This window comes from Halomonas sp. NPDC076908 (genome assembly GCF_050269715.1).
GTDB lineage: Bacteria > Pseudomonadota > Gammaproteobacteria > Pseudomonadales > Halomonadaceae > Vreelandella.
This window is the reverse complement of record NZ_JBNNIW010000029.1, coordinates 1-52,363: the sequence shown is the minus strand read 5'-3', so window position 1 is coordinate 52,363 and position 52,363 is coordinate 1. Positions and strand designations below refer to the sequence as shown.

Sequence of the window (52,363 nt, the reverse complement as noted above, 5' to 3'; positions counted from 1 at the left end):
ATAACCTTAACTTCTCGAACCGCCCGGTGCGGACCCGCATGCCGGGTGGTGTGGCAGGGGACCGGTCAGCCATGCTGACCGCCCCTATGCCGATATGCTTGGGAAAAACTATCAGGTTCGGTTTACTTATAACAATATTTTACAGGAAATTTGGAAACACTGTTCGTATACTCTATGCTGTATAGGAAAGTTGGATAGCAAGTATCGCAATCCCAACGCGCAAGGAACTGCGCACTGCATAGAGGACGACCCTGATGAGTAATATGAAACTGATTTCTGCTGCTGTAATCACTGCTGGTTTCGCACTGGCTAGCCAAGCGGCTCTCGCTTATAACGCCGGAGACATCTTTGTCCGTGGCGGCGTTGCCCAAACGGATACGGGTTCAGGTAACGGAAACGTCGATGGCGATTCATTAAATGTACAAAGCGCACGCGGTTTTACTTTCGGTGCAGGCTATTTGGTGACTGATAAAGTTGGCCTAGAGCTGAACAGCTCCGAGAAATTTGAGCATGATCTTAATACAGCTTCCGCAGGTGATATTGGTAGCGTTGATCGCTTACCTATCAACTTGTTGGTGAACTACTACCCCATGGGCGGTCTAGATTCACGTGTGCAGCCATACGTTGGTGCTGGCTTGAACTACACGCGTTTCTCTGGTGAGCCTGCCGACGTAAGCATTGATGAAAGCTATGGCATTATTGGTCAAGCGGGTGTGGACTTAGCGGTTACTCAGAATGTCATGCTGAATGGCTATGTCAGCTACGCTGATGTGAGCGCAGATATTAATGCCAACGGCGTTGGTGTGGGCGAAGTGGATATGAATCCTGTAACGATTGGCGGCGGTGTCACCTACCGCTTCTAAGTGATGGCATTTACTGTCGTTAGAGCAGTATAAACGTCAGTAAAAAAGTATAGTGGCAATATCGCCCGGCCTAGAGCCGGGCGATGTGCGTTTAGATAGTGGAAAAGTAGTCTCAGATAAAATTAAGGCGTCAGATTACCAAAGCCGCTTTCCGTTACGACCGCGTTATCCTCAATGCGAATGCCGCCACAGGGCGAGAGCTGATCGATTAGTTTCCAGTTAATGGGTAAAGAGGTATTTCGTAGTGGGGCTAAGAGCATATCGATAAAATACAAACCTGGCTCAATGGTAACGACCATGCCTGGGCGTAGTGTGCGTGTTAGTCGCAAAGCAGGGTGGCTTTCTGGTGCTGGCGAGGGTGTGCCATCTGGGTGACGTAGCCCCGCGACATCATGTACTTGAAGCCCTAGTGAATGTCCCAACCCGTGAGGGCAGAATGCGCGAGTCACGCCTTCTGCAACGGCTTGCTCTACGGTGCCCTTGAACAAGTCATGAGCCACTAAAATCTCACCTAAATGGTGATGCATTTGCTCGTGTAGCTTCAAAAAGCTAACCTCGGGCGCCACCGCTTTTACCAACTCGCCCTTTAAGCCATGCATTGCTGTCACTAGCTCACCAAACTCTGTGGGCGCATCTGGTCCCGCGTAGGTGCGGGTGATATCCGCACAGTAGCCCCGATACCGACGACCAGCATCAACTAATAAGCTGAAGCGCTGCTTTGAGGAATTGAGGTCATAATGTTGGTAGTGCAAGACCCCGGCGTGATCATTAAGGCCAATGATATTTTGGTAAGGAACGGCGGATTCACGCTGACGGCTGGCCGCTAAGTAGGCCAACTGAATATCCAATTCACTGGATGCGCCAATAAAGGCCGCCTGAGCTGCCTGGTGGCCCGCCATGGCTAAGCGGTTAGCTTCACGTAAACAGGCAATTTCATAAGGCGTTTTGAACATCCGCAGCTCATCAAGGGCATTAATGAGGGCGGCAGGCTGCTTGTCTACAGTAAGTGCTTGTTGAGTGTTTAGCGTAAGACTACCTATATCGCCAATAATCGCAGCGCGTCCTGTGAGCTGAGGCGTGATTTTGTCGCTGCATAGATGTACATCAAATGCTGTTACCCAGGGTTCTTCCGGTAAGTGTGTGGGTAAATGCCAAAAATCAGCAGGGGCATATAGATAGAGTTGAGGGCGCTCATCAGGCTGAATAATCAGCCAGCTATGTTGCACATCGGCTAACCCGACCCAGTGCATAAAATGCCCATAGGTTTGAAACGTAGGCGTATGGTCATCAGCAAAGTGAACATTGGCATGTCCACTATAAATAGCTAGGCTATCAAAGCCTTGACGCGCCATTATATCTGCATAAGCGTGCGCTAAGTGGGCTATGTGATCGCGTTGTAGATTAAACAGAGTTGTTGACATGCAAACCGTGCCCTTTCTCAAATAAGCTTTCTCAAATCTGGATTCAAGTACGTGGAGAGGCGAGCTCACTCCAGAACCTGTCCAGCTCGGCGTGGTGTTGGCTCTGGTGACGGTATAGCCGTAACTCCATAGGAACATCCCAGCGGCTGTCGCCTGCTCTTACCAGCGTACCTTCAGCAAGTTCAGCTGCAACATTCCGCTCCGGCAACCAGCTCATTCCGTACCCGAGTAGGACTAACTCTTTGATACCTGCGGCGTAAAGATTTTCACTTTGAGCCGTTAAATAAGTGCCTTGAGGTAATCGAGCCAAATGTGCTTTAACGGCAGACCCGAGTAAACCGCGCTTGGGATAAGCCAGCCATGGCACCGGCTGATTGCGCGTTCCAGGTAGCAGTGCGCAGGGCTCACCCGTGGTCGTAAGTCCTGTCACGGGGATCAGTCTTTCATGACCAATCACTCGGTAGGTACAGGCACTGGTGTCCATATCGAGATCACACCGCCCAACCGGCCAGTAGCAAATTGCCAGGTCACATTCAGCGCGTGCCAAAGCTAAAAAATAGTCATTAGCCACCCACCCCGTGGCGCGTAAATAGGGTTGTACGCGATCTTGCCAACCTGTGGATACGAGCCATTCAGGTAAAAAGTGTGGCAGCAGGCTTTGCGGTGCTGCCACCATAATGCGTCGTTGCTGACCGGCATTAATTTCGCGCACCCGGTCACGCGTTAATCTTACCCGCTCGGTCACTTGCTCGCACAGCGTTAAAAACTCCTCCCCAGCGGGGGTGAGTGAGAGCGGTAGCGTTTGGCGATTAATCAACGTGACGCCCATCTCCTCCTCAAGCAGCTTAATGCGCCGGGAGAAGGTGGGCTGGGTCACATGTTGATCATCTGCTGCGCGAGAAAAGTGCCGTGTCCTGGCCAGGGCGATAAAATCTTCTAGCCAGCGAATTTCCATGCTCTACCTCTTCGCGCCTTGATTCGCTGTGCAATAGTTAGTGCCCCGTTCATAGGCGCGCCTCTTCTACAGCGTGGCACGCCACACGCGTTCCGTCATCCTGGGTTTTTAACACGGGAATCTCCTGTTTACAGCGCGCATTAGCGTAAGGGCAGCGACCATGAAACACGCAGCCACTCGGCAGATTAACCGGGGTAGGCACTTCACCGGATAGGCGAATATGTTGAGGGCGGTCATCTTTTAAACGAGGGATCGCTGACAGTAGCGCTTGGGTATAGGGATGACGCGGCTTCTCAAACAGGGTAGCCGTGGTAGCAATTTCACATACCGTACCTAAATACATCACCGCCACACGGGTACCAAAGTGCTCAACAACGGCTAGATCGTGGGTAATAAACAGATAGGTAAGGTTGCGCTCGTGCTGAGCATCCATTAACAGGTTGAGTACCTGTGCTTGAATCGAGACATCCAGGGCGGAAATGGGCTCATCAGCGACGATAAACTCAGGGTCGACGGCGAGGGCGCGAGCAATCGCAATGCGCTGACGTTGACCGCCGGAGAACTCGTGACCAAAGCGTTTTCCCCAGTCGGGGTCGATGCCAACTGAGCGCATGACCTCTTCCACCTTGTCGAGAATCTGCTGCCGTTTCCACTCTGGATGGTGAAGGCGCAGGGGCTCCTCAAGGGTCTGCTGGATAGTCATGCGTGGGTTAAGCGATGCATAAGGGTTCTGGAAAATCATCTGCATACGCTTGCGATAAGGCAACAGCTGACGCGAGCTCAAATTATCGATGCGTTTGCCGTCGTAGCTAATTTGACCTTCGGATGGGGTAAGCAGTCCCATTACCGTGCGCGCCACGGTGGATTTCCCACAGCCAGATTCACCCACCACACATAGTGCTTCACCGCGTTTAATATCGAGGTTAACACCATTAATAGCGTGGACGTATTCCTGATGGCGAACCAGTTTGCCGCCTTTGAAGCGCAACTGATCGAGGAAGTCACCCGAGAGTGAGAAGCGCTTTTTGAGATTGCGAATTTGCAGCAGTGACTCGGTGCTCTCCTCATTCTGACTAGGCGTGGGAATGCGGTTGGCCGATAAGGCCTCAGCCTGCGCACTCATAAGGTTTCCTCCTTCAAACGACGATCTTCGAGCATTTCAGCCACCATATGACACGCGACCCGGCAGTTGCCAGATTCGACGAACTCTGGCACAAGCTGGGTGCAGGCGGGGCGGGGCTGACCATCGGCACGATTGATAAAATCGCAGCGCGGATGAAACGCACAGCCGCTTGGCAGGTTAGAGAGCGATGGCATACTGCCGCGAATCTGGTTGAGCTTCTCGCCAGGCGTTGCCATTTGCGGCAGTGCATTAATTAACCCTTGGGTATAGGGATGCTGAGGATCGTTAATGATTTCCCGGGTGGGGCCCTGTTCAATCACTCGACCGGCATACATCACTAGCATGCGCTGGGTGACTTGGCTTACCACGCCCAGGTCGTGGGTGATCAGAATAAGCCCAACATTGTGTTGCTCGCAGAGCTCAAGCAGCAGCGCCATGATCTCGGCCTGGATTGTTACGTCGAGGGCCGTCGTGGGCTCATCGGCAATAATAATGTCCGGATCAAGCAGCAAGGCAATGGCGATAATTATGCGTTGACGCATGCCGCCAGATAGTTCGTGAGGGTATTGTTCCAAGCGCTTTTCAGGTGACGGAATTTGCACTTGGCGCAGCTTATCCAGGGCAATGGCGCGCGCTTCTTTCGTTGAGATGCGACGATGCGCTTTCAAGCACTCTAGCATCTGTTCACCAATGGAGAGCACCGGGTTCAGTGTCATCATCGGGTCTTGAAAGATCATCGAAATGCGATTGCCGCGTACTTTACGCAGGCCACGCTCCGACATGCGGTTAAGGACTTGGCCGTCAAAGTTAATGCTGCCCCCGGCAATAAAGCCGGGTTTGGCAATTAAGTTCAGCAGTGAGAACGCCGCTACGGATTTCCCCGCACCGGATTCACCGACAATGCCTAAGCGTTCTCCACGCTCAAGACTGAAGCTAATATCACGCAAGGCGTGTACCTCACCTTGGCGCAACGCAAAGCGGACATCTAAATTAGTAACGTCGAGTAGTGCCATGGAGCCCTCAGCCTTTATAGAGTCGTGGGTTCATGACATCACGTAGCCAATCACCGAGTAGATTGATCGACAGCACCAGCACTACCAGCACGGCCCCAGGAATCAAGGTGATCCACCAGGAGCCTGACTGAATATAGTCAAAGCCAGATTTAATCAGCGATCCCAGCGATGGGTGTGTTTCCGGCATACCCAGCCCCAAAAACGACAATGCCGCTTCAGAGATAATCGCGTTGGCAATTTGCACCGTAGAGATTACGAAGATCGGTGACATGGTGTTGGGCAGCACATGACGGAACATAATGCGTTTACTGCGCAGCCCCATGACCCGGGCAGCATCCACATACTCTTTGTTTTTTTCCGCCAACACGGAGGCACGAACGGTACGCGCGTATTGGGGCCACTCGGCAAGGCCGATAATTAAGATCAACATGAGTACCGCGTACTGGCTATAAAAGGCGCTCCCCATGGTGGCTTTCACCACGGCTCCGACGACGATAGCGACCATCAGCGTAGAGAATGAAAGCTGGATATCCGCCAGCCGCATCAACACTGTATCTACGCGGCCACCTAGATAACCCGCCATCAGGCCGAAGGTGACACCAATCAGGGCTTGTAGAATGACTGCGCCGAAGCCAATCAGCAGTGAAACGCGTGTTCCATAAAGCACAATCGACCATAAATCGCGCCCTTGGGCATCGGTACCCAGCGCATAGCGGTCATCGGCGCCATCAATCCAAAAGGGCGGTAGCTCAGAGTCGAGAATATTAATATGACGCAAATCATACGGGTCAGTGGGCGCCAATAGCGGTGATGCAAAGGCGGCAACGACCATGCAGATAAATACGGCCAGGCACAGCTGAGCGGTGCGATCACGCTTAAAGGTGTACCACAGGTAGGAGTCGCGCAAGCGTTCCCAGCGGCTGGGTGAAGCAGTGGTCGTTATAGTCATGCGGGCTTCCCAGTCAGTTTAACGGTCGGATTCACTAGGCCGTAAATCAGGTCCACAATGGTATTGGTAACCACGAAAATAACGCCGACGATCATTAGGTAAGTCACAATCAGGGGGATATCAGCATGGTTTATTGCATCTAGGAACATCAGTCCCATCCCCGGCCACTGGAAAACGGTTTCGGTCAAAATGGTGTAAGCCACCATGGTACCGATCTGCACGCCACCAACGGTAATGACGGGGAGCATTGTGTTCTTTAGCGCATGAACAAAATACACCCGACGCATGGAAATCCCTTTGGCTCGTGCGTACTTAACATACTCCGACTGGAGGACTTCCATCATTTCGGCGCGTATCAAGCGAATAAAAAGTGGCAGCATGATAGAAGCCAGCGATACTGCTGGGAGCACCAAGTGCTTTAAGCCATTCCACGTTGCTAGGTTGGTATCCCAGTTGCCTGCCACATTGACCAAGTCATAACCGCGACCAAAGGATGGCATATCGCCTTGGGTGGAGAACAAGCTGTTCAGCCATGAACCCCAGCCCGTCGTTTCAGGGAATAGCGTAACGGTTACGCCAATCGCAAAAATTTGAATAAGTAAGATGGCGGTAAGAAAGACCGGAATGGAAATACCAATAATGGAAACGCCCATAAATAAGCGTGAAATCGGTGATCGAGGCTTGATCGCGCTATACACCCCAATGGGCACTGAAAAAACCACGATAATCAGCGTTGCAGCAAATACCAGCTCAAGGGTGGCAGGTAAGTGTCGGGCGATTACTGAGAGCGCGGGCTCTCGGTAAAAGTATGAGTAACCAAAATCACCTTGCACGGCATTTTTAGCAAAACGTACGTATTGCACCAGGAAAGAGTCATTCAGACCTAAGCGCTCACGAATTGCTTCGCGTTCGCTCTCCGGCACGGATTGCCCCACCATCTGTTGTACGGGGTCACCCAGGTTATCCTGAATAGCGAAGGCCAGCACGCTGATGACAAACATCACCAACATCGCGTGCATCAGCCGCTTGATTAAAAAGGCAATCATGGCGTACGCCACCTATATAAAGGGTTTCAACAAAGGGAGTAGGGGCATGCTTTGCAGCGTTTAGCAGTCTCGAACCGCCAAGCAAAAGGCTTCGCTCCCTAAGCTAATAGGGAGCGAAGCATCCTTGCAGTTAATAGCGGTGGTAACGCTTTGGTTTACCGCTAAGGACTCACTAGCATTAATTAACTAGCACTAATGCTGATTAGTCTTCGCTGCGGTTAATGACCAAGTCACCCAGGTACGGGAAGTCGATAGCATTGACCACGGGTTCGGCGTCAATACCCTCTGCAGAAGCATACGCCAGGTTCTGCCAATGCAACATGATGAAACCGACGTCTTCGTAGAGCATGGCTTCTGCTTCACGCAGCATTTCGTTGCGTGTATCGAGATCCGTTTCGCTATCCGCTTCGGTTACTAACGCATCAATCTCTTCGTTGCAGTAGTTGCCGTAGTTGTATTGGCCTACACCGGTTTCAGTGTCGATGCAGAAGGAGAGATACTGGAAGAAGTTGGCGGTATCTTCAGTGTCAGAGTGCCAGCCAAGCATCGCCATATCCGATTCGCGGGTATCATACTCCGGCCAGTACTGAGCGAGCGGCATGGTGCGCAGGTTAACGTTAATGTTGATTTGCGCCAGCATATTTGCCACTGCCTGAGCGATTTGCGCATCGTTCACATAGCGGTTGTTCGGGGCAATCATGTCAATGGTAAAGCCGTCTTCGTAGCCGGCTTCTGACATAAGTTCTTGAGCGCGCTCAAGGTCATAGCGCGGCACTAAATCTGGATTGTGGCCCGAATAGCCTTCTGGTGAGAATTGCCCAGCTGGTGTTGCAAAACCGCGCATTAGGCGATCAGCAATGCCTTCCTGGTTAATTGCTAGATCTATCGCCTGACGAACACGAACGTCTTGGAAGGCTTCAACGCGCTCTTCGTTCAGTTGGAAACCAATAATGCGCGTACCGTCAATCTCAATCAGATTGACACCATCGGCATCACGTACCCGATCCAAATCGTTAGGCGGTACGGCATCGATGAAATCCACGCCACCAGAGAGCAGTGCGGCAACGCGAGAAGCGTTTTCAGCAATCGGCGTCAGGACGATTTCAGACACGTTGCCTTCGGTTTCTGTATCCCAGTAATCGTCAAAGCGTTCAAAATCAACGCGCACGCCCTGGCGGCGGTCAGTGAGAATAAAGGGGCCTGTGCCCGAGACATTGCGTGAAGCAAACGAGTTACCCGCTTTAACGATTTCAGCTTTGTCATTGCCGTCGTCGGTTTCACCGGTATAGAAATCGCTATCCATCGGGAAGATGTAGGTAGCAAGGTTCAGTAGTAGTGGGTAAGGCTCGGTAGTCACGATCTCTACGGTGTAGTCGTCAACCGCTTCAGCGCTAGCAACCGGTTCAAAAATAGCGCGGTAGTCAGGGCTCTCTTTCAGACGCTCAATAGTCCAAACCACATCTTTGGCGGTAAATTCGTTGCCAGAGTGGAAAGTAACGCCTTCACGCAGTGTCATGCGCATGGTGGTTTCGTCGACCTGTTCCCACTCGGTAGCCAAGCGTGGTTCGAAATCAAAATCTTTCGTCCAGCGTACTAGCGGATCAAACGTCAGGTGCGAGAAGCGCAGCATGCCGCCAGAAAGCTGCTCATGGATATCGAGGGTTTCAGGGTCAGCCGAGTAACCAATGCGCAGCGTTTCAGCACTCGCGGCTAGCGGTATTAACGTAGTACCCGCGAACACGGCACTAATAACGGAAGCCAGTACGGTCTTCTTGAACGTCATAATTGTTCCCTTGGATAGTTATTTATTGTTCGTTTAACAGGTGCTTTCCCTCGCTTATAGCAGGAAATACCCGTAAAACAGACACGGTCACAATAAAAGCCGTTTTGCGGCCTAAGCTTACAACATAGGCTACTAACATAGAGAGTGCCCATCGCGTCATACAATCGAAATAATGACAGGCATCATTCGTCTACTAAATGAGGTGGCTAATGCCGCCATATAAAGCGGTTGGATTTAGACGAAAGTAGTAATCGAAAAGTGGTGCAAAACTGGCAGGAGAAGGCATATGCGAAAACAAATCGGGATCATGGTATTGGCTTGGTGTATTCCCTCTTTTGCTTATACGAGTGAGCTTGCACCGGAGATTGAGGGCGTGCTGGATGGCGAGCCGCACGAGTGGTTTATTTTAAGTCAGGGCAATGACTCAAGTGCGTCGTTCATTGAGCTTGGGGATGAAGTCCGCATTGATATCACCGGCTTTATTGACGATGAAAGCTGGGATGCTCGAGACGCTATCTCTATCAGTCTGACTCTGGTAGAAGACGAGCTTATGGAGACGGATGTCGTTTATCTTATCGGCAATACTCCTTTACCGCCGCTGTATACCTCAGGAGATGCCCAGGTAACAGTGTCGTTGACTCACTATGAGCGCGACAGTCAAACAGTTCATGTAACAGGCAGGATTCAGGGCGTGCTGGCGCTGCAAGTTCAGTTAGATGCCCCGCCAAGCCTTGAGGAGGGCATCGACATTGATGTGATGTTCGATGTGCAGGCGCAAAAAGTCGAATTTTAAACATAGTGCTTTTAGCGCGGCAGGGCGATTGTCATCGACCTGCTGGAGTGGCCATTAGCCAAACTGTTTATGTAGCCAAGTATTGATAGTGTCAGATTCGTACATCCACTCTTCGCGGCCATCATCATGGGTAATTTTAAGGCAAGGTACTTTTACTTTACCGCCTCCTTTTAATAGCGCCTGCTTATGGGCGGGATCAAGCTGGGCATCGCGCAATTCAATTTTCAAACCTAACCGAGCCATCTCTTTACGCACTTTGATACAGAAAGGGCAGCTACGAAACTGATATAGGGCCAGGCGCTGACACTCTTGGTCGACAAGCGCCTGTTGCTCGGGGGTGCGATCTACGGCAGTAGGCGTGGAGAGCTTTTCAGAAATAAGCATGATGGGGGCAAGTACCAAGCGAACACCGCGGAAAAAGTAGCGAATTAAAACGCGCATCGTAAAGCTCCTTTCACTGATAACTAGGTTGCTACCAGCGTGGTGAATGAATGGATGGGGGAATAGCCATCCTTTATAAACAGTGGCGGCATCCTGCAACAACTGAATGGATTTGTCACTTTAAGGGCGTTTTGCCCTGGCTAATCTTCAATTATAACGATGAGTAGATGAGCAATTAGACCCAGCATGCTACGCTAACCGGCTATTTTCATAGTGTTTGTTTTTTTATTGCACTAGCTAGAACGAATTAGTTTATTAGCGATTAATGGGGCTACAGCCATGCATCTGCATATTATTGGTATCTGCGGCACCTTTATGGGTAGCCTTGCACTGCTGGCGCGAGAGCTTGGGCATCAGGTGAGCGGCTCTGATCAAAATGTTTACCCGCCAATGAGTACCCAGCTAACGGAGGCGGGTATTAGCTTGATGGAAGGTTATCATGCCGAACATCTTACCCCTCTGCCTGATCTGGTAGTGGTAGGCAATGCGATGTCGCGTGGTAATCCAGAGGTAGAAGCGCTACTTAATAGCAATGTGCCTTATACCTCTGGTGCTCAATGGCTGGCGGAACACGTGCTTCCTGGTCGGCGTGTGATTGCGGTGGCGGGCACTCATGGAAAAACAACGACGGCAAGTATATTAGCCTGGTTACTTGAGAGCGCTGGGTTAATACCGGGTTTTTTGATCGGTGGTGTGCCGCGTAATTTTGGGGTGTCCGCCCGCATTGGTGATCCAGCCGCACCTTTTGTTGTTGAGGCTGACGAGTACGATACTGCCTTTTTCGATAAGCGCTCCAAGTTTGTTCATTACCACCCCCATATCGCGATCCTCAATAATCTTGAGTTTGACCACGCGGATATTTTTCCTGATTTGGCCGCCATTGAGCGCCAGTTCCATCACCTAGTGCGGACGGTACCTAGCCAAGGCCAGCTGTTAGTGGCCGATCAGCAGCCTGCGCTTGAACGTGTGCTCGCCCAGGGCGTCTGGACGCCAGTCGTACATTTTGGCGACCAGGTCGAGAGCGAATGGCAGTTTCAGCTAGAGCGTGACGACGCCAGCCGCTTCCAGGTGATTTATAGCGGGGGCGCGCCCGGTCAGGATAAAAAAGGCCAAGATGAAGATGGTGTTGTCGAGTGGGCGCTCACCGGAGAGCATAACGCGCGCAACGCATTGGCCGCTGTTGCCGCCGCTCATCTATGCGGAGTTGATTTGGCACGTGGCTGTGCTGCGCTGGCCCGTTTTGAAACGCCAAGAAGGCGCCAGGAAGTGCGCGGCGAAATTAACGGCATCCAAGTAATTGATGACTTCGCTCACCACCCCACGGCAATTGCCGCCACGCTTAAGGGGTTGCGCGCGGCGACAACCAAAGGGCGTTTGCTGGCGGTGATTGAACCCCGCTCAAACACCATGCGATTGGGCGCGCTGCGCGAGCGCTTAATCGACAGCGTGGCTGACGCTGATGGCGTGTTTTGGTTTCAGCCTGCCGGCCTGGATTGGTCAATGGACGAGCTGGTGGCTACTCAAGGCGCCCACGCACAGCTATACAGCGATATTAATACCCTAGTGCAGGCAGTGGTCACTCAAGCGTCACCTCTGGATCGTATCGTAGTGATGTCCAACGGTGGTTTTGAAGGCGTTCATGAGCGCTTATTGGCCGCCTTAGCTATCGCCAGAGAGGGGTAAGATTGAATAATTCAGTCAAAGCAGCGTTTAAAAAGCCTATTACAGTGGCGCTCACTGGCGCGTCAGGTGCGCAGTATGGCCTCCGGTTGATTGATGTTTTAGTCGATGCAGGTCATGAAGTGTGGGTCATGATTTCGAAAGCCGCCCATATGGTGATCGCCACTGAGACTCCGTTTTCACTACCGGCGCAGCCACAGCGGTTAGTGGAGGCGCTAAGCGAACGCAGTGGCGCCCAGCCGGGGCAGATCCGCTGTTTTGGGCGCGAAGATTGGATGGCTCCTGTGGCTTCTGGTTCCGGCGCACCTTCAGCGATGGTAGTGTGCCCGTGCTCAACCGGCACTTTGTCAGCGGTGGCCACTGGAGCCAGCAATAACCTGATTGAGCGGGCCGCAGATGTGGCGATCAAAGAGCGTCGAACGCTGGTGTTAGTGCCTCGCGAAAGTCCGCTTTCTCCTATTCATCTTGAGCATATGCTGGCACTTAGTCGGCTAGGAGTAGTTATTCTGCCTGCCGCACCAGGGTTTTATCACTGCCCACAAAGCATTGATGATCTTATTGATTTTATCGTGGCGCGGATACTGAATCAGTTAGGTATTGAACATACGTTGATGCCTCGCTGGGGTGAGGTAAAGGGCATCGGTGAATCCAGCCCATTAAAGGATGAATGAGAGATGATGTCGTGGGCTACGCTGTCGGTTTTTGTGCCAACGTTTTTGTTTGTATCGCTAACCCCCGGCATGTGTATGACACTTGCTATGGTGTTAGGTATGACCCAGGGTGTTAAGCGCACCCTGTGGATGATGATCGGTGAGCTGCTTGGGGTTGGGTTAGTGGCCGCAGCAGCAGGAGCGGGTGTTGCCGCGTTAATGCTTCGCCAGCCAGAACTATTCGTGCTATTCAAATGGGTGGGCGGCGCCTACTTAGGTTATTTAGGTATTATGATGTGGCGTTCACGGGGGCGCATGGCAATTCCCAGTGAATTGGATGCTGGGCCTCCGGCTAGCCGCCTGCAGCTAGCGATGCAAGGCTTTGTGACGGCAGTGGCCAATCCAAAGGGTTGGGCCTTTTTTATGGTCTTGCTGCCACCGTTTTTAGACAGCAGTCGCCCCCTTAGCGGGCAGCTTAGCCTGTTGATTGCGGTAATTTTGACTATCGAATTTGCCAGCATGCTGGTATATGCCACCGGCGGCAAAACGCTACGTAGTGTGCTTGGTAAAAGCGGTAATGTGCGTTTGCTTAATCGCATTGCCGGTACACTGATGGTCGGCGTAGGTCTATGGCTTGCGCTCGGCTAATCAAGGGCTTTATCTACCCCTAAACAGGCGGTAAAAAACCTACCCGAGCGCTCACTAATACCAGAGACGCGATGCTTAAAAGCCACCATGGGCAAGGGCGTAAGCTTGGCCGTGGTTGCTGCTGCCAATGAAGTAGAGTGAGTGCGCACACTACCATGCCTAACAGCGCGCCTCCGACCAAATCGCTGAACCAATGAACCCCTACCACTAACCTCGATAACGCCATGGGCAGTGTTAGGGCTAGTGCTATCCAGTAGGCCCAAAAACGCTTTTGACGTGGCAGCTCGGCTGCTATAAACGCCGCCGCGAGACCAAGCAGGACCACGGCAGTCGAAGTGTGCGCACTGGGGTAGGAGAATGAGCCTGTTAAATAGTCTGGCGTATCAGGGCGTGCACGACCAAATAGGCCTTTACCAACGGTATTTAGCAACGCGATACCTGCAAAACCGCCACACCAATGTAGCAAAGCATCGACTCTTTTACGCACTAGTAGCCATAATGCCCAAGGTAGCGTTAAAGCGATAATGCCGTAGGTATCGCCTATGCGGGCAAAGATGTTACCTATCGAATAGCCAAGGTCGCTATGCAGCCAGGCAAAAAGTCGCTGAACAAGCAGGTCCATTTCTAACGGGCCATCGTGGGCAATGACCAGCAGTGTCCAGCCAGAAAGTGTGCCCAGCGAGATTATTAATAGTAGCATCGATGCTAAGGGAACCTCGCCTGAATGGCTCATGGCTAGCCAGGGGCGGCGCAATAGCGGTAAACGGCGAATGCTACCAGCGAGCGCGCGATAAAGTCTGCCGTGTCTAGTGACCTGATGACGACCCCAGGAAAACACCACCGCTAATACCACCATAATGGCAGCCAGTATCAACAGGGCAGCCTCAAGGCCGGGAGGAATGTCTAAATGGTGCTGCCATGTGCGCCCGAGTAAATAGCCTGGTAATACATACGCCGGTGCCCACAACGCAGCTGAGCTGATATTGGCCCAAGCAAAGGTGCGCGGTGGCATATGCATCATGCCAGCTACTAATGGAATAATCGGTCTCACCGGGCCGACAAAGCGACCAATAAATACCGAAGAGATACCGTATCGCTCGAAAAAACGAGTTCCGCGGGCTAGCCATTCTGGATGTTGTGAAAGCGGCCAGCGCTTCGTTACCTGCTTATGATGTCTGTAGCCCAGCGTAAAACTGATGCTATCCCCTAGAATAGCGCCTAGGAAGGCAGCGCCAACTAGCCACACTAAAGCGATATCCTGATGTCCTGCCAGCGATGCAACGGTGGTGATTAACACGACGCCGGGCACCAGTAAGCCCACCAGCGCAAGCGACTCCACCAGGGCGATAACGAGAACTAGGCACAGTAGCATGGGGGCTGACAAGGTTAATGAGTAGAGCGTATCGGCTAGCGGCACAAACCTCTCCAGCTAAGCATTTAGGTGATGAATAATAGCTAACTAGGCGTTAGCCAAAGAGATACCACGTGCTTCGAGTCGCTTTACATAGTGTTCGAAGCTTTCAGTACGGCTAGGTAAACAGGCTGCGATGCGCACCTCTAAATGGCCTGTTTCAACTAAAACACATCGCGAAAGTGCGCGTTGTAGGCGTTCGCGTACCAATAGGGCGCCGCTTTCAGTGGTGTCAGGCAGCACTAGCCAAAAGGTGGCGTTGTCGGCCCGACCCAATACATCGTAATCGCGGCATCGGCTGTTCACTTCGCTACATAAAGCCCCCAAAATGGCTGTTTGGGCTCGATGGCCAAACTGCTCCTCTGCCATGTCCAATTGTGGCAAATGGAGTACTAATACCGCTAGCTGTTGATTGAGCATTGCGGCGCGCTGATGCTCGCTACTCAGTCTCTCTTTAAGAGTATCTATATGGTAAGCATTGCAATCGCTGTCATTGGGGTCTGTGGCACGAAGTAGTGCCCGGCGGCGGGCATGTTCCCAGCGTGGCAGGGCAAGTAGTAGGGTTAGTGCGATATAGCCTACGATAACAGCGGGAGGAGCCGTTGATACAGCGGGAAGTAACCACCATAGCGGCCCTGCTGCCACGTTGACTAGCACTGCAGCCCAGAGGGGGAGCAATAAAAAAGCGGCCGTTACCGGCAGGCCCAGCCAAATCAGGGAGACCTTTGGTTGAGCATAAAAAGCACTAAGCACAACGGAGTAGGTGCAGAACAATAAAATAAAACGTGGCCAATGGTTTTTTAGCCCCTGGCCCATGTGCAGTAGCAGTGCCGCAGCGAGTAGTAGGGTAATAAACGTGGGGACAAGCAGGTCACGATACTCACCCATCGCATAAAGCCACAATACATAGCCGATCATTAGGGCGATACTGGCACTATAGGCGACGGTCATTAAGCGCTTGGGAATCTGGTGTTCGGTCATGTTGTTTCCCGCGCGCGTTCGGTAGGTAATTTACTCATTTCAAACACCGTCAGCGTTGCGGGTTCGATATCGATCAATTCCAGGTGCTCGCTTGTGGTATTTTCTGGCAAGCCTGCGAGCAGTAGGGCGCGCCGCTGAGCGGCTTCTTTTGGCGAGCGTGAAAGCATTAAAGTGACTAGGGTAGTGCTATTTAAACGATAAACATTTTCAAAATCGTAGGTCAGTTCACACAGTTTTTGTGCGGTCGTCCAGAGCTGGTGGCGTTTAACATGAAGAATGAATACTTCAGCGTGGATCCCTTCACGCTCACAGCGAGTTTGCTCTCTAGTAATATCGCGAAGCAGCTGTTCACCCGCCCATAGGTTCAATCCCGGTATCAAGCGAAGACGCTGTCGAATCGAGCCATTAATATCGATTAGTTGTTGAGCGCGCGATAAGGCAAGCAAGCCTAGGATGAGCATTGAACACAGTAACACCAGGAATTCAGGTGTGCTCAGTACAGGAGCCACCATCACAGAGCTTATTAGTGCAGCACTGAGGTTAAAGGCCATGACCCAGCTTTTTTGAGGCAGCATTAACATAGCTGCCCACGCCCAGATCAAAATTCCATGACGTTCGGGAGCAGAGGCAATCAACCCCACCAGCAGCGCCCCAGGTATCGCTTGCCAAGGTAGGCCACGCGAACGGCGATGGCTAAAATCGAGCATTAATGCAGTGATAAACAACCAGCCCACGGATAGCCACAGCACTAATGCCGTGGTGGGGTTGGTGGCGGGCGTCCATAGCGCCAAGGCAACAGCAGCGGCTAAAAGATTGGCGCGTAGCAAACGGATTTTGTACTTGCTTTGCATGGTGGCTTACTATTCATCCTGAATAACCAGAGGTGTCCGAACACGGCATACAGTAGCGGTTTAATTAACCTCAGTATAACGGTGAAATGGCGTAGCATAAGCATGAACATGAAAGATGACTTCATTAATACGCTTGCCAATCATAAGTAGGTACTATTGTGAGTTAGTCTGGGGGCCTTTGGATGGTAATCCCAGAGCTTGATTAACGTAGATTTTCTTAAAAAGTATGCGCAACCACGCACGGAGACAGCATGAGCGTTTCAACACCGTTCCAAGACGAGGCCCAACAGCATTTAACTGCCGGGGATGTGCCCGCCTACATGCAGGCTCTGGGGCGGTCGGCTCGACGGGCGGCTAGTGAGCTACGCCGTGCGGATACTGGGTTGAAAAATCGCGCTCTAATGGCTATGGCTCAGCGGTTAATGAAATCACGTGAGAGCATTCTAGGCGCCAACGCCGCCGATTTACAACGAGGCCAGCAAAGCGGTTTAGAAAGCGCGCTACTAGATCGTTTAGCGCTCAATGACGCACGCATTGACGCCATGATTGAAGGTTTACATCAAGTCGCTGCTTTGCCAGATCCAGTAGGCGAGATTAGCGATATGCGCTATCGCCCCAGCGGTATTCAAGTGGGTAAAATGCGCGTGCCGTTGGGCGTTATTGGCATTATTTATGAGTCCCGCCCTAATGTGACGTTGGAAGCCGCCAGTCTGTGTTTAAAATCGGGCAATGCCTGCATATTGCGCGGCGGTTCAGAGGCGAGTGAGTCCAATGCTGCACTTAGCGCCTGCATTCAAGCGGGGTTAGCCGATGTTGGACTTCCCGCTGGTAGCATTCAAGTCGTAGCGACCACTGACCGTGCGGCGGTGGGCGAGATGATCAGTAGGCCGGAATATGTGGATGTGATTATTCCCCGAGGCGGTAAGTCGCTGATTGAACGTATCTCTCGTGACGCACGGGTACCGGTTATCAAGCATCTTGATGGCGTTTGTCATGTTTACATTGATACCACCGCTGACCCAGCTAAGGCGCTAGCCATTGCGGTTAATGCGAAAACACATCGCTATGGCACCTGTAATACCATGGAAACCCTGCTCATTGACGCACCTATTGCTGATCTACTGCTGCCTGAGCTGGCGCGTGCGTATGCCGAACATGAGGTGGAGCTTCGCGGCTGTCAGCGTACTCAGGCTCTGCTGCCACAAGCAGTGGCTGCTAGTGAAGAAGATTGGTACGCAGAGTATTTGGCACCGGTGCTAGCCATAAAATTGGTCGATGGAATGGACGAAGCCATCGCCCATATAGAGCATTACGGTTCTCACCATACGGATGCCATTGTCACCCAGGATTACTCCCTGGCGCGGCGCTTTATGGCAGAGGTGGATTCCAGCTCGGTGATTGTTAATGCCTCCACTCGCTTTGCCGATGGCTTTGAGTATGGGCTAGGAGCTGAGATTGGGATTTCAACCGATAAGCTCCACGCCCGTGGGCCGGTAGGCTTGGAAGGCCTGACTACCCAGAAATATGTAGTCTTTGGTGATGGTCAGGTGCGTGGATGAGTGGTTGGAACGATGAGGTAATAGGATGAATAGCCTTATACCTCGGATTGGCATGTTAGGCGGCACATTCGACCCTGTTCATATAGGGCATTTGCGTAGTGCGGTTGAGCTGAAAGAGGCGTTGCAGCTAGACCAGCTGCATATGATACCCGCACAGCAGCCACCTTTAAGGGATCGCCCACAAGTGTCTGCGCAGCAGCGTTTGGCACTATTAAAAGCCGGGATTGGCGATACACCAGGGCTGATCGCAGATGATCGTGAATTGCGCCGCGATGGCCCTTCTTACAGTGTGGATACGCTTGTCGACCTACGCAATGAGTTCGGTGATCAGGCGCGCTTAACAATGGTCATTGGCTACGATGCTTTTTTACGGCTAACACAGTGGTACCAGCCAGAACGACTGTTCAAGTTCGCCCATTTGGTTGTGATCAAGCGGCCCGGTTATAGCGAACCCTTGCCTGCGCCGCTAATGGAACTGGTGGGCTATCGCGCAGTCGATAGTGTAGAGAAATTAATGCAGCAGCCCTGTGGTGGGTATTTAATGCTGGAATTGCCATCGCTAATGGAAATTTCCGCAACCTATATCCGTGAGCGTTTAAAAACGGGAAAAAGCATACGTTATCTAGTTCCAGAGCCCGTTGAAAAGGCTATTAAGCAGCGTGGTCTTTATCAATAGAGCGAATAGCGCTGGCAGTCAGCAAAGAAGCCGCTACAATGGCCGGCTTTATTGACCGATTACCCAACGAGGTTGTCTTTAGGAGTCATGCACATCGATACATTGAAAAAACTAGCGGTCGACGCGCTAGAAGAACTGAAAGCACGTGACATTACGCATTTAGATGTTGCCAAATTAACTGAGGTAACTGACCTCATGCTTATTGCCAGTGGAACCTCCACTCGGCATGTAGCGGCCATTGCTGAGAATGTTGTTGCAAAAGCTAAAGCTGCAGGCCTTGGCCCGTTGGGCGTCGAAGGTGGTGATAACGCTGACTGGGTGTTGGTTGACCTAGGTGACGTTGTTGTACACGTAATGATGCCTGAAGCTCGGGTGCTGTATGACCTAGAGCGGTTGTGGGCTGATTTGCCCAGCGATTCAGATGTAATTAGTGAAACGCTTGAGCGCTTTCATGAGCGAGCCAGCATGTCATGAAAATCCGGCTGTTAGCGGTAGGTAACAAAATGCCAGCCTGGGTAGAAGAGGGCGTGGAAATCTATCGCAAACGGCTGCCTAAAGATTTTCATCTTGAGATTGAAGAAATTGCGCTCGGCCAGCGTGGCAAGAATGCAGATATTGCCAAGGCGCGTGCCCAAGAAGCGCAGCGTATTCGCGACAAGCTTCGTGGGGACGAATATGTAGTGGCACTAGAGGTGAAAGGCAAACCTTGGACCACCGAGCAACTGGCGCAAGAAGCGGACGCCTGGAGAATGACCGGCCGCGATGTTGTGTTATTGGTCGGTGGGCCTGACGGCCTTGAGCCGTCGCTTTCAGCGATGGCTGAAAAAGCTTGGTCGCTTTCGCCGCTTACGTTACCGCACCCCCTAGTGCGTATTATCTTGGCCGAACAGCTATATCGTGCTTGGACACTGCTGGTGGGCCACCCTTATCACCGCTAATGGTTGAAGGGTGAGCAATCACTTTTTATATCCTGCTGCGCCCAATACCTGTTTTGAGAGTCATCGTTGCTATGCTCAAGCGCCCCAATACGCTAAAAAACTCTGAGCAAGAACTGCGTGTTTTCCGTGTTAGAGCGCTGCTCGCGATATTAGTGGTATTGACCTTGGCAGGACTGTTGATGGGCCGCCTGGTCTATTTGCAAGTTGTCCAGCATGACCTTTACAGCACCCGCTCCGAAAATAACCGAGTGAGGGTAGAGCCGCTTCCTCCCAACCGTGGTTTGATCTACGACCGTAACGGCGTACTGTTGGCTGAAAATCGGCCAACCTACAATTTGACGCTGGTGCGTGAGCGCGTCGATAACTTAGATGAAGCCTTGGCATTATTGGTAGAGCTGCTTGAACTGCCAGAAGAAGAGATTGAGGCGTTCAACGTTCGCTCACGCCAGCGCCAGCGACCGTTCCAGCCCGCACTGCTTACTAGCGATCTTAATGAAGATCAAATTGCCCGTCTTGCGGTCAATCGTCATCGCTTGCCTGGTGTTGAAGTAGAGGCTCAGCCGTTACGCTTCTACCCCGATGCTGAAGTCATGGCGCATGCATTAGGTTATGTGGGGCGAATAAACGCTGAAGAGATGGAAACGCTGGATGCAGGACGTTATGCCGGAACTCACTTTATCGGTAAAACTGGCATTGAACGCTTCTATGAAGAACAGCTACACGGCCAAGCAGGTTTGCGCAAAGTAGAAACCAATGCCAGAGGACGGGTGTTAAGAGAGTTAGGTCGTACAGACCCAGTGCCTGGGGAGAATTTGACCTTAACGTTGGATAGGTCGCTGCAGATGCTGGCTTATGAACTTCTGGACGGCCGCCGTGGTTCGATTGTCGCCATTGTGCCGGATACCGGTGAAATCCTTGCGATGGTGTCCACGCCTGGTTTTGACAGTAACCAGTTTGTGACGGGTATTGATGTTGCTTCTTATCGCGGCTTGCAGGAAGACCTTGATCTGCCGCTGTTTAACCGTGCGATTCGCGGGCACTATCCACCTGGCTCGACGATTAAGCCGTTTTTAGCGTTGGCGGGTTTAGTGGAAGGGGTGATTACGCCTGATAGCACTATTAATGATCCTGGCTTTTATCAACTACCCAATGACTCACGTCGCTACCGTAACTGGTTGCGCTGGGGGCATGGACGTGTCGATATGGAGCGCTCAATTGCGGTCTCGAATAATACTTACTACTACACCTTGGCCCATGATCTGGGTATCGATAACCTGCATGAGCAAATGAGCAACTTTGGGTTTGGTCAGCGTGTTGCCCATGATGTGCAGGGAGAAAGTGGAGCCTTAATGCCCTCACGGGATTGGAAACGTGGGCGCTTCAATCAGCCGTGGTACCCTGGTGAAACGTTATCGGTAGGGATTGGGCAAGGTTACTGGCAAGTCACGCCACTCCAGCTTGCAAGCGCCACGGCAGCGCTGGCTAACCGTGGGCATTGGGTCAAGCCACGCTTGGCACGCCAGATAGGCGATACACCGGTGCCGCGTGATCTGCCTAATACTTTGGATGATATTCAGTTAGCCAATGATAGCTGGTGGGATCGCGTATTCAGCGGTATGGAAAAGGTGATTAGTGGCAACGAGGGCACAGCGCGACGCACAGGTGTTGGCCTTGAGTACCGGATGGGCGGAAAGTCAGGTACTGCACAAGTCTTTTCACTTGGCCAGGATCAGCGCTATAACGCTGACGAATTAGCCGAGCGGTTACGTGATCACGCATTATTTATGGCCTTCGCGCCGTTAGAAGACCCCCAGATTGCGGTATCCGTGATTGTTGAAAATGCTGGTGGGGGGAGTACTCACGCTGCCCATTTGGCACGCGCAATGACGGATGCCTGGATACTGAAAAACGATGCGCCGGACGTTGATGAGGTGCGAGAAGTGCTGCAAGAAGATAATGCCAATGTGGAGGGTAACTAAGCCATGCCTTGGCAGTTTATTGCTCGATCCATGCGAGGCTATCCTGTTCGTCCTCCTACCAGCGGTATTGCCCGACGAAAGAGCATCTGGGAACGAATTCATATCGACCCATGGTTGCTTGGTCTACTACTGCTGTTGATGAGTAGTGGTTTAATCGTGCTTTATAGCGCATCAGGCCAGTCTATCGACTCCGTTATCGCCCAGGGCGTGCGTTTTTGTATAGCGCTCGTGGTCATGGTGATCATTGCCCAGTTCGCACCATCAACATTTCTCCGTTGGGCGCCGCTGGCCTACTTATTTGGCGTGGCGATGTTAGTGGCCGTTGATTTGGTAGGCGATGTGGGGATGGGGGCTAAACGCTGGCTAGTTATTCCGGGTGTTATTCGCTTTCAGCCGTCAGAAATGATGAAGCTGGCGGTACCCTTGATGGTGGCGGCCTATCTTAATCGCTGTGAATTACCGCCTCGGCTGCGCGATATTGTCGTTTGCGCTGTCATTATTGGTGTGCCGGTAGTGCTTACAGCAATTCAGCCTGATTTAGGAACCTCACTCTTAGTAGCTAGTGCGGCCATTATAGTGGTGCTTTTAGCAGGCTTATCATGGCGTTTGATCGGTTTTGTTGGTGTGTTGGGTGCCGCTTGCGTTCCTGTTTTGTGGATGAATATGCACAATTATCAGCGCCAACGCGTATTAACTTTTTTAAACCCAGAGAGCGATCCGTTGGGATCTGGCTGGAATATTATTCAATCGACCACGGCGATTGGCAGCGGCGGGGTCTGGGGTAAAGGATGGCTTGAAGGTACCCAGTCGCAGTTAGAGTTTTTGCCAGAGCGGCACACCGATTTCATTATTGCTGTGTTGGGTGAGGAGTTCGGTTTAGTTGGTATGCTAGTGCTGCTGTGCCTTTATCTGTTGATTGTGAGCCGAGGCCTATGGATGGCGAGTGGAGCACAAGATACGTTTGGCCGTTTGGTGGCAGGTAGTATTATCTTGACGTTTTTTATCTATGTTTTTGTCAATATGGGAATGGTAAGCGGCATTTTACCGGTGGTTGGCGTACCGCTTCCATTGGTAAGTTATGGCGGCACCTCAAGCGTGACCTTACTGGCCGGTTTCGGTATTCTCATGTCGATACATGCCCACCGCCGTTTGCTGTCGCGCTAGAGAGGCTATTTACTGATTCGCGCGCGCGTTGCTCGGGAATGGACGGTTCTGGAATAGAGAGTTCAGGAATGGAGAGTCAATGAACAAGGTCCACAGGAAGGCGAGCAGCTGTTTGCTAGCAGCATTGATGTGCTGGGCAACGCCTACACTATTATTTGCAGATGAGCCTGCTCAGCATCATTTTGCTCCGTCTCAGCATGGCGAAACCCAAGCCTTGGTTGACGAATTGGTTGAACAGGGCGTTCCCCAGGCTTGGTTAGTCGAAGCCCTAGAGCAGGCTAATTTTACCCAAAGTGTATTAGATGCAATGGAAGGTGCCGCTGAGCGCCGTCTTCAATGGCATGAGTACCGCGATATATTTATTACTGAGCAGCGTATTCAAGAGGGCGCCGAGTTTATGCAGGCGCACGCTGACACCCTGGCACGCGCAGAAAGCACCTACGGTGTACCCGCAGAGATCATTACCGCCATTATTGGCGTAGAAACTTACTACGGACGTCATAAGGGTCAGCATCGTGTGCTTGACTCACTGGCAACGCTGGCTTTTCATCACCCGGTGAGGGGTACGTTCTTTCGCGGTGAATTAGCCGCATTTTTACGTATTGCCTACGAGCAGCAGGTCGACCCAACTGAATTGCGAGGCTCTTATGCCGGTGCGATGGGCTATCCTCAATTCATTCCTACTAGTTATCAGGCCTACGCGGTCGATTTCGATGACGATGGCATTCGCGATCTGTGGGAAAACCCGGTGGATGCCATTGGCAGTGTAGCCAATTACTTTGCCGAACACCGTTGGATAGCTGGCGCACCTATTTACCATCAAGCAAGTGGCCCAGAAGAAGTACCTGAAGGGCTAGCGCAAGAACTCTCATTCAATCAAACATCGGCACCTACTGTCAGTGTTGCAAAGCTCGCTGAGCATGGATTTGAGCCAGCCGAGCCGTTAGATGATGACTTACTGGTGGTACCTTTAGCACTTGAGTTTGCTGACGGCGAGACCCGTTACCGGTTTGGTGAATTTAATTTTTACGTGATTACTCGCTATAACCATAGCCACCTCTATGCCATGGCCGTAGCGGAATTAGCCGAAGCGATTGCTGAGCAGTATGAGGACGATGCATGAGTATGATGCTGGCAAAAAATTGGCTGACAAGTAGCAGGGTCACTAAGGATCAGCTCAAAAGAGCGCAGCGGGCAGGTGGAGTAGTGACGTTGCTTGCGTTGATTAGTGGTTGTGCAAGCAATGAGGCGCAACGCGTTGATACGCCTAGTTCGACTAGCCAAACGGCGGCTCCAGCAGCCTCAACGGCGGCAGCCACTAGTAGCGGGCGCTATGCTATGAGTGGGGATGCTTATCCCCTTGAGCCACCTGATGTCACTAAAGTGCCGGATGCTGAACCGCGCGTAGAGCAGCTTTCACGAGGCGGCAATCGCCCGACTTATGAAGTATGGGGTAAAACCTATCAAGTGCTGCCCGACGCAACCGGTTACGAAAGGCGGGGCACTGCCTCATGGTATGGCGAGAAGTTTCACGGTTACGCCACGTCCAACGGTGAAATTTACGACATGTACAAAATGTCAGCGGCTCACCGTTCGCTTCCTCTGCCTACGTTCGCACGGGTAACGAGTTTGGATAACGGCCAGTCGGTTATTGTCAGAGTCAATGATCGTGGCCCATTCCATAGTGATCGTGAAATCGATTTATCCTACGCAGCAGCGGCTAGGCTCGGGTTCCTGGATAACGGTACTGGCCCTGTTAAGGTTGAAGCGATTGACCCGGAGCAGTGGTTGGCCCAGCGCGGGGGAACAAGTGGTTCGCCGTCGCAAAGCCAGCGACAAGCACCTGCCGCGAGCGCTATGCCTACGGAGCGTGTTGCTGCTGCACCGGCGGCTTCGCAAGCGGCGCCATCGCAACAGCAAGCCTCGCCAGCACCGGCTAGCGGCTCTGGTGATGCTATGTATTTACAAATAGCCGCCTTGGGTAATCCAGAAGGCGCACAGCAGTTACAGCAGCGTTTGGAGGGGGAACAGCCGCATTCAGTACGCATAATGAATGATGCGGATATGTATCGTGTACAGGTAGGGCCGATTGCACCTGCGCAAGAGACCCAGGCGCGCGAAGCACTGCGTCAAGCAGGCTTCCCCCAGGTGTTTGTTGTGCGATAATTAACACCCTATGTATTTTCTATGGTGCGGTTCACGCGCCGCCGTTTTTTACAAATTAGCTTTGCAATTAATCTTTGCAAGTGCGTTTTCAAGTAAGTGAGACTGTCGTTATGAACGTGTTTACATCCATTAGTCGCTCCGCTCGGCTGTGTATTGTTGTTGCTATGGCATCTGTTGCCCTGCCTGCCATTGCCCAGTCAGTTCCTCAGCCGGCAGTCCCGCAGCCGCAAACTATTATTCCGGCTGCACCCCAGCTAGCGGCAAGTTCATGGATATTGATGGACGCCCATAGTGGCCGAGTATTGGCGGAGCATAACTCTGATGAGCGACTACCTCCTGCAAGTCTGACCAAGCTAATGACTGCCTATTTGGTGGAGCGGGAGCTTGATCGTGGCACTATCAACTTAACGGATATGATCAACATTAGTGAGAATGCCTGGCGCACAGGCGGCTCTAAAATGTTTATTGAAGTTGGCGATCAGGTCTCAGTCGATAACCTGCTTCATGGGATCATTATTGTTTCAGGTAACGATGCTAGCGTGGCAATGGCCGAGCACTTAGCGGGCGGTGAGGCGCCTTTTGCTGACTTGATGAACCAGCACGCCACGCGCTTGGGTATGCATAACACTAATTTCCAGAATGCCACTGGTTTGCCGGGCGATAACCATTACTCAAGCGCGCGTGATATGGCGCTGTTGTCGCAGTACATTATTAATGATTACCCTGAGCACTATGAAATCTATTCCCAGCGGACGTTCTCTTTTGCAGGCATTGATCAGCCTAACCGCAACCGTTTGTTATGGCGTGATCCTACTGTTGATGGCTTGAAAACAGGCTGGACCACGGAAGCCGGTTTTGGGTTGGTGGCGTCGGCTAAGCGCGATGATATGCGGCTAATTTCGGTAGTGATGGGTACCAACTCAGAAGAAGCGCGTGCTCAGGAAACCCAAAAACTGCTCAGCTATGGTTTCCGGTTTTTTGAAACTACTAAGCTCTATGAGCGAGGTGCAGTGCTCGCTACGCCGCGCATTTGGGGTGGCGACAGTAATGAACTCCGCGTAGGTGTTGATGAAGAAGTCTTTATGACGTTGCCGCGTAATCGTAACGAAGAGCTGCGTGCCCGGTTGAATCTTGATCCGGATCTTCAAGCCCCAATCGCAATTGGCGATGAAGTGGGCACGCTTGAAGTCCATTTAGGTGATGAAATTGTCGGCGAACGTCGCATGGTGGCATTAGAGAATGTTGAAGAGGGTGGACTTTTCAAGCGCTTATTTGACCAAGTACGACGCTTTTTTAGCGGCTTGATCAGTAACTTTACTGACTAAAATGAGCGATGTTTAGGCTGTCGCCAAGCTTAATTTATGCAATTTTGATGATGAGTTCGACATGAGCAAAGCTACCCCTAAGGGATTGCGCGATTTGCGTCAACCAGCGGCTTTAGAGCCGCCTAAAATCACTTTTCCTTGTGATTACTCGTTAAAAGTTGTCGGCGATGCCGCTGATGATTTTCCAGCCTGTGTTTGTCAGATCATTGTGCGTCATGCGCCGGATTTCGATGCAACCACCATGCAGGTGGTCGACAGCCGTAACGGTCGTTACCAGTCTGTGCGAGTGATGATTCGTGCCACCGGAGAGCAGCACATTAAAGAGCTGTTTGAAGACTTAAAGGCGACCGGTCGCGTTCATATGGTGGTATAAGCGTGGATTTTGCAGCGCCAATTGAATTTCACAATTTGGGTCGCCAAGCCTACCAGCCGGTATGGGAGGCGATGCGGGCGCTGACCGATACCCGTGACTCAGCAACGCCGGATCAATTCTGGCTTGTTGAACACGACCCTGTTTTTACGCAAGGCCAGGCGGGCAAGCCGGAGCATTTGCTCATGCCGGGTGATATTCCGGTGGTACACACGGACCGGGGTGGGCAGGTCACCTATCACGGGCCTGGGCAGGTAGTGCTTTACCCACTGTTAGATGTGCGGCGAAGTAATATTGGGGTGCGTGACTTGGTGACTGCGCTGGAAAACGCCGTCATCGACGTGCTAAACGGCTATGGTGTTACTGCGCGTGCTCGACCGGATGCGCCAGGCGTTTATGTGCCCACAGAGATGGGTGAGGCGAAAATTGCATCACTCGGGTTGCGCATTCGAAGGGGTGCAAGTTTTCACGGGGTGGCATTCAATGTTGACGGTGACCTTAGCCCTTTTTCGCGTATTAACCCTTGCGGTTATGCGGGAATGTCCATGGTGCGACTGGCCGATCTTGTTGAGCTGCCCAGCGATCACTGTGTAGGAGAGCAATTGGCGCAGGCACTAGCAGCACAGTTAAGGCGCCCTTTGTTACCTAGCAAAAATTCTCTGCCGCTATAAAGTCCGTTTTGTAGCCTCTTTATAGCGACAAAGGGTCGTGCAAAGGTAAGGTATCCAGTTCTATCCAACGTTAAGCGTAGGGATAAGGTTAGGATTCGCTTGCTGCTCCTGACCGGGCACTGATGCGGGTGAGGCAAGTCCCAGATTATTTTTCTCAAAGACCCTGTCAGCGCGATAGCTTGAGCGCACTAAGGGGCCGGAGGGAACTTCCATAAAGCCTTTTTCCAGGCCAAGAACGCGATAACGATCAAACTCTTCAGGTGTTACCCAGCGCTCTACGGATAGATGGTTTTTAGTCGGACGCAGATATTGGCCGAGCGTCACGATATCGACGCCGATCTCACGCAGGTCGTCAAAGGTTTGTAATATCTCTTCATCGGTTTCACCCAAGCCGAGCATCAAGCTGGTCTTAGTGATGATATCAGGACGGTAGCGCTTAGCATGGGCAAGCACATCAAGCGTTTTACGATAGCCTGCCCGCGGGTCACGCACGCGGTTTGTTAAACGCTCGACTGTTTCAACATTCTGTGCGAATACCTGTAAGCCGGAATCGACCACTCGCTCAATAGAGGACGTTTCGCCATCAAAGTCGGGGGTTAGCGCTTCGACAACGACATCAGGCGTACGCGCTTTAATGGCACGAATACAGTTGGCGTAATGGGTTGCACCGCCATCGTCCAGATCGTCACGGTCAACTGAAGTGAGCACGATATAACGTAAGCCCATTAGCTCAACCGATTTAGCGGTGTTTTCAGGTTCTTCGTGATCTAACCAGCCCTGGGGGTTACCGGTATCAACTGCGCAGAATCGACAGGCGCGGGTACATACCGACCCCATCAGCATGATCGTAGCAGTACCGTTACTCCAACATTCACCCATATTGGGGCAGTGAGATTCGGCACAGACCGTGCTTAACCGGTGCGTCGCGACATTCTTTTTAACCGCTTCAAAACGCTCGCCACCCGGGATCTGTGCTCGTAGCCACTTTGGCTTGCGCTCAAGAGTAGGGGCTTGTACCTGCTCTTTACGCTGCTTCATGCCATCTTTGATCACCGACATGCCATGTTCATTGCGGTATTTTTCACCACTGGACACGCGTTGGGTGGGGTTATTGCTCATAGTGACAGAGCCTCTCTATTGTGCGACCGGCATGGGATACAAACCTGCCAATTGATGCTTAACGGATCAGTTAATCAATCAGACTAATAGGCGTTAATGTAACATATCTACTAACCAACAAGACACCGCCTGATCCCCTTCAGCATTAGGGCGAAAGCATCGGTATTACTATTGGGCGGTCGTTTTATGGACCATTGACATGTGCTAGTGGACGCCCTATATCGACGTAAGCATTAATGCAATTTCATGCTTCATCGCCAGCGAAAAGCATGCTAACACTGAAGCTTTTGAGCTGCCTAAGCAGGAGATCATTAGTCGCATTGGTGTTATTTGTCTGGGTTAAAGTTCGACGGCATGGCCGATGTAGCCTAAACTATATTGCACTGCAGCATCATTGCTTTCGGGATTGATGCCGATGCATCAACCCAATGGGAGAACCTATGAACTTTCTCGCCAATCCTTTGCTTCCTGATGCCGCTTATACAAGTGAGTGGCTGAAGCAAAAAAATGGTTCCACTAGTATGCCCGGTAGCGAGGCGCTTGTTTCTCTATTTGACCCTTTCGGGATCGGGCGGGCGGCGTTTGATTACTGGCGCGACAGCGTAGAACGCAGCGTTTTATATCTTGATGTAATGCGCGAGCGTGGCAATCAGTACCTTGAGCATATGGAGCAAACCAAGCCCAGTGTGCTTGGCTTCAATACCGAAGTATTGATGGACGGGCGGACATTGCCACGGCCAACCAACTATGAGCTGTTGCGTGTATTGCCCCATGAAGGTACTGAGATTGATCTAAAGAAACGCCCCTTTGTTGTCGTAGATCCGCGCGCAGGGCATGGGCCAGGGATTGGTGGTTTTAAACCCGACAGTGAGCTGGGTGTGGCGCTTAAAGCAGGTCACCCCTGCTACTTTATTGGTTTTTTGCCATTCCCAGAGCCGGGACAGACCGTTGAGGATGTGGTCGAGTCCGAAATTGCCTTTTTACGCCACGTGATTGAGTTGCATCCGGAAACCACTGAAAAACCGATGGTGGTGGGCAATTGTCAGGCGGGTTGGCAGCTAATGATGGCGGCGGCACTTGAGCCTGACGTGTTTGGCCCTATCTTGATAGCGGGGGCGCCGCTCTCCTACTGGGCGGGTGAGCATGGTAAAGCGCCGATGCGCTATACCGGTGGTATGTCGGGAGGAAGCTGGATGACTGCGCTCGCCAGTGATCTCGGTAACGGCCTTTTTGATGGCGCTTTGCTGGTACAAAACTTTGAGCGTCTTAATCCTGCGAATACCTACTGGAAAAAGCAGTACCACCTTTATGACAATATCGATACAGAAGCAGGTCGATACCTCGAGTTTGAGCGCTGGTGGGGCGGTCATGTCGTTCTAGGTGGGGAAGAGATTCAATATATCGTCGATAATTTGTTTATTGGTAATCGTCTGTCTACTGCGCAGTTGGTAACACATGATGGGCGTCGCATAGACTTGCGCAATGTGCGTTCGCCAGTCGTGGTCTTCTGCTCGCGTGGGGATGACATTACCCCACCGCCCCAAGCCCTGGGCTGGATTCGTGATTTGTATGAAGATGTCGATGATATTATTGCCAACGAGCAGACCATCGTCTATTGCCAGCACGACACGACTGGTCACTTGGGCATTTTTGTATCCGGCAGTGTATCGCGTAAAGAGCATACCGAGTTCACGGCGAATATGGATTATATCGACGTGCTGCCCCCAGGCTTATATGAGACGACGATAACGTCTGCGAAAGAGGGTGAGGATGCAGCGTTATTTGAGCGGGATTACCTACTTGAATTCCAGGCCCGTGATTTTACAGAGCTCGATAATGCTGTCATGCACAAGCTTGAAGACGACCGTCGCTTCGCAACAGTGGCGCGTATTTCTGAAATAAATCTTGGCATGTACCGGCTGTTCGTTCAGCCCTGGATAAAAGCTGTGATTACGCCAGAGTCCGCGCGGTTCATGCGTCGCATGCACCCGATCCGTATGGGCTATAAGCTGTTGTCGGATCGCAATCCGCTGTCAGTGCCGCTACCTGTGATGGCGGATGCGATACGCAAAAATCGCCATCCAGTGTCGCAAGATAATTTATTCAAAACGCTTGAAACCATGGGTTCAGACCAGTTGGTTGCTAGCCTGAACGCGATGCGTGATTTGCGTGATAGCAATACTGAAAAAATGTTTATGGATATCTATGGCCAGCCGCTTCTGCAGGCTGCCGTTGGCCTCTACGGGGATGCCCATGTTCACCGTATTCGTCCGGGCGCTGAGCCTGAACACCGTCGCTTTGTTAAGCAGCGTCAGGAGGCATTGCGTGAGAAGATCGCTAACGGTGGCGCCCATGAAGCGGTGATGCGTTCAGTGATTTATGTGTTGGGTGGTGCTCCGGCCACAGATGAGCGTAACTTTAAGCGCTTGCGCGCCTCGCGGTCAGAGCTTGAGCCAGGCATTAAGCTTAGTGAGTTTAAGCACCTGGTGCGTGAGCAGTTTTTTATTTTAAAATTGGATCGCGAAAAGGCGTTGGACTCACTACCTGACTTGCTTGCTGGCCAAAGTAACAGCGATATCGACGGCCATATAAAACACCTTGAGCATGTGTTTGGCGCCAGTGGCGAGCTTTCTGAACATGCCGCTGAGCGTTTTGCTCAGATCAAAGCGTTATTTGATAAAGCGCGCCCACGTAAAGCGGTAACGCCAGCCAAGCCCAAAGCTCAAGCTAAGCCAAAATCGGTTAAAAAAGAGGCTAAACCTGCTGTCAAGGCGCCAGTCGCGGATGCCAAAGCAGAGGTTACCGCTAAGCCTATGCCTAACGCCGTTAAACCAGCTGCAGACAAGCCTAAAACGGCAAAGGCCAAATCTGAACCTAAGCCAGCGACAACCAAGCCTGCGGCTTCGAAACCAGCAGCAGCCGTTAAGCCTGAGCCTTCTAAGCCAACGGCTACCAAGCCTGAGGCAGCGAAGCCAACAGCAGTGGCCAAAGCTGAGTCTGCCAAGCCAGCGGCGGCTAAATTATCATCGGTGAAGCCAACCGCAGCAACTAATGATAAGGCGTCTAAACCCTCGACTCCTAATGAAACAGAAAACAAGCAAACGCCAAAGTCTGATAACGCTAGCGGGCCTGATAAGACACCGAAAAAACCCTAAAACAGTGCCTTAGCTCAACGCGCCCCCGCCTATCTGGTGGGGGCGTTTTGTTTGTTTCAGCGCTTTTTGGGTTGCCGTAAAGCCAGTGTCAGTCTAGTGTCTAGCTACTCTTTGTCTGAAATTTAAGGATTCTCGCTGCTACTCGGTTGCTACTGGCGCTTAGCCAAGGGCTGGGGTAGGGTAGGCGCATTTTTTCATCCGTATCATTTCACGGGCGGTTGTATCCCGATGATACGGCACCGAATTCAGAGCACGTGCGAGACAGCCCGTGCATTAGGAAATGGAGCACTATGGGCAAGTCACTGGTCATCGTCGAGTCGCCAGCTAAAGCGAAGACGATTAACAAATATCTCGGCAACGATTTCATCGTAAAGTCGAGCGTAGGTCACATTCGTGACCTGCCGACCAGCGGCTCAGGTAAGGCAGCCTCCGACCCTCAGGAGCGCGCACGCCAAGCCGCAGCGACACGTAAGATGTCGGCGGAAGAGAAAGAAGTTTATAAAAAGCGTAAAAGCCAAGATCAGTTAATTCGTCGCATGGGCATTGACCCCAATAATGGCTGGGAAGCTCGCTACGAGGTGCTACCCGGAAAAGAGAAAGTCGTTGCCGAGCTGAAGAAGCTAGCCGAGAAAGCTGACGCTGTTTATCTCGCAACGGATTTGGATCGCGAGGGGGAGGCCATTGCTTGGCACCTTCGCGAGACTATCGGTGGTGATGACAGCCGTTACAAGCGTGTTGTTTTTAATGAAATCACTAAAAATGCCATTCAAGATGCGTTTAAAGCCCCTGGTACGCTCAATATTCCCCGGGTCGAGGCGCAGCAGGCGCGACGCTTCCTCGACCGTGTAGTGGGCTTTATGCTTTCGCCCTTACTATGGGCAAAAGTGGCGCGAGGCCTGTCAGCCGGTCGTGTGCAGTCGGTGGCGGTTCGCTTAATCGTTGAGCGTGAACGTGAAATTCGGGCGTTTATCCCTGAAGAGTTCTGGGATGTACACGCCGACCTGGCCTCACCAGAGGGCGAGCTGGTGCGCTTTGCATTGGTACGTCAAGACGGAAAGGCTTTCCGACCTACGTCGGAAAAAGACACGCTGGCGCGTATTGAAAAGCTTAGAAAAGCCAAGTTGGCAATTACCTCTCGTGAGGATAAGCCCACTAGCTCCAAGCCTACTGCACCCTTTATTACCTCTACCCTGCAGCAGGCGGCGAGTGGCCGGTTAGGATTTTCTGTTAAGAAAACCATGACCATGGCTCAGCGTCTCTATGAGGCGGGTTACATCACCTATATGCGTACCGACTCGACCAATTTGTCGAAAGACGCGGTGGAAAGTGCACGCAGCTACATTAGTGAAGAGTTCGGTGAGCGCTATTTGCCAGAAGCGCCTAATCGCTACAGCAGTAAAGAGAGCGCCCAAGAGGCTCACGAAGCTATTCGCCCCTCCAGTGTTGAACGGAAAGCCACCGATTTAGCCGGTATGGAGCGTGACGCTGAGCGACTCTATGAGCTGATCTGGCGCCAGTTTTTGGCCTGCCAAATGACCCCCGCACAGTATCTATCAAGCACGTTAAGTGTCGAGGTAGATGGCTATGAACTGCGTGCTAAAGGCCGTGTGCTGAAATTTGACGGCTATACGCGGGTGATGAAGCCCAGCGGTAAAAATGAAGATCAGAGCCTGCCTGATTTACCTAAAGGCATGCCCATGGCGCTAGATGCGCTTGATCCTCAGCAGCACTTCACCAAGCCAGCCCCCCGCTACACAGAAGCGAGCTTGGTCAAAGAGCTTGAGAAGCAGGGAATTGGTCGTCCTTCTACCTACGCTTCAATCATTTCGACGATTCAAGACCGTGGCTATGTGAAGCTGGAAAACCGCCGCTTTTACGCTGAAAAGCTGGGCGATATCGTCACCGAGCGGCTGAAAGAGTCGTTCCCTGACCTGATGGACTTCTCGTTCACCGCGCGTATGGAAGATAGCCTGGATGAGGTGGCTGAGGGTGAGCGTAACTGGCAGGCGCTGCTAGATGCTTTCTATGGCGAATTTCGTGAAGAGTTGACTAAGGCTGAAAGCGAAGATGGGATGCGCCCCAATCAGCCGGTGCCGACGGATATCGACTGCCCGAGTTGTGGCCGTCATATGCAGATTCGCACTGCTTCAACGGGCGTTTTCCTGGGTTGTAGTGGCTACAATTTACCGCCCAAAGAGCGTTGTAAAACCACTATTGACCTTATCCCCGGAGAAGAGGCTGTTGCTGAAGATGCGGGCGAAGAGGCAGAAACTAACGCATTGCGCGCTAAGCGTCGCTGCACCAAGTGTGGCACGGCGATGGATAATTACCTGATTGATGAAACGCGTAAGCTGCACATCTGCGGTAATAGCCCTGATTGTAATGGCTATGAAATCGAAAGCGGCAAGTTCAAAATCAAGGGCTACGATGGCCCGGTGATCGAGTGCGATAAGTGCGGCTCCGAGATGCAGTTAAAGTCAGGCCGCTTTGGTAAATACTTTGGCTGTACCAACAGTGAGTGTAAAAATACCCGCAAACTGTTGAGAAGCGGTGAAGTGGCGCCGCCGAAGATGGACCCAATTCCCATGCCAGAGTTGGCGTGTCAGAAGGTGGAGGATCATTACGTGCTGCGTGATGGTGCGAGTGGTCTGTTCTTGGCGGCGAGCAAATTTCCTAAAAACCGCGAAACACGACCACCACTGGTGAAAGAGCTGAAAGCGCACGCCGACGAGCTGCCGGAGAAGTACCACTTTATTCTCAAGGCGCCCAGTGAAGATCCGGATGGTCGTCCTGCTCAGATCCGTTATTCACGCAAGAGTAAAGAGCAGTTTGTGATGACCGATGAAGAGGGCAAAGCAACGGGCTGGAAAGCAATGTTTGATGGCGGCAAATGGCACGTGGAGGATAAGCGTAAGTGAGTTCTCGTTCGCGCACCAATCAGCTGCTTTATCAAGCTGAGCTGCTTGTCACTATACCCCCTGGCGATGATGAGCATGCTGCTGCTCGTCAAATGGCGTTGGAAGAGAGCGCCTTGGCGCTCTTCGAGCTGGCGTTGTCGTCACTGCTGCGTGAAGTGACAGAGCATGCGCGTTTAGATGAACAGCGCTGGCACGTACTGCTCGCTCAAGATGGGCCAGCGCTGGCAGAGCTGCAGCGTCTGCGCGACTTGAAAGAGCAGCCAGAAAGCTGGTTGAATTGGTTGACGATACAGCTAGAGCGCTTGCACAGTAGTGATGGAGCTGCGTGCCGCTCTGTTCGAAATTCAGCTATGATTGCCGTGGGTAGCTATGTAGCGCTGCGTCAGCAATTATTAGAAAACTTGTTAGCAGCAAAGCGTGAAATAAGCGCTCTGCGTGAAACCAGCATGGAGTGGTGAAAGGCTTGGCTCACTAATCCTCAGTCAAGTCACTACAAGGCTAGATACGAAAAGGAGGTCACAATGCGCTATAATCAAATCAAAGATTTAGTGGAGTGGGCAGCAGGTTTCCATGCGCGTATGGCGCGTCAATATAGTGATGCAGCCGATAATGCAGACGATGAACGTTTACAAATGGCGCTAACCTACTTAGCCAGCCGCGAACTTAAAATGAAAACGGGCCTTGAAGATCTTTTTCATGATGGTTCTGACCATTCGAAAGTATTGGAAACGTGGTTCGATGAGTCTGGAGAGTTTCCGGAACCCCCTGAACTGGATCTCCTTGCGGAACAGACGGTAACCGGTTCTATTGAAGATGCCATGAAAACTGCAACGACAGCGCACCAGCGGTTGCAGTCAATGTATGAGCATCGTGCTTTACGTGCCAGAATTGAGCCCGAAGCAGAATTCTTTGATTCGCTAGCAGTAGGGCACCATGCAGAGATCCGTCATATTGTGGCGAGCATGGAAGAGTTGCTGGGCATTTAAAGAAACATTTTGCCAGTGATAGCAGTAGACTTTGCCTGCACAGGGGAAAGCGATATTACGTATGTGACAAAATTACTAACAGCGCGTGTGGGAATAAGGTATAAATGCCACCTGAGACGCCTAGCCGCTCAACCATCGGTTCATTTGTTTCGAGAGCTACCATGATTCCTGTCAATCGCCGCCGTTTTTTAGCCATGACGCTCAGTTTGCCAGCTGTTGCCAGTGCTGCTGTCAATACGCCGACTTATACCAGTTCCCCTGATTTAATTGAGACGCTGCTAACCCGGGCACATGTTCCACGGCATAGCAACGAATTATGGGTATTGGTTGACGATCAAGAGGCGGCATTAAGTGTGTTCCGTGGCAATGAATTAGTCGAGCGGTTTGCGCCTATTTCTTTAGGGCGCTCAGGGGCTAAAACGCAACGTACCCGCGGTGGAAATGTGACACCATTAGGTGAATTTCGTATCAATCGTTTTAATTACGAAAGCCAATGGCGTATTTTTATGGGTGTTGACTACCCAACGCCACCGCACGCACGTATGGCGTTGGAAAAAGGTATCTATTCTCAAACTGACTATGAAAATTACTTCGATTATTATCGCCGTAATGGCTATCCTCCGCAGAATACGGCGCTTGGCGGGGCGATCGGCATTCATGGGCTTGGCAGTGCAGATCCTGATATTCATGGACGACATCATTGGACTCAGGGCTGTGTGGCTGTTACCAACGCACAAATTGATCGCTTGGCAGAGCTAGTGAGTGTTGGCATCCGTGTAGTGATCCGTTAAGCTAGCGCCGTTGAAGGAAATTTTAGGTTTTAAACTAGTGGCTATAGACAACCGCTGTGGTCTATTATAAAACAGCGTTTGACTTACGTGCCTCACAGCACAAGTCGCAGTAAAGAACCTGCACCGCAGGTAGACAAATTTAAGCTAAGCATTTAGCCTTACCTTTGTCATACCCTTAATGTAGTACCCAAGGACGACTCAAGGAGAACACTATGACTCTGAAAAATACTCTGAAAATGACTGCTGCTGCCGCTTCTTTGGCAATTCTAGCTGGTTGTGCTTCTACCGGCGCTCTAGAAGAAGTTCGCTTGACTGCAGAATCTGCACAAGCTGACGCTGCAGAAGCACGCAGCATGGCTTCACAAGCTATGAACACTGCTAACCAAGCCCAGCGCGATGCGCAGGCTGCTCTGCAGATGTCTGAGCAGAACCGTGAAGAAATGAACCGCATGTTCCAGCGTTCCATGCAGAAGTAATTCTGCCTGGAGCTGCTGGGGAGTCATCAGACTCTCTCAGCGGTTGCTGTAAGTAGTTATGCATGTAGTGGTTATATATGTGGTAGCTACGCAAAAAACCCCGCCTCGGCGGGGTTTTTGGTTACTTCAGTTTTTTTCAAATAGCGGATCAGGCTTCATCTTCAGCGCTGGATACTGCCGCGTTAAGCTCAACCTCGTTAAATAGCTCTACAGGCTCAGGCTCAGGCTGCGGTGCTTGCGGGCCATGTAGGGCAATGAACTGGCCGTTTGGCGTTTCTACAGCGCGTTTGACCTGTTCTGGGTCAATCTCAACTTGATCTTCAGTCAGTGCCGTTACCCGCTGAAGTGCGTTGAGCATTGGCTCGAAGTCGCCGACGTTCTCTTCCAACTGCGGGAAGGACTGAACGAATAGCGTGCCATCTTCAGCCCAGCCTGCTTTGAAAGGTGCATCCATCAAATTAACTTGGGTGCCGCTAGGCAGGCGGTCATAAAGTGAAGCAATATCTTCGGGGTACATGCGAATACAGCCACGGCTGGCGCGCATACCAACGCCGTCAGGGCGGTTGGTGCCATGAATCAAGTAGCTAGGCATAGCCAGCAGAATCGCATGCTCACCGAGGGGGTTGTCGGGGCCAGGCGGCACAATGGCAGGCGCAGGTTCACCACGAGCGGCAGCTTCACGGCGCATCGAAGCAGGTGGAGCCCAGGCAGGGTCTTTGACCTTAACCGTGGTGCGTGTAATGCCGACAGGTGTTGCAAACTCTTCACGACCCACACTTACAGGGTAGGTTTCAACAATGCCAGGATTGTTAGCCGGGTAGTAGTAAAGGCGCAGTTCAGACAAATTGACGACAACACCTTCACGGGGTGCTGGTGGCAGTAGGTATTCGGAAGGAATAACCACTTCAGTGCCTAGGCCAGGAACCCAGAGGCTGACATCAGGATTGGCCATGCGGATCTCTTCATAGCCAATATTGTGCCGCCGAGCGATATCAATCAGTGTCTCGTCGGGGTTCTCCACTACCACAGTATAGCGCTCGCCAATCACATCACCGCGTTCTGGTATGCGGTAATGGCCGCGGGGTAGCTCATCACGGGCAGCAACCTGTTCTGCACTGTCAACGGCATCAGCGCTAAGCGCTTGAGCTTCATTTTCTGGCTGTTGTTCGCTAGCGGGTTGCGCGTAGGCAGGCCCTGCAAGGCTAGCCGCTAGCAGAACCGCGAGGCTTGTTGGGCCCCAAAGGTTGAAAGTTTGGCGAATGTTCATGGTCGTTCCTGGTGTGTTAGTACACGGTTAATGCGCGTGGTGGTAGCCAGTACGGCGATGGCATAGTGCAAGTTTGCCCCAAGCGTCACGCCGCCGCTACTTTTTGATTAAGCGTGCTGAGTAAGTTTTCAAGTTGCTGGAAGCGCTGATCAACACTTTCCATTGATAATTCAAATCTTAGTGTGTCGGCGCCATCTAAACGATACTGTTTTGGCGAGGTTTGAATGAGTTTTACAAGGGTCATAGGATCGACCTGGGTGCTGCTAGCAAATAGCAGCCTGCCACGGCTTTCGCCTGCCTCCATACGGCTAATCCCTAGCTGTTCGGCACGATGGCGAAGCTTAGTCTGACGAATAAGGTTCTTCAGTGGCGCAGGCAGTAATCCAAAGCGATCAATCAGCTCTACTTGCAGCTCTTTCAGTTCGCCATCACTTTGAGTGTTGGCGATGCGCTTATACATCACCAGCCGCTGCTGTACATCGTGAATATAATCACTTGGGATTAGCGCGGGCAGGTTGAGGCTAATTTCTACGCCGGTATTGAAGGGCGCATCAATATTGGGTGTTTTACCTGCGCGAATGGCTTTCACCGCTCGATCTAACATCTCCATATAAAGCGTGTAGCCAATGGTTTCCATCTGGCCACTTTGCTCATCACCTAGAAGTTCGCCAGCGCCACGAATTTCCATATCGTGACTTGCCAGGGTAAATCCAGCGCCTAAGTCATCCGAGGCACTAATGGCTTCAAGACGCTTAATCGCATCCCGGGTCATCGCTTTGGGAGGAGGGGTAAGCAGATAGGCGTAGGCCTGGTGATGACTGCGGCCAACCCGGCCACGTAACTGATGCAGTTGTGCCAAGCCAAATTTATCAGCGCGCTCAATAATGATGGTATTTGCGCTAGGCACATCAATGCCTGTTTCAATGATCGTCGAGCATACCAGCACGTTAAAGCGCCGGTGGTAGAAGTCCGACATGATGCGTTCCAGACTGCGCTCAGGCAGTTGGCCGTGGGCAACCCCTATGCGCGCTTCTGGGATTAATTCGCGGATTTTTTCTGCCGCATTCTCGATTGTCTTAACTTCATTGTGCAGTACGTATACCTGGCCGCCGCGTAGTATTTCACGCAGCAGGGCTTCTTTAATGACGCTGGCTTCATGTTGCTGCACGAAGGTTTTGACCGACAGACGACGGGCAGGCGGTGTTGCGATAATGGAAAGGTCGCGAATGCCGCTCATGGCCATATTCAAAGTGCGTGGAATAGGGGTAGCGGTGAGGGTTAAAATATCAACTTCCGCGCGCAGTGTTTTAAGCTTCTCTTTTTGCGCTACGCCAAAGCGGTGCTCCTCATCGATAATCAGCAGGCCCATTTTGGGTAGCTCAACGCTTTTCGAGAGCAGTTTGTGGGTGCCGATGACGATATCCGTTTGACCGTTTTTAATACTTTCCAGCGTTTGGGTCATCTCTTTGCCGCCGGTGAAGCGAGAGATCAAGCCAATGTTAACGGCGGTGTCGGCAAAGCGGTCACGGAAGTTTTCGAAGTGTTGGCGCGCCAGTAGGGTGGTTGGCACCAGTACTACCACCTGGCGGCCAGACTGAACGGCTAGAAACGCCGCACGCATGGCAACTTCGGTTTTGCCGAAGCCGACATCGCCGCATACCACGCGATCCATTGGCTGCGGCGATGTCATATCACTGATTACCGCTTCAATCGCCGCATGCTGATCGGGCGTTTCTTCAAACGGGAAATTGCCCGCAAAGCGTAAGTACTCTTCGCCGGGCGCTTCGTAGACCACCCCCTGCTGTGCTTCCCTGCGTGCGTAGACGTCAAGCAGTTCGGCGGCAGTATCGCGGATCTTCTCGGCGGCTTTGCGCCGCGCTTTTTCCCACTGGTCGGAGCCAAGCTTGTGTAAGGGTGCCTGCTCATCATCGGCGCCGCTATAGCGTGAAATAAAGTGGAGGTTATCTACGGGTACGTAGAGTTTTGCGCCATCGGCATAAGAGAGCGCTAGAAACTCGTTGGCCTGGCCGCCAGCCTCCAAGGTTTCCAGCCCTAAATAGCGCCCTACGCCGTGGGCCTGATGCACGACCGGAGCCCCTTCACGTAGCTCTGAAAGGTGGCGGACGGCTAGTTCATTGTCATCCGTGACTTTTTCGCGCCGGCGGCTTTGGCGTACCACCTCGCCAAACAGCTCGGTTTCACTGATCACCGCGAGACTCGGCGTGTTAAGCCAGAGCCCGCTATCTACCAAGCCTTCAGTAATTGAAAACTGGTCGTTGCTGGCTAAAAACGCATGAAAGCTATCTGTATGGGGCAGCGATAGTTTTAGCGGTGCGAGCACCTCTTCTAGCGCTTCCCTTCGTCCCCGTGACTCTGCCACAAACAGAACACGTGTTTGCGGGTGCGCCTTCAAGAAACCAGCGATTTCAGCTAGCGGCTGCTTGGCCCGGGCGTTAATCGCCAGCGGAGGAAGTGGGGAGGCTTCAGGCAGATGTGCATGGCGCTGTTCGCTATCTTCAGTGAGTTCAATGCGTGGCAACGCTTTAATTGCTGAGAACACATCGTTGACCGGGAAGAATGCCCGGTGGGGAGGAAGTAAAGGGCGTGTAGGATCAACGCCCAAATTGACATAGCGAGCGTCAATTGATTTCCAGTGTAGTTCAGCGGCGTGAAAAACATCTGGCAGCAGCGCGACCCGGGTATCGTCGGTCAGGTGGTCGAAAAGCGACGCGGTTTGTTCAAAAAATAGCGGCAGATAGTGCTCCAGCCCCGGGGAGGGAATGCCTTTCAAGGCATCGTTGTAGAGTGGGCACTGGCGCGGGTCAACGTCGAATAAGGTTTCAAACTGCTCGCGAAAGCAGGCTATAGCGCTGCGGCTGAGCGAGTATTCGTGCGCTGGTAATAGCTCAAGCGTCTCAATTTTATCGGTGGAGCGCTGATTGCTGGGATCGAAGTGCCGCAAGGTATCAATTTCATCGTCAAATAAATCGATACGAATGGGCTCATCCATGCCCATTGCAAACAGATCGATCAGCGCGCCCCGCATGGCGTACTCTCCAGGCTCGTAGACGGTTTCTACGGCGCGATAGCCTGCGCGTGATAGCGATTCGCGGAACGCTTCACGATTCAGGCGTTCACCTGTTTTAAGCGTCATTACCCGGCCAGCAATGTACTCCACCGGCGGCAGACGCTGCATAAGCGTATTGATCGGCACCAGAACAATGCCGCGTACGCCATCTTGCAGTTGGCGCAGCGTGCGTAGCCGGGCGGAAACAATATCCTGATGAGGCGAAAAACTGTCGTAGGGCAGCGTTTCCCAGTCAGGGAAGGGGAGCACCGGAACATCGCTATAAAAGTTAAGGTCTTGCTCTAAGCGCTGCGCGCTAGCCGTATTAGGCGTTATCACTAATAGTGGCGCGCTAGTCGCCACCCGTGAAAGCGCCAGAGCAGTCGCGCTGCCCGGTGGCGATGTCCAGTAAAGCGTATCGCGAGTCCCTTGGGGCTGGGAGGGTTCGAGCAGAGAGAACGTCGGCATAATCAAGATATCGTTTTGCGCTGAACGGAAACAAGATCATACACGATCGTCCGTTGCAGTTAGAGGGTCACCGCTAATCGTTAGCGGTTTAATCGGTGAGTTTAGCGATAGGGACTAGAAGCAGAGTTTGGAAAAAGGGTTTAGAAGCCGGGTTTAAAAACAGGGTTTGTAGTGAGATTGGCATTTCTGTAATAACCCTACATGTTGTGCGACCATCCATTCATTGCGGGGACACCGCTTGGCCCGGATAATGCACAACGAATATTTTAAGATTACTCGGTTTATATCGTTTTTTTCATCGCCCTATTTTTAACTACCTTATGAGGCCGCACGTGAGTCAGCAAGCTCTCGAAAACGTTTTTCAAGAATGGCAAGGCAACGAAGCCCTGGCTGAACAGATGATCCCATTAGTGGGGCAGCTCTATCGTCAGAACAATGTCGTTGCCACCATGTTCGGACGTTCGCTGATCAAACGGTCGGTTATTCGTATTCTTAAAGACCACCGTTTCGTACGTAAAATAGAGGGTACTGAGCTCTCCGTAGAAGATACCTACCCGGTTATTAAAACCATGGTTGCGCTGAATCTTGGTCCCGCGCACGTGGATGTCGGCAAACTAGCAGTATTGTTCAAGCGCCAGGGCGGTGGCGATGTAGAAGCCTTCTTGCGCAAAGAACTGCACGAAATTATTGATGGCTATCAGCCGGGTGCCAGTACAGGCGAGCCGCAGGATGTGGTGCTTTATGGGTTTGGCCGCATTGGTCGGCTATTGGCACGTGTCATGGTTGAAAAGGCCGGTGGCGGAAACCTGCTGCGTTTGCGCGCCATTGTGGTTCGTGGCCGTGGCGATGTTGCCAAAGATCTTGAAAAGCGCGCGAGTTTGCTGCGTCGTGATTCAGTGCATGGGCCGTTTGACGGCACCATCATGGTCGATGCCGAGGCGCGGACGTTAACAGTGAATGGCAACGTCATTCAGGTTATCTATGCTGATTCGCCTAGTGAAATTGATTACACCGCATACGATATTAATAACGCAGTGATTGTTGATAATACCGGCATCTGGCGTGATGAGGAGGGTCTGGGCCAGCACTTAAAGTGTAAAGGTGCTGCCAAAGCGCTGCTTACCGCGCCAGGTAAAGGCGATATCAAGAATATCGTATATGGCATCAATCATGATGTGATCGGTGATGATGACCTGATTGTTTCAGCGGCATCGTGTACTACAAATGCTATCGTGCCGGTGCTCAAGGTGCTTAACGATGAGTATGGTGTGGTCAATGGTCATGTTGAAACCGTCCATGCTTATACCAACGACCAGAACCTGATTGATAACTATCACAAAGGCGATCGTCGTGGGCGTAGCGCGGCTCTGAACATGGTGTTGACCGAAACCGGTGCTGCAAAGGCTGCCGCTAAGGCGTTACCTGAGCTAGAAGGTAAGCTAACAGGGAATGCTATTCGCGTGCCGATCCCCAACGTTTCAATGGCCATTCTTAATCTGACCTTGGATAAAACCACCGATGCCGTCGCGCTAAATGATTACTTGCGTCGTATGTCGATTGAGTCTGCCTACCAAAAGCAAATTGACTTTGTTGATTCCGCGGAAGTGGTTTCATCAGACTTCGTTGGCAATCGTCATGCAGGCATCGTGGATGCCAAAGCGACGATTGCTAACGGACATCATGCTGTCATTTATGTGTGGTATGACAACGAATTTGGCTATAGCTGCCAGGTAGTTCGTATTTTGCAACAGATGTCTAATGTGCGGTTCCTAAAGCTACCGCGCTGATAGGTAAGCTTAGGATAGCCCTTATACCGGGCTTCCAAGCTGTTTTATGTTATGCACGCCACCTTCGGGTGGCGTTTTTTTGTCTATATAAAGCCATTTGCCGATGTATATAGCACTTTGGGAGATCATCAGGGATGTGGTCATTGGACGCGCTTATCTTTATAATACGATGGATTTTTCGGGGTGGTCCAAGTGTAGCTTGGGCTTGACTGGTAATAATCTGAGCAGAAAATAACAATTCACTGAACAGAAATTAAACATTCTAAACCCTTACCTTCGTATATCCGATCCAACAACTGGGCGAGACTATGATCGAAGTCAAAAAAGGCCTGGATCTCCCCATCACGGGAGCGCCTGAGCAGCGTATTGAAGATGCGCGGCCTGTGCGCCATGTGGCAATCCTGGGTACTGACTATGTTGGCATGAAGCCAACTATGGAAGTTCAGGAAGGGGATAAGGTCAAACTGGGCCAATTGCTCTTCACCGATAAGAAAATTGATGGTGTGCGTTTCACAGCGCCCGCTGCCGGTGAAGTGCTGGCAATAAACCGTGGCGAAAAGCGTCGTTTACTGTCTGTCGTTATCAAAATTGATGAAAGCGAAGAAGCCGTTGAATTCGCTGCTCATGATCGTCAAGCGTTAGCGCAGCTTGAGCGTCAGGTCGTTGTCGACCAACTGGTAGAATCAGGACTGTGGACCGCACTACGTACACGTCCTTTCTCACGTACGCCAGCTATTGATAGTACCCCAGCCGATATCTTTGTCACCGCCGTGGATACTCATCCGCTTAGCCCTGATCCTGCGCTGATCATTAATGAACAGTCACAGGCATTTGAAGACGGACTCAAGGTGTTAGCGCGCCTTACCGAGGGCAAAGTCTTCCTGTGTACAGGTGCTGACGCTTCTATTCCTGGCGGTGATGTTAGCGGCGTTCAAGTTGAAAGCTTTGCAGGTCCGCATCCGGCTGGTCTTGTCGGTACGCATATTCACTACCTATCTCCGGTAGCGTTGCACAAAAAGGTGTGGCACATCGGTTATCAGGATGTGATTGCGTTCGGTAAATTGTTCGTTGAAGGCAAGCTAGACATGAGCCGTGTGGTCGCTATAGGCGGTCCACGTGCTGAGAAAGGCCGTCTATTGCGTACTCGGGTTGGTGCAAGTACCGATGAACTGTTAGCAGGCGATGTCATCAAACCCGAAGACACTCGCGTAATTTCTGGCTCTGTTTTCTCCGGCTTTACTGCTGAAGGCAAGCTTACTTACTTGGGGCGCTTTAGCAACCAAATCAGCCTAATTGAAGAGGGCAACAAGCGTATCTTAATGGGTTGGCTATCCCTTGGCGCAGATCGACACTCGGTGCTTGGTATTTATCTTTCCAGGATAAAAGGACTGCGTGATTATGCGCCGACAACCTCAACTAATGGCTCCGAGCGTGCCATGGTACCGGTTGGATCGTATGAAGCAGTGATGCCTTTAGATATTATGCCGACTCAGCTGCTTCGTTCGCTGATCGTGGGCGACATTGAGGTTGCCATGCAGCTTGGGTGTCTTGAGCTGGACGAAGAGGATCTGGCACTGTGCACGTATGTTTGCCCCGGCAAATACGAGTATGGCCCCATCCTGCGTGATAATCTCACCATGATCGAGAAAGAGGCCTGATAATGGGTATCCAACGAACACTCGAGAATCTCGAGCCGCACTTTCATAAGGGCGGAAAGTACGAGAAGTTCTACCCGTTGTTTGAAGCGGTAGATACTATTTTTTATTCGCCTCCAAGCGTCGCTAAAACGACAGCGCATGTACGTGACGGTATTGACCTGAAACGCATCATGATCACGGTATGGCTATGTACCTTCCCGGCCATGCTGTTCGGTATGTGGAATGCTGGCTGGCAGGCTAATGTCGCCATTGATGCGGGCTATGCCTCTATGGGTGGCTGGCGCGAAGCAATCATGATGACCCTGGCCTCAGGGCATGATGCCAACAGTCTGTGGGCAAACTTCGTTTTAGGTGCGACTTACTTCTTACCCATCTACTTAGTTACCTTTGTAGTGGGTGGTTTCTGGGAAGTACTGTTTGCCATCAAACGTGGCCATGAAGTCAACGAAGGTTTCTTCGTAACGTCTGTGCTGTTTGCATTGGTTCTGCCTTCAACTATACCCCTTTGGCAAGTTGCCTTAGGTATCACCTTTGGTGTGGTTATCGGTAAGGAGATTTTTGGCGGTACCGGCAAAAACTTCCTCAACCCAGCGCTTACTGGTCGTGCGTTCCTGTATTTTGCTTATCCGGCACAAATCTCCGGTGATGAAGTATGGGTTGCCGCTGATGGCTACTCGGGAGCCACCGCGCTTTCTGTGGCCTTCCAGGACGGTATGACGGCATTGACCAACTCCCTTAGCTGGTGGGACGCATTCCTGGGCTTTATGCCCGGCTCGGTAGGTGAGGTCTCGGCGCTGGCCATCTTTATCGGTGGTGCGGTATTACTGTGGACCGGTATTGCATCGTGGCGAATCATGCTTGGGGTGTTCCTGGGTATGGTAGTGACCAGCACACTGTTCAACCTGATTGGCTCCGAGACTAACCCGATGTTCGCCATGCCGTGGTACTGGCACCTTGTGATTGGCGGCTTCGCGTTTGGTATGGTGTTTATGGCAACGGACCCTGTGTCTGCTTCCATGACCAACCAGGGGCGTTTGGTGTTTGGCGCGCTAATCGGTGTGATGACGGTGCTGATCCGCGTGGTGAACCCGGCCTTCCCGGAAGGCATCATGCTGGCCATCCTGTTTGCCAACCTGTTCGCACCGCTGATTGACCACATGTTCGTCCAGGCCAATGTCAAGCGCCGTCTCAAGCGTACTGGCACACCGGCCGAGGAGACTGCCTAATGGCACAAGGTAACAACTCCATCAAGAAAGTACTGATCGTAGCGTTTTCGCTGTGCATCGTGTGCTCGGTCATCGTTTCGACGGCGGCCGTGGCACTGCGCCCAGCGCAGCAGCTCAATCAGGAATTAGACCGTAAAACCAATATCCTTAACGTGGCGCGTTTATACGAGCCGGGTACGGATGTCGAGGAAGCGTTCCGGACCCAAATCACATCACGTGTGGTTGAACTTGAAACCGGTGAGTATACCGATGAGTTTGACCCTGAAACCTTTGATGGGTTTGAAGCAGCGCGTGACCCGGCAACCGGCCGCACGTTGTCTGGAGACCGTGACATTGCGGGGCTTTCTCGGGTTGAAAATTACGCGACGGTTTATCTGGTCGGTGATGCAGGCGACCCAGACCAAATCGTTTTGCCGATTCGTGGACAAGGCCTGTGGGGCCGGATGATGGGCTTTTTGTCGATCGAAGGTGACGGTAATACTATTATCAGTATTACCTACTATGACCACAGTGAAACGCCGGGCTTGGGCGGTGAAGTGAACAACCCACGTTGGCAGGCTCAGTGGGAAGGTAAAGAGATTTACGATGAAGAGGGCGACCTCTCACCGGCCATCCGCCTGAGCAAAAGCGCTAGTGGTGAAAATGAAGTAGACGCGTTATCCGGTGCAACGCTCACCAGTAATGGTGTGACCAACATGCTGCAGTTTTGGTTGAGCGAAGAAGGTTTCGGTCCATACCTTGCGAAATTCCGCAGTGGTACTGAGCTGGAAGACGCCGATAACACCGATACCGACTTCGAAGACGGTGAGGGGGCTTAATCATGGCGGACGTAAATGCAAAAAGCGTTTTAATAGCGCCTATTTTTCAGAACAACCCCATTGCACTTCAGATATTGGGGATCTGTTCTGCGCTGGCAGTAACGACCAGCATGAGCGTGTCGTTGGTAATGGCGTTAGCTGTTATTTTCGTCACATCGCTCTCAAGCTTTTTCGTATCACTGATTCGGAATCATATTCCTTCTTCGATCCGTATTATTGTGCAGATGACGATTATTGCTTCATTGGTAATCGTGGTTGACCAGATCCTCAAAGCCTATGCTTATGAAATGTCCAAGCAGCTGTCGGTATTTGTGGGTCTGATCATTACCAACTGCATTGTAATGGGTCGTGCGGAAGGCTTTGCCATGTCCAACACCCCCGGCATGTCTTTCCTGGACGGTATCGGGAATGGCTTGGGCTATGGGTTCGTGTTGCTGGTGGTTGGCTTCTTCCGTGAACTATTGGGTGCAGGTAGTGTGTTCGGTTTTACTATCCTGCCTACCGTTCAAGATGGTGGCTGGTATGTGCCTAACGGTCTGCTGCTGTTGCCTCCGTCCGCCTTCTTTATTATCGGCCTGATGATTTGGGTTATGCGCTCAATCGATCCAGGGCAGGTAGAAGAGACGGAGTTCAAGATGAAGGAAAACTCCAAGCCACAGGAGGCTGTGTAAAATGGAACACTATTTAAGCCTTTTCGTCGCTTCGGTCTTCGTCGAAAACATGGCGCTGGCCTTCTTCTTAGGCATGTGTACTTTTTTGGCGGTGTCCAAGAAAGTCTCTTCTGCCTTCGGCCTGGGTATCGCCGTTATCGTTGTACTGACCGTAACGGTTCCGGTTAACAACCTGGTATTCACCTATCTGCTCCAAGAAGGTGCATTAACCTGGACCGGTATTAGCGGTGCTGAGAACATTGATCTTTCATTCCTTGGCCTGCTCTCCTATATCGGTGTTATCGCTGCCCTTGTACAGATCATGGAAATGTTCCTTGATAAGTACGTGCCTGCGCTCCACAACGCATTGGGTGTCTTCCTGCCGCTGATTACCGTTAACTGCGCCATCCTAGGTGGCGTACTGTTCATGGTTGAGCGTAACTACAACTTCGGTGAAGCAGTGGTTTACGGCTTTGGCGCAGGAACAGGTTGGGCGTTAGCGATTACTGCACTGGCAGGTATCCGTGAAAAGCTGAAGTACAGCGATGTGCCGGGTGGCCTGCAAGGGTTGGGCATTACTTTCATCACCGTAGGTCTGATGTCATTGGGCTTTATGTCCTTCTCTGGTATTCAGCTCTAAACGGAGCCGGCTTTCCTGGCGGTGCTTAACGACACCGCCGGGTTACAGGAAACCTCCAGCAATAGGAAACCGACATGGTTGATACAACTGTCATCTTGCTCGGTGTTGTCATGTTCACGATCATCGTTATCAGCTTAACGGCGATCATCTTGGCAGCGCGAAGCAAGCTCGTGAGTAGCGGGGACGTGACCATTGAGGTCAATGGCGATCCCGAGCATACGTTAACGACCCAAGCCGGTGGCAAGCTACTAAACACGCTTGCTGCTAACGGCATCTTCCTCTCTTCTGCGTGTGGCGGTGGCGGCTCTTGCGGCCAGTGCAAATGTCGCGTGGAAGAGGGCGGCGGCTCTATTCTGCCGACCGAAGAATCACACTTCACCATGCGTGAGAAAAAAGACGGCTGGCGTCTATCTTGTCAGGTGCCTGTTAAACAGGACATGAAGGTAGAAGTGCCTGAAGAAGTCTTTGGTGTGAAAAAGTGGGAGTGTGAGGTTATTGCTAACCCCAACGTTGCCACGTTCATCAAAGAGCTGAACCTAAAGCTGCCTGAAGGTGAAGAAGTAGCCTTCCGTGCGGGTGGTTATGTGCAGCTGGTGGCACCGCCTTACGATATCAAATTCTCTGATTTTGATATTGAGGAAGAGTATCGTGGTGACTGGGAAAAATTTGACATGTTCAAAATTTCCCACAAGAACAATGAGGAAGTGATTCGCGCTTACTCCATGGCGAACTACCCTGATGAAAAGGGTATGCTCAAGTTCAACATTCGTATCGCCACACCGCCTCCTGGCACCGACCATCCGCCCGGCCTAATGTCTACGTTCGTGTTTAACCTTAAAGAAGGCGACAAGGTCACGGTAATGGGGCCGTTTGGTGAGTTCTTCGCCCGTGATACCGATGCCGAAATGATCTTTATTGGTGGTGGTGCGGGAATGGCGCCTATGCGTAGTCATATTTTTGATCAGCTGAAGCGCTTGAAGTCTGACCGTAAGATCTCTTTCTGGTATGGCGCACGTTCCTGGCGTGAGACCTTCTACAACGAAGAGTATGACCAGTTAGCCGAAGAGTTTTCGAACTTTAAATGGCACTTGGCGCTTTCTGATCCGCAGCCGGAAGACAACTGGGAAGGGCCGACAGGCTTTATCCATAACGTCTTGTATGAAAACTATCTGAAGGACCACCCGGCGCCTGAAGATTGTGAGTACTACATGTGTGGGCCGCCAATGATGAACGCCTCCGTTATTAAGCTGCTGCTTGATATGGGCGTTGAGCCTGAAAACATCCTGTTGGATGATTTCGGTGGCTAATCTATCGGTATGAGATCGATAGTAGTGATAAGCGGGGCTGGCCTTTTGGCTGGCCCCGTTTGTGTATCAGTCTGGGTATTTTAATTTGTGCAGTTGATTCGTTATCGATAGTTTTTAGCTGATAGTGTCAGTTAATCGATTAGCCTCGCGCTGATAACGCAAGGCCAGCTGAGGTATAATCGAGTAACGATCATTATCCGTGTGGCACTTATCTGATCCGCTGATGTCGGCAGATGAGGCAAATAACGTAAAGATAAACAGTGTTGGGAGATTAATATGGCGATGTGGCTACTGGTATTTGGCTTTATGGCACTGATCATGACCGCCATGGCGGTTGGGGTCATTATGGGCCGCAGGCCTATCGCAGGTTCCTGTGGTGGTTTGAATCAAATAGGTATGAAAGATGGCTGCGATATCTGTGGTGGCAAGGATGAAGTATGCGAAGAAGAGAACCGCAAGCGTGGCAGTATTCGTCGGCGTAGCGATGAAAGCCGTGGTGCCGACCTAGGCTATGATGCAACTCGTCGATAAAAATAGGTAGTAGTTAGTTAACGAGACACGCTTAATAAACGGATATAGGAGACGCAGAAGGTATGGCGGTTCACAATTATGATGTCGTGGTGATCGGTACGGGGCCTGCAGGAGAAAGCGCTGCGATTAACGCTGCTAAACACGGTAAGCGCGTGGCGATTATTGAAAAGCAGGCTCAGGTAGGGGGTAATTGTACCCACTGGGGCACAATTCCTTCTAAAGCGTTACGCCATCAGGTTAAACAGATTATGGCGTTCAACACTAACCGCATGTTCCGCGATATTGGTGAGCCACGTTGGTTCTCTTTTCCTAAAGTCATGGAGCGTTCGCGCGGTACCATCGACAAACAGGTAGAGATGCGTACTACGTTTTATGCGCGTAATCGGATTGATTTGTTTCATGGTGTTGCGCGTTTCAAAGATGAACACACTCTGCTCGTTAGAGACCGTCAAGAGGGTATGGAAGAGCTGGTAGCCAAGAAAGTTGTGATTGCCACCGGATCACGCCCTTATCGACCAGCAGATATAAACTTCCGGCACCCGCGCATTTATTGCTCCGATACTATCTTAAGCCTCAACCATACGCCGCGTACCCTGGTGATTTTTGGCGCTGGGGTGATTGGCTGTGAGTATGCGTCAATCTTTTCGGGTTTAGGCGTCAAGGTTGATCTGATTAACAACCGCGATAGCCTGCTCTCTTTCTTGGATGGCGAAATTAGCGACGCGCTCTCTTATCACTTGCGCAAGCATGGCGTGCTGGTGCGCCACAATGAAGAGTATGACAGCGTTGAAGGAGATGAGTCTGGCGTTGTCGTGCGGCTTAAGTCGGGCAAAAAAATTCGCGCGGATGCTTTTTTGTGGGCTAACGGCCGCACAGGTAATACCGATAGCCTAGGTCTAGAAAACATCGGCCTCACGCCAAACGGGCGCGGTCAATTAAGCGTGGATGAGCACTACCGTACGGACATTCCACATATCTATGCAGCCGGCGATGTGATTGGCTGGCCGAGTCTGGCAAGTGCGGCTTATGATCAAGGCTTAAACTCATGTAATGAGCTGCTTGATAAAGAGTTTAGATTCGTCAGTGACGTACCCACCGGGATCTATACTATTCCCGAGATTAGCTCCTTTGGTCCTAATGAGCGAGAACTAACGGAAGCCAAAGTGCCTTACGAAGTTGGCAAAGCGTTCTTCAAAGATACCGCACGAGCGCAAATTACCGGCGATACGGTGGGTATGCTTAAGATCCTGTTTCATCAGGACACGTTGGAAATACTTGGGATTCACTGTTTTGGTGATCAGGCGTCTGAGATTCTGCATATCGGTCAAGCGATTATGCAGCAAAAGGGCGATGCTAATACGCTTAAATACTTTGTTAATACTACTTTTAACTACCCCACCATGGCAGAGGCATATCGGGTCGCAGCGCAAAATGGCCTTAACCGAGTATTTTAAAATTCTCTGTATTTAATAGCAGCTATGAGTCACTTGATTAGCTTATAAGTTGATGAAAGTAATTTTTCTTTAGGGTGGTGGTAGCTGGAATATAAATGGGTGGCAGCATGCTTTCTACGCGGTTGCGCCCATTAGTTTTAGCCGCATAGAGCGCTTTATCTGCAAAGGAATAAAGCTGTTCGAAATTGTATTTTGCCCCGTAACAAGTTGTTACGCCAATACTAATGGTAGGCCTTAAACATAACGTAATGCCATTCAGCTGCATATTTTCGATTTCAAGGCGTAACCGATCGGCTACCTGAAGTGCATCATAGGTATGCGTATTGGGCATTAATAGGCAGAACTCTTCGCCGCCAATCCTCGCTAATGTAAGTGGTTATGCAAAAGTTATCGAGTTACTTTTTCCGTAATTATCACATACGTTTTTGACCGCTTCACAGAGCTTGTCGAACGAACTGTAGGCTGTCAGCGGTAACCACTTGTATTTGATTTCACGCCAAAGAATTTCGATCAGGTTCAGCTCCGGCGAATAAGGCGACAGATATACCAGATGAATGCGGTGTGCCATCCAATCGATGATTTTGCGCTG

47 protein-coding genes are annotated in these 52,363 nt (G+C 51.6%); 31 read left to right on the top strand and 16 right to left on the bottom strand.

Going from position 1 to position 52,363, the window contains the following annotated elements; genetic code table 11:
* Positions 1-254: 254 nt before the first annotated feature.
* Positions 255-863, top strand: a complete 609-nt coding sequence (locus ACQKE4_RS15520; protein ID WP_427389261.1) for an OmpW/AlkL family protein — start codon at positions 255-257, stop codon at positions 861-863.
* Positions 864-985: 122 nt separating this feature from the next.
* Here ACQKE4_RS15520 and pepQ read toward each other — a convergent pair whose 3' ends face one another.
* From pepQ to ACQKE4_RS15485, 7 genes are all read right to left on the bottom strand, one after another.
* Positions 986-2,284: a Xaa-Pro dipeptidase gene (gene pepQ / locus ACQKE4_RS15515; protein ID WP_427389260.1), complete on the bottom strand. Its 1,299-nt coding sequence runs from the start codon at positions 2,282-2,284 to the stop codon at positions 986-988.
* Between the two features lie 43 nt (positions 2,285-2,327).
* The gene (locus ACQKE4_RS15510; protein WP_427389259.1) at positions 2,328-3,239 is read right to left on the bottom strand and encodes a LysR family transcriptional regulator; all 912 of its coding nucleotides are present in this window, start codon (positions 3,237-3,239) and stop codon (positions 2,328-2,330) included.
* 49 nt (positions 3,240-3,288) lie between these two features.
* A complete protein-coding gene (locus ACQKE4_RS15505; protein WP_427389258.1) occupies positions 3,289-4,362 on the bottom strand; it encodes an ABC transporter ATP-binding protein in 1,074 nt (357 codons plus the stop codon).
* On the bottom strand, positions 4,359-5,375 hold the full coding sequence (locus ACQKE4_RS15500) for an ABC transporter ATP-binding protein (protein ID WP_427389257.1): 1,017 nt from the start codon (positions 5,373-5,375) through the stop codon (positions 4,359-4,361). The genes ACQKE4_RS15505 and ACQKE4_RS15500 overlap by 4 nt, the downstream gene beginning before the upstream one ends.
* 7 nt (positions 5,376-5,382) lie before the next feature.
* Positions 5,383-6,324: an ABC transporter permease gene (locus ACQKE4_RS15495; RefSeq protein ID WP_427389256.1), complete on the bottom strand. Its 942-nt coding sequence runs from the start codon at positions 6,322-6,324 to the stop codon at positions 5,383-5,385.
* Positions 6,321-7,370, bottom strand: coding sequence for an ABC transporter permease (locus ACQKE4_RS15490; RefSeq protein ID WP_427389255.1), 1,050 nt, complete (start codon positions 7,368-7,370; stop codon positions 6,321-6,323). Before ACQKE4_RS15490 ends, ACQKE4_RS15495 begins: the two co-directional genes overlap by 4 nt.
* Positions 7,371-7,572: 202 nt before the next feature.
* Positions 7,573-9,153 carry an ABC transporter substrate-binding protein gene (locus ACQKE4_RS15485; protein WP_427389254.1) on the bottom strand — a complete coding sequence of 527 codons (1,581 nt, stop codon included), beginning with the start codon at positions 9,151-9,153 and terminating at the stop codon, positions 7,573-7,575.
* Between the two features lie 286 nt (positions 9,154-9,439).
* Between ACQKE4_RS15485 and ACQKE4_RS15480 the strand changes: the two genes are divergently transcribed.
* The gene (locus ACQKE4_RS15480; protein WP_427389253.1) at positions 9,440-9,946 is read left to right on the top strand and encodes a hypothetical protein; all 507 of its coding nucleotides are present in this window, start codon (positions 9,440-9,442) and stop codon (positions 9,944-9,946) included.
* Between the two features lie 54 nt (positions 9,947-10,000).
* Here the strand turns inward: ACQKE4_RS15480 and ACQKE4_RS15475 are convergent, their stop codons facing one another.
* Positions 10,001-10,387 carry a glutaredoxin family protein gene (locus tag ACQKE4_RS15475; RefSeq protein ID WP_427389252.1) on the bottom strand — a complete coding sequence of 129 codons (387 nt, stop codon included), beginning with the start codon at positions 10,385-10,387 and terminating at the stop codon, positions 10,001-10,003.
* Positions 10,388-10,666: 279 nt separating this feature from the next.
* Between ACQKE4_RS15475 and mpl the strand changes: the two genes are divergently transcribed.
* The 3 genes from mpl to ACQKE4_RS15460 are packed head-to-tail and all read left to right on the top strand — an operon-like array spanning position 10,667 to position 13,365.
* Positions 10,667-12,070 (top strand): UDP-N-acetylmuramate:L-alanyl-gamma-D-glutamyl-meso-diaminopimelate ligase, encoded by a 1,404-nt coding sequence (gene mpl / locus ACQKE4_RS15470; RefSeq protein WP_427389251.1) that lies wholly within the window; start codon positions 10,667-10,669, stop codon positions 12,068-12,070.
* A gap of 2 nt (positions 12,071-12,072) precedes the next feature.
* Positions 12,073-12,738 (top strand): flavin prenyltransferase UbiX, encoded by a 666-nt coding sequence (locus ACQKE4_RS15465; protein ID WP_427389250.1) that lies wholly within the window; start codon positions 12,073-12,075, stop codon positions 12,736-12,738.
* A 3-nt stretch (positions 12,739-12,741) separates the two neighbouring features.
* A complete protein-coding gene (locus ACQKE4_RS15460) occupies positions 12,742-13,365 on the top strand; it encodes a LysE family translocator (protein WP_427389249.1) in 624 nt (207 codons plus the stop codon).
* 19 nt (positions 13,366-13,384) lie between these two features.
* On the opposite strand, the gene ACQKE4_RS15455 is transcribed toward ACQKE4_RS15460, so the two are convergent.
* From ACQKE4_RS15455 to ACQKE4_RS15445, 3 genes are read right to left on the bottom strand one after another with little or no spacing between them, the layout of a single operon-like run.
* Positions 13,385-14,782 carry a bifunctional DedA family/phosphatase PAP2 family protein gene (locus ACQKE4_RS15455; RefSeq protein ID WP_427389248.1) on the bottom strand — a complete coding sequence of 466 codons (1,398 nt, stop codon included), beginning with the start codon at positions 14,780-14,782 and terminating at the stop codon, positions 13,385-13,387.
* Between the two features lie 42 nt (positions 14,783-14,824).
* Positions 14,825-15,757, bottom strand: coding sequence for a GGDEF domain-containing protein (locus ACQKE4_RS15450; protein ID WP_427389247.1), 933 nt, complete (start codon positions 15,755-15,757; stop codon positions 14,825-14,827).
* Positions 15,754-16,608 (bottom strand): hypothetical protein, encoded by an 855-nt coding sequence (locus ACQKE4_RS15445; protein WP_427389246.1) that lies wholly within the window; start codon positions 16,606-16,608, stop codon positions 15,754-15,756. Before ACQKE4_RS15445 ends, ACQKE4_RS15450 begins: the two co-directional genes overlap by 4 nt.
* Positions 16,609-16,859: 251 nt before the next feature.
* On the opposite strand from ACQKE4_RS15445, the gene ACQKE4_RS15440 reads away from it, so the two are divergent.
* From ACQKE4_RS15440 to lipB, 11 genes are all read left to right on the top strand, one after another.
* Positions 16,860-18,167, top strand: coding sequence for a glutamate-5-semialdehyde dehydrogenase (locus ACQKE4_RS15440; protein ID WP_427389245.1), 1,308 nt, complete (start codon positions 16,860-16,862; stop codon positions 18,165-18,167).
* A 25-nt stretch (positions 18,168-18,192) separates the two neighbouring features.
* Positions 18,193-18,843: a nicotinate-nucleotide adenylyltransferase gene (gene nadD / locus ACQKE4_RS15435; RefSeq protein ID WP_427389244.1), complete on the top strand. Its 651-nt coding sequence runs from the start codon at positions 18,193-18,195 to the stop codon at positions 18,841-18,843.
* A gap of 87 nt (positions 18,844-18,930) precedes the next feature.
* Positions 18,931-19,317, top strand: a complete 387-nt coding sequence (gene rsfS, locus ACQKE4_RS15430; protein WP_427389243.1) for a ribosome silencing factor — start codon at positions 18,931-18,933, stop codon at positions 19,315-19,317.
* On the top strand, positions 19,314-19,781 hold the full coding sequence (gene rlmH / locus ACQKE4_RS15425) for a 23S rRNA (pseudouridine(1915)-N(3))-methyltransferase RlmH (RefSeq protein WP_427389242.1): 468 nt from the start codon (positions 19,314-19,316) through the stop codon (positions 19,779-19,781). Before rsfS ends, rlmH begins: the two co-directional genes overlap by 4 nt.
* 71 nt (positions 19,782-19,852) lie before the next feature.
* Positions 19,853-21,760: a penicillin-binding protein 2 gene (gene mrdA, locus ACQKE4_RS15420; protein ID WP_427389241.1), complete on the top strand. Its 1,908-nt coding sequence runs from the start codon at positions 19,853-19,855 to the stop codon at positions 21,758-21,760.
* A gap of 3 nt (positions 21,761-21,763) precedes the next feature.
* Complete coding sequence (rodA, locus tag ACQKE4_RS15415) at positions 21,764-22,924, top strand: rod shape-determining protein RodA (RefSeq protein WP_427389240.1); 1,161 nt, start codon at positions 21,764-21,766, stop codon at positions 22,922-22,924.
* A 79-nt stretch (positions 22,925-23,003) separates the two neighbouring features.
* A complete protein-coding gene (gene mltB / locus ACQKE4_RS15410; protein WP_427389239.1) occupies positions 23,004-24,047 on the top strand; it encodes a lytic murein transglycosylase B in 1,044 nt (347 codons plus the stop codon).
* Between the two features lie 2 nt (positions 24,048-24,049).
* Entirely contained in the window at positions 24,050-25,090 is a 1,041-nt protein-coding gene (locus ACQKE4_RS15405) for a septal ring lytic transglycosylase RlpA family protein (RefSeq protein WP_427389263.1), read from the top strand.
* 110 nt (positions 25,091-25,200) lie between these two features.
* Positions 25,201-26,415, top strand: a complete 1,215-nt coding sequence (locus ACQKE4_RS15400; protein ID WP_427389238.1) for a D-alanyl-D-alanine carboxypeptidase family protein — start codon at positions 25,201-25,203, stop codon at positions 26,413-26,415.
* Between the two features lie 61 nt (positions 26,416-26,476).
* A complete protein-coding gene (locus ACQKE4_RS15395; protein WP_427389237.1) occupies positions 26,477-26,788 on the top strand; it encodes an HP0495 family protein in 312 nt (103 codons plus the stop codon).
* A 2-nt stretch (positions 26,789-26,790) separates the two neighbouring features.
* Positions 26,791-27,456 (top strand): lipoyl(octanoyl) transferase LipB, encoded by a 666-nt coding sequence (gene lipB, locus ACQKE4_RS15390; protein ID WP_427389236.1) that lies wholly within the window; start codon positions 26,791-26,793, stop codon positions 27,454-27,456.
* 60 nt (positions 27,457-27,516) lie between these two features.
* Here lipB and lipA read toward each other — a convergent pair whose 3' ends face one another.
* A complete protein-coding gene (gene lipA / locus ACQKE4_RS15385; RefSeq protein ID WP_427389235.1) occupies positions 27,517-28,575 on the bottom strand; it encodes a lipoyl synthase in 1,059 nt (352 codons plus the stop codon).
* A 440-nt stretch (positions 28,576-29,015) separates the two neighbouring features.
* On the opposite strand from lipA, the gene ACQKE4_RS15380 reads away from it, so the two are divergent.
* The 6 genes from ACQKE4_RS15380 (at position 29,016) to ACQKE4_RS15355 (ending at position 36,901) form a co-directional block, all read left to right on the top strand.
* A complete protein-coding gene (locus ACQKE4_RS15380; RefSeq protein ID WP_427389234.1) occupies positions 29,016-31,730 on the top strand; it encodes a DUF3141 domain-containing protein in 2,715 nt (904 codons plus the stop codon).
* A 290-nt stretch (positions 31,731-32,020) separates the two neighbouring features.
* Positions 32,021-34,648 (top strand): type I DNA topoisomerase, encoded by a 2,628-nt coding sequence (topA, locus tag ACQKE4_RS15375; protein ID WP_427389233.1) that lies wholly within the window; start codon positions 32,021-32,023, stop codon positions 34,646-34,648.
* Positions 34,645-35,106: a DUF6586 family protein gene (locus ACQKE4_RS15370; protein WP_427389232.1), complete on the top strand. Its 462-nt coding sequence runs from the start codon at positions 34,645-34,647 to the stop codon at positions 35,104-35,106. The genes topA and ACQKE4_RS15370 overlap by 4 nt, the downstream gene beginning before the upstream one ends.
* A 63-nt stretch (positions 35,107-35,169) precedes the next feature.
* Positions 35,170-35,634 (top strand): 2-hydroxyacyl-CoA dehydratase, encoded by a 465-nt coding sequence (locus ACQKE4_RS15365; RefSeq protein WP_427389231.1) that lies wholly within the window; start codon positions 35,170-35,172, stop codon positions 35,632-35,634.
* Between the two features lie 161 nt (positions 35,635-35,795).
* Positions 35,796-36,425 carry a L,D-transpeptidase family protein gene (locus ACQKE4_RS15360; protein WP_427389230.1) on the top strand — a complete coding sequence of 210 codons (630 nt, stop codon included), beginning with the start codon at positions 35,796-35,798 and terminating at the stop codon, positions 36,423-36,425.
* Between the two features lie 212 nt (positions 36,426-36,637).
* Positions 36,638-36,901, top strand: coding sequence for an Lpp/OprI family alanine-zipper lipoprotein (locus ACQKE4_RS15355; protein WP_427389229.1), 264 nt, complete (start codon positions 36,638-36,640; stop codon positions 36,899-36,901).
* Positions 36,902-37,049: 148 nt separating this feature from the next.
* Here ACQKE4_RS15355 and ACQKE4_RS15350 read toward each other — a convergent pair whose 3' ends face one another.
* Entirely contained in the window at positions 37,050-38,168 is a 1,119-nt protein-coding gene (locus ACQKE4_RS15350; protein WP_427389228.1) for a L,D-transpeptidase family protein, read from the bottom strand.
* Positions 38,169-38,253: 85 nt separating this feature from the next.
* Positions 38,254-41,703: a transcription-repair coupling factor gene (gene mfd / locus ACQKE4_RS15345; RefSeq protein WP_427389227.1), complete on the bottom strand. Its 3,450-nt coding sequence runs from the start codon at positions 41,701-41,703 to the stop codon at positions 38,254-38,256.
* A 332-nt stretch (positions 41,704-42,035) separates the two neighbouring features.
* On the opposite strand from mfd, the gene ACQKE4_RS15340 reads away from it, so the two are divergent.
* The 9 genes from ACQKE4_RS15340 (at position 42,036) to sthA (ending at position 51,774) form a co-directional block, all read left to right on the top strand.
* Positions 42,036-43,490 (top strand): glyceraldehyde-3-phosphate dehydrogenase, encoded by a 1,455-nt coding sequence (locus ACQKE4_RS15340; RefSeq protein ID WP_427389226.1) that lies wholly within the window; start codon positions 42,036-42,038, stop codon positions 43,488-43,490.
* Positions 43,491-43,798: 308 nt separating this feature from the next.
* Entirely contained in the window at positions 43,799-45,148 is a 1,350-nt protein-coding gene (locus ACQKE4_RS15335) for a Na(+)-translocating NADH-quinone reductase subunit A (protein ID WP_427389225.1), read from the top strand.
* Between the two features lie 2 nt (positions 45,149-45,150).
* A complete protein-coding gene (locus ACQKE4_RS15330; RefSeq protein ID WP_427389224.1) occupies positions 45,151-46,374 on the top strand; it encodes an NADH:ubiquinone reductase (Na(+)-transporting) subunit B in 1,224 nt (407 codons plus the stop codon).
* Positions 46,374-47,192, top strand: coding sequence for a Na(+)-translocating NADH-quinone reductase subunit C (locus tag ACQKE4_RS15325; RefSeq protein ID WP_087107504.1), 819 nt, complete (start codon positions 46,374-46,376; stop codon positions 47,190-47,192). The genes ACQKE4_RS15330 and ACQKE4_RS15325 overlap by 1 nt, the downstream gene beginning before the upstream one ends.
* A 2-nt stretch (positions 47,193-47,194) precedes the next feature.
* Positions 47,195-47,863, top strand: coding sequence for an NADH:ubiquinone reductase (Na(+)-transporting) subunit D (locus tag ACQKE4_RS15320; RefSeq protein WP_087107502.1), 669 nt, complete (start codon positions 47,195-47,197; stop codon positions 47,861-47,863).
* 1 nt (position 47,864) lies between these two features.
* Positions 47,865-48,482 (top strand): NADH:ubiquinone reductase (Na(+)-transporting) subunit E, encoded by a 618-nt coding sequence (gene nqrE / locus ACQKE4_RS15315; protein ID WP_427389223.1) that lies wholly within the window; start codon positions 47,865-47,867, stop codon positions 48,480-48,482.
* Positions 48,483-48,556: 74 nt separating this feature from the next.
* Positions 48,557-49,789 (top strand): NADH:ubiquinone reductase (Na(+)-transporting) subunit F, encoded by a 1,233-nt coding sequence (gene nqrF, locus ACQKE4_RS15310; RefSeq protein WP_427389222.1) that lies wholly within the window; start codon positions 48,557-48,559, stop codon positions 49,787-49,789.
* Between the two features lie 276 nt (positions 49,790-50,065).
* The gene (nqrM, locus tag ACQKE4_RS15305; RefSeq protein WP_290840488.1) at positions 50,066-50,320 is read left to right on the top strand and encodes a (Na+)-NQR maturation NqrM; all 255 of its coding nucleotides are present in this window, start codon (positions 50,066-50,068) and stop codon (positions 50,318-50,320) included.
* Positions 50,321-50,382: 62 nt separating this feature from the next.
* Positions 50,383-51,774, top strand: coding sequence for a Si-specific NAD(P)(+) transhydrogenase (gene sthA, locus ACQKE4_RS15300; protein WP_427389221.1), 1,392 nt, complete (start codon positions 50,383-50,385; stop codon positions 51,772-51,774).
* A gap of 37 nt (positions 51,775-51,811) precedes the next feature.
* On the opposite strand, the gene ACQKE4_RS15295 is transcribed toward sthA, so the two are convergent.
* Complete coding sequence (locus ACQKE4_RS15295) at positions 51,812-52,132, bottom strand: GGDEF domain-containing protein (RefSeq protein WP_427389262.1); 321 nt, start codon at positions 52,130-52,132, stop codon at positions 51,812-51,814.
* An 18-nt stretch (positions 52,133-52,150) separates the two neighbouring features.
* A partial coding sequence (locus ACQKE4_RS15290) for a transposase (protein ID WP_427389220.1) occupies positions 52,151-52,363 on the bottom strand: 213 nt, incomplete at its 5' end.

Bases quoted from the DNA above. Each gene is read 5' to 3' on its own strand.
- ACQKE4_RS15520 (WP_427389261.1), top strand. From the start codon at position 255: ATGAGTAATATGAAACTGATTTCTGCTGCTGTAATCACTGCTGGTTTC.
- pepQ (WP_427389260.1), bottom strand. From the start codon at position 2,284: ATGTCAACAACTCTGTTTAATCTACAACGCGATCACATAGCCCACTTA.
- ACQKE4_RS15510 (WP_427389259.1), bottom strand. From the start codon at position 3,239: ATGGAAATTCGCTGGCTAGAAGATTTTATCGCCCTGGCCAGGACACGG.
- ACQKE4_RS15505 (WP_427389258.1), bottom strand. From the start codon at position 4,362: ATGAGTGCGCAGGCTGAGGCCTTATCGGCCAACCGCATTCCCACGCCT.
- ACQKE4_RS15500 (WP_427389257.1), bottom strand. From the start codon at position 5,375: ATGGCACTACTCGACGTTACTAATTTAGATGTCCGCTTTGCGTTGCGC.
- ACQKE4_RS15495 (WP_427389256.1), bottom strand. From the start codon at position 6,324: ATGACTATAACGACCACTGCTTCACCCAGCCGCTGGGAACGCTTGCGC.
- ACQKE4_RS15490 (WP_427389255.1), bottom strand. From the start codon at position 7,370: ATGATTGCCTTTTTAATCAAGCGGCTGATGCACGCGATGTTGGTGATG.
- ACQKE4_RS15485 (WP_427389254.1), bottom strand. From the start codon at position 9,153: ATGACGTTCAAGAAGACCGTACTGGCTTCCGTTATTAGTGCCGTGTTC.
- ACQKE4_RS15480 (WP_427389253.1), top strand. From the start codon at position 9,440: ATGCGAAAACAAATCGGGATCATGGTATTGGCTTGGTGTATTCCCTCT.
- ACQKE4_RS15475 (WP_427389252.1), bottom strand. From the start codon at position 10,387: ATGCGCGTTTTAATTCGCTACTTTTTCCGCGGTGTTCGCTTGGTACTT.
- mpl (WP_427389251.1), top strand. From the start codon at position 10,667: ATGCATCTGCATATTATTGGTATCTGCGGCACCTTTATGGGTAGCCTT.
- ACQKE4_RS15460 (WP_427389249.1), top strand. From the start codon at position 12,742: ATGATGTCGTGGGCTACGCTGTCGGTTTTTGTGCCAACGTTTTTGTTT.
- ACQKE4_RS15450 (WP_427389247.1), bottom strand. From the start codon at position 15,757: ATGACCGAACACCAGATTCCCAAGCGCTTAATGACCGTCGCCTATAGT.
- ACQKE4_RS15445 (WP_427389246.1), bottom strand. From the start codon at position 16,608: ATGCAAAGCAAGTACAAAATCCGTTTGCTACGCGCCAATCTTTTAGCC.
- ACQKE4_RS15440 (WP_427389245.1), top strand. From the start codon at position 16,860: ATGAGCGTTTCAACACCGTTCCAAGACGAGGCCCAACAGCATTTAACT.
- nadD (WP_427389244.1), top strand. From the start codon at position 18,193: ATGAATAGCCTTATACCTCGGATTGGCATGTTAGGCGGCACATTCGAC.
- rsfS (WP_427389243.1), top strand. From the start codon at position 18,931: ATGCACATCGATACATTGAAAAAACTAGCGGTCGACGCGCTAGAAGAA.
- rlmH (WP_427389242.1), top strand. From the start codon at position 19,314: ATGAAAATCCGGCTGTTAGCGGTAGGTAACAAAATGCCAGCCTGGGTA.
- mrdA (WP_427389241.1), top strand. From the start codon at position 19,853: ATGCTCAAGCGCCCCAATACGCTAAAAAACTCTGAGCAAGAACTGCGT.
- rodA (WP_427389240.1), top strand. From the start codon at position 21,764: ATGCCTTGGCAGTTTATTGCTCGATCCATGCGAGGCTATCCTGTTCGT.
- mltB (WP_427389239.1), top strand. From the start codon at position 23,004: ATGAACAAGGTCCACAGGAAGGCGAGCAGCTGTTTGCTAGCAGCATTG.
- ACQKE4_RS15405 (WP_427389263.1), top strand. From the start codon at position 24,050: ATGATGCTGGCAAAAAATTGGCTGACAAGTAGCAGGGTCACTAAGGAT.
- ACQKE4_RS15400 (WP_427389238.1), top strand. From the start codon at position 25,201: ATGAACGTGTTTACATCCATTAGTCGCTCCGCTCGGCTGTGTATTGTT.
- ACQKE4_RS15395 (WP_427389237.1), top strand. From the start codon at position 26,477: ATGAGCAAAGCTACCCCTAAGGGATTGCGCGATTTGCGTCAACCAGCG.
- lipA (WP_427389235.1), bottom strand. From the start codon at position 28,575: ATGAGCAATAACCCCACCCAACGCGTGTCCAGTGGTGAAAAATACCGC.
- ACQKE4_RS15380 (WP_427389234.1), top strand. From the start codon at position 29,016: ATGAACTTTCTCGCCAATCCTTTGCTTCCTGATGCCGCTTATACAAGT.
- topA (WP_427389233.1), top strand. From the start codon at position 32,021: ATGGGCAAGTCACTGGTCATCGTCGAGTCGCCAGCTAAAGCGAAGACG.
- ACQKE4_RS15365 (WP_427389231.1), top strand. From the start codon at position 35,170: ATGCGCTATAATCAAATCAAAGATTTAGTGGAGTGGGCAGCAGGTTTC.
- ACQKE4_RS15360 (WP_427389230.1), top strand. From the start codon at position 35,796: ATGATTCCTGTCAATCGCCGCCGTTTTTTAGCCATGACGCTCAGTTTG.
- ACQKE4_RS15355 (WP_427389229.1), top strand. From the start codon at position 36,638: ATGACTCTGAAAAATACTCTGAAAATGACTGCTGCTGCCGCTTCTTTG.
- ACQKE4_RS15350 (WP_427389228.1), bottom strand. From the start codon at position 38,168: ATGAACATTCGCCAAACTTTCAACCTTTGGGGCCCAACAAGCCTCGCG.
- mfd (WP_427389227.1), bottom strand. From the start codon at position 41,703: ATGCCGACGTTCTCTCTGCTCGAACCCTCCCAGCCCCAAGGGACTCGC.
- ACQKE4_RS15335 (WP_427389225.1), top strand. From the start codon at position 43,799: ATGATCGAAGTCAAAAAAGGCCTGGATCTCCCCATCACGGGAGCGCCT.
- ACQKE4_RS15330 (WP_427389224.1), top strand. From the start codon at position 45,151: ATGGGTATCCAACGAACACTCGAGAATCTCGAGCCGCACTTTCATAAG.
- ACQKE4_RS15325 (WP_087107504.1), top strand. From the start codon at position 46,374: ATGGCACAAGGTAACAACTCCATCAAGAAAGTACTGATCGTAGCGTTT.
- ACQKE4_RS15320 (WP_087107502.1), top strand. From the start codon at position 47,195: ATGGCGGACGTAAATGCAAAAAGCGTTTTAATAGCGCCTATTTTTCAG.
- nqrE (WP_427389223.1), top strand. From the start codon at position 47,865: ATGGAACACTATTTAAGCCTTTTCGTCGCTTCGGTCTTCGTCGAAAAC.
- nqrF (WP_427389222.1), top strand. From the start codon at position 48,557: ATGGTTGATACAACTGTCATCTTGCTCGGTGTTGTCATGTTCACGATC.
- nqrM (WP_290840488.1), top strand. From the start codon at position 50,066: ATGGCGATGTGGCTACTGGTATTTGGCTTTATGGCACTGATCATGACC.
- sthA (WP_427389221.1), top strand. From the start codon at position 50,383: ATGGCGGTTCACAATTATGATGTCGTGGTGATCGGTACGGGGCCTGCA.